Raw genomic sequence first — 55890 nt, 5'->3', positions numbered from 1 at the left:
CGCCGTTCGCCATGGCCTCGCTGTCCTATGCGAATGAACGCGTCCATCACGCAGATGTCTTTGCCGCTCTGGATGACAGCGGCATGTCGCCCGCCGATATCCTGCGGTCGTGGAAAAAGAACGGCCGCCAAGCGGCACCGTCCAGCCCAGATTATGTCGCCGCCGGCACGTTCGACGATGCTACCGAAGCCAAACGCGTGGCCGCGGCACTAAAGCCCTTCGGCAGAATTGAAATCCAGCGCTCCGATCTCGACGGCAATGACTGGTATGCGGTCAACCTCTATCCGGACGGCCATGGCGGCCTGGACGAGTTGCTGAAGGCGGCATGGTCCCACGGTGCGCCCGATGCGCTGGTCGTGCGCGACTGATCCAACAGCCGGCTTTCCGCCCGGCTGTTGATCCCTCAGCGAAAAAGCCTGATAGTTTCGGCACGCCGGAGGGGCCGGCCAACGGGTCGAATTTCATGCAGTTTCGCTTGCTACAGCCTTTTGCCGGGTTCTTTCTCCTCGGCCTCCTGCTCACGCTTTCGCCGGCCCAAGCGCAGCTTTTCGAGACCAAGGCCGCACAAGCCTTCATGATCGATGCCGACACCGGCACGGTGCTGTTTTCGAAAGATGCCGACAAACCCATTCCGCCGGCCTCGATGGCCAAGCTGATGACGATGGAGGTGGTTTTCAACGCCCTCAAGTCCGGGCGCCTCAAACTCGACGATACGTTCGTGGTCAGCGAGAACGCCTGGCGCAAAGGCGGCGCGCCGTCGGGAACCTCTACGATGTTCGCCAAGCTCAAATCGGCGATCCGGATCGAGGACCTGATCCAGGGAGTGACCGTGCAGGCCGCGAATGACGGCTGCATCGTCATCGCCGAAGGCATGGCCGGATCCGAGGACAATTTTGCCGCAGAGATGACCGAACGCGCGCGCCAGATCGGCCTCAAGACATCGACGTTCGTCAATTCGACCGGCCTGCCGGCCGATGGCCAGGAGACAAGCGTGCGCGAGCTGGCGCAGCTCGCCCTGCATCTGTGGCGCGAATACCCGGATTTCTATCGCTACTATGGCCTGAAGGATTTCACCTGGAACAAGATCTCGCAGAGGAACCGCAACCCGTTGCTGGCGATGGACATCGGCGCTGACGGCCTGGCTGTCGGTGCAAGCGAGACATCCGGCTTCGGCATCGTCGCTTCGGTCAGCCACGGTGGCACGCGGGTGATCGCGGCAATGAGCGGGCTGGCCAATGACAAGGAGCGTGCCGAAGAAGCGCGCAAACTGCTCGATTGGGGCGTTCGTTCGTTCGCGAGGACCGAGATCTTCGCCAAGGACGAGGTGGTCGGGGAGGCCCAGGTCTTTGGCGGTGCGAAATCCGGCGTGACGCTGAAGGCAAAAGGTCCGATCGACATTTTCCTGCCGATCACCAACCGCGACAAGCTGACGGCCAGGATCATCTACTTCGGCCCGGTCGCCGCACCGGTGGAGGAGGGGCAACCGGTGGGCGCACTGCGGGTCTGGATCGGCGACACGCTGAGCCAGGAGACACCGTTGTTCGCCGCCGAGTCGATCGGCGTCGGCACGTTGCCGCAACGCGCGCTCGACGCCGTCAAGGAACTGGCGGTCGGCTGGCTTCGATAGTACCGACGGCATGGACGTTTTCCCTGTCGCGGACTATCTAGAGCGCAACAACCCACTCGAACACGAACAAGGGCCTTTCGGTTGGCGCGCGGATTTTTCATCACCTTCGAAGGCGGCGAAGGCGCAGGCAAGTCGACACAGATCGAGCGGCTGGCCACAAAGATGCGCGCAAAGAAGTATGATGTCCTGCGCACGCGTGAACCGGGCGGCTCGCCGGGCGCCGAAGCGGTCCGGCATGTGCTGCTTTCGGGTGCCGCCGAACCGTTCGGGCCGAAGATGGAAGCGCTGCTCTTCGCTGCCGCGCGTTCCGACCATGTCGAGCAGGTCATCCGGCCGGCGGTCGAGCGCGGCTCCATCGTGCTTTGTGACCGCTTCCTGGATTCCTCGCGTGTCTATCAGGGCGTTACAGGCGGGATCGATCCGGCATTCATGGCCATGCTGGAACAGGTCGCCATCAACGGCATGATGCCCGACATGACGCTGATCTTCGATATCGACCCGGCCGAGGGCTTGAAGCGGGCGACATTGCGGCGTGGCAGCGATGCCGTCGCCGACCGCTTCGAAAAGGAGACGCTGACTATCCACCAGGCCCGCCGCGAAGCGTTCCTGGCGATCGCGGCGGCAGAGCCGGAACGCTGCATCGTCGTCGATGCCTCCGCCGATCCGGACACGGTGGAGGATGTCGTCACGGCGACCGTGTTCGCGGCACTGGAGGCAAGGGCGCCCGAGCGCAACAGGCAGGTCGCACCGGTATGATCTTCGAACGCATCGCGCCGGAACAGCATGACACGCTGGACGGTGTGCCGGAACCTTCCGAAACGCCACGTCTGGTCGGGCACGGGCAGGCCGCCACCATGCTTGCCGCCGCCTATCGCGCGGGAAAGCTGCCGCACGCGCTGATCTTCGCTGGACCGGTCGGCATCGGCAAGGCGACGCTCGCCTTCCATCTTGCCCACCACCTTTTGAAGCATCCGGCCTTCGAGCAGGCGCCCGGCAACCTTGCGGTCCCCGATCCGGCCTCGCCGCTGTTTCGCCAAATCGCCACCGGTGCGCATCCGGGGGTGCTGCATCTTACCCGCCCCTTGAACGACAAGACCAAGAGCTTCAGAACCGTCGTCACCGTCGACGAAATCCGCAAGGTCAGCCGCTTTCTGTCGCTGACTTCGCATGACGGCAGCTACCGGGTTGTGATCGTCGACCCGGCCGACGACATGAATGCCAATGCGGCCAATGCCCTGCTGAAGAATCTCGAGGAGCCACCGGCACGGACCCTGTTCATTCTCATCGTCCATGCGCCGGGCAGTCTGCTGCCGACGATCCGTTCGCGCTGCCAGGTGGTGCGGCTGACACCGCTCGACGCCAACGAACTGATGGCGGTGCTGAAGACAGCGGAGCCGCCACCACCGGACGATCCGGTCGCGAGGGCCGCACTGGTCGAGCGGGCAGGGGGGAGCGCCCGCAGCGCAATCCTGTTGACGCAGTATGGCGGGCTGGAGATCGCGCAGACGCTCGATGGCCTGGTGGCGAAGAGCGATATTGCCGGTGCCTACCGCCTGGCCGAGGCCCTCGCGGGCAAAGACCAGGCGATCCAATTCGACATCTTCAACCGCCAGGCGTTGGACCTTCTGTCGGACGCGGCAAGCCAGGCGGCGCGGGCTGGCGATCTCAAGCGGGCCAAAACGCTCTCCGATACTTGGCACGAGGCCTTGGACGCTATATCTGAAACGGACACCTACAATCTCGACAAGAAGCAGCACGTCCTGACCATGATCGACCGCCTGAATTCTGCAATGCGAATGTGACGGCTTTTTTGGTGCATGCCGTTGGCCCCCCAAACAGGAGCCACTTTTGGGCGGCATGCATTGGTCTCGGGATGGCAATCGCCATTCCGATGCGATATCCACCGCCGCAGCTTCCATTCAGACATTCATGACGGTTCATTCATGTCACGCGACACATTCTACATCACCACCGCCATTTCCTATCCGAACGGCAAGCCACATATCGGCCATGCCTATGAGCTGATCGCCACCGACGCGCTTGCCCGTTTTCAGCGGCTCGACGGCAAGCAGGTCTTCTTCCTCACCGGCACCGACGAGCACGGCATCAAGATGCTGCAGACGGCAAAGAAGGAAGGCATTTCAGCGCGCGACCTGGCCGACCGCAACTCGGCCGAATTCAAGCGCATGGCGACCGCGCTCAACGCCTCGAGCGACGATTTCATCCGCACCACCGAGGAGCGGCATTACGCGGCTTCGCAGGCGATCTGGAAGGCGATGGCTGCTAATGGCGACGTCTACAAGGGCGGCTATGCCGGCTGGTATTCGGTGCGCGACGAAGCCTATTATGGCGAGGAAGAGACCGAGGTCCGTCCCGACAATATTCGCTACGGGCCACAGGGAACACCGGTCGAATGGGTCGAGGAAGAGAGCTATTTCTTTCGGTTGTCGGCCTATCAGGACAAGCTCGTCGCGCTTTATGAAAACCAACCCGACTTCATCGGTCCGGCCGAGCGCCGCAACGAGGTGATGAGCTTCGTCAAGTCGGGACTGAAGGACCTGTCGATCTCACGCACCACATTCGACTGGGGCGTGCCGGTACCTGGCGATGAAAAGCACGTCATGTATGTCTGGGTCGACGCGCTGACCAACTACATTACCGGCGTCGGATATCCCGATGAAAAGGCTGACCATTGGCGGTTTTGGCCGGCTGATGCACACATCATCGGCAAGGACATTGTACGCTTCCACGCGGTTTATTGGCCCGCTTTCCTGATGTCGGCCGGCATCCCGCTGCCGAAGCGCGTCTTCGGCCACGGCTTCCTGTTCAACCGCGGCGAGAAGATGTCGAAATCGGTCGGCAACGTCATCGACCCGTTCACCATGATCGAGCATTACGGCCTCGACCAGGTGCGGTACTTCTTCCTGCGCGAGGTGCCGTTCGGGCAGGACGGCAGCTACAGCCATGAAGCAATCGTCAACCGTACCAATGCGGATCTGGCCAATGGTCTCGGCAATCTGGCACAGCGCTCGCTGTCAATGATCGCCAAGAATTGCGGCGGCGTGGTGCCGAAGCGCGGCGATCTGGCGGAATCCGACAAGGTGATCCTGGATCAGGCGGTCGACGCTCTCGCCACCGCGCGCAAGGCAATGGCCGAACAGGGCATCCATCTGGCACTGGCGGCGATCTTCGGCGTGGTTGCGGAAGCCGACCGGTATTTCGCCGGACAGGAACCCTGGGCGCTCAAGAAAACCAATCCCGAGCGCATGGAAACGGTGCTGTGGACGACGGCCGAAGTGGTGCGGCGCGTGGCGGTCATGTGCCAGCCCTTCGTTCCGGGCTCGGCCGCCAAGCTGCTCGACCTCCTGGCTGTGCCGGCGGACAATCGCGATTTCGTGCATGTCCACGCCGACCATGCACTTGTGTCCGGCACGGCGCTGCCAGCGCCAGAGGGCGTGTTTCCGCGTTATGTCGAACAGACGGACGCGAACGCCTGATGCTCGTCGACAGCCATTGTCATCTGGACTTTCCGGACTTCGCCGAGGAGCGGGCGGCCATTGTCGCCCGCGCCAAGGCGGCCGGTATCAGCCGAATGGTGACGATCTCCACGCGCGTGAAGCGGTTTCAGCAAGTCGTTGAGATAGCAGAGACTTTCGACGAAGTCTATTGCTCGGTCGGCACCCATCCGCACAATGCTGCCGAGGAGCTCGACGTCACCACCGCCGACCTTGTCCGCCTCTCCACTCATCCGATGGTGGTGGCGATCGGTGAAGCGGGGCTGGATTTCTTCTACGACAAGGCACCACGCGATGCGCAGGCGCAGGGCTTTCGCGCCCATATCGCCGCCGCCCGCGAGACCGGGCTGCCTCTCGTCATCCATTCGCGCGATGCCGACGACGACATGGCCGCCATTCTCGAGGACGAGACAGGGAAGGGCGCCTTCCCGTTCATCCTGCATTGTTTTTCGTCGGGACGGCGCCTCGCCGAGGTCGGCGTATCATTAGGCGGCTATGTGTCGTTCTCGGGCATCCTGACTTTCAAGAACTCGGTCGAATTGCGCGCCATCGCCGCTGATGTGCCGCACGACCGGCTGCTGGTCGAAACCGACGCGCCATATCTGGCCCCGGTGCCGTTTCGCGGCAAGCGCAACGAGCCGGCCTATGTCGCGCAAACCGCCAAGGTGCTGGCCGAGACGATCGGGGTCAGCGAGGCTGAAATCGCAGCGTTGACCACCGACAATTTCTTTCGGCTGTTTGGAAAAATGCCACACCCGGACCAGCGGGCGCCCGAAGTATGAGCGACCGGCTGCGCCTCACCATTCTCGGCTGCGGGTCGTCACCAGGCACGCCGCGCATCACCGGCGACTGGGGCAATTGCGACCCCGCCAATCCCAGGAACCGGCGCATGCGCACGGCCGCGCTTGTCGAGCGCATCGCCGCCAATGGCGGCCGCACCACGGTCGTCATCGACACCGGTCCGGATTTCCGCGAGCAGATGCTGATGGCTTCAGTCAGGCGCATCCATGGTGTGCTCTACACGCACCCGCATGCCGACCACATCCACGGCATCGACGATTTGCGCGGCTATGTGCAGGAGCAAGGGCATCGCATCGACATCCATGCCGACGAGCCGACCATGCTACGGCTGCGCCAGGCGTTCGGCTATTGCTTCGAGACGCCGCCGCGCAGTTCCTATCCGCCGATCGTCAACGCCCACCTCATCAACCATGCCAAGCCGGTTGTGATCGAAGGAGAGGGGGGTGCCCTCACCTTCGAGCCGCTGCCCCAGATCCATGGCGACATCATTTCGCTGGGTTTCCGTATCGGCGGGCTCGCCTACTGTCCCGATATCAGCGACTTTCCCAAGACCACCATCGAGCGGCTGCGAGACCTCGACATGCTGGTCATCGATGCGCTGCAGTACAACACGCATCCAAGCCATCTTTCGCTTGGCCAGGCGCTGGACTGGATCAAGGCGCTTTCGCCTTGCAACGCCGTGCTGACGCACATGCACGTGCCGCTCGATTACACCGCCGTGATGACTGAGACGCCCGACAATGTCGAACCGGCCTACGATGGCATGGCGATCGAAATCCCTTACGAGTCAGAACGATAGAGACAGCAGCTCAGTCGGCTTTCAACCCGCCGTTCGAATGTTCGATCATGAGTTCGAGGTCGTAAAGTGCCGGCGTGGTGCTGTTCACGATGTTGCTCGTCAATGGCCGAAACCGCACCAATTCCCGGGCTGCGCCCCATGCACTAGTTCCATAATCTATCTTATGCGACTTTCGTCTGTAGCAGCAATTTAGTGTATTCGGCCTGGCAGCGGATTTCGAACGGCGCCCCCGATACAGACACGTCGATCGAGACAAACGCATCCGGTTTGGCGAACCGCCCGTACCCAACATATCATTGTAGATGACGCGGCGGTGCCGCGCGACGCTCACTGTGTGTTCCGATATCCGCGGCCGGATGGATCAGCGGAGCCTCCGCCGGTCGAGCAGGATGCGATTAATCTGGATGCGCTCCGGCAGCTCGATCAGGAACTCCGGATCGCGGTCGAGATGATGGACCTTGGTTGGCTCGCCCTTGGTGAAAGCCGTCATCGATTCGTGGTCGGGCCAGTACGAGATGGTGGTGAACCAGCTTTCCCCTTCGCGATCCTCGCGAAACAGCTGGACGCCCAGCGCGGTCTTCTCAAGCGGCGGAATGCCCTCGGCCCTCAAATAGACTTCGTAAGCGTCGCCCACATCAGGCCGGGTGCGGCCGCGCCAAATGCGCGCGACTGTCGGCGTTGTCGCCATCGATCTTTCTCCTTTGCACCTCTTCACAAACCTTGTGCTGAGCGATGGACGCGCGCGAGGAAGTCACGCACCAGCGGAAGCACGTCATCGAAATGGGTTTCCAGAAGCCAGTGGCCGGCGCCCTCCACGAGATGGAGTTCTGCTCCCGGCAGGTCGCGTTTGTAGGCTCGGGCCGATGCGGCCGGCATGTAGCCATCTTCCGGCCCCCAGACGATGAGCGTCGGCGGCTGTCTTTCGCGCAAATAGGCCTGGTATCGCGGGAACCAGTCGAGATTCGCCTCCAGCTTCTCCATCAAGCCCACCGCCAGCCGCCGACGCAGCGGCGTATCCATGAGCGGCCAGTGGAGTTTCCATAGATCCGGTGGCATTCGCTCGGCCACGGCGTCAGCCACCTCACCGATAAACTCGTGCCGGAAACCCTCCTCGCTCACCGCCTCTTCCAGCGGACGATGCTTCTCAGGTGTTTTCTCGGTCCAATAGGCCTTGATAGCCGCATATTTCGGGCCGAGCACGTCTTCGTAGACGTCGCCGTTCTGAATGATCAACGCGGTGATGCGTTGCGGATGTGCGATGGCGTGGCGCAATCCGATCTGCGACCCGTAGTCGTGCAACCAGAGCACATAGCGGGACAGACCGAGCGTATCCGCGAAAGCCGTCAGAAATCCTGCATAGGCATCGAAATCATAGCCGAATGCCGAGAAGTCGGGCGTCGCGCTGTAGCCAAAGCCCGGGAAATCCGGCGCAAAGGTACGCCAGCGATCGGCCAATGCCGGCATTAGCCTCCGAAATTGATAGGACGAGCAGGGATAGCCGTGCGGCAGCAGAAGCACTGGTGCGTCGGTCGGACCATCCTCGCGATAGAAAATGGCATTTCCGTCAACTTTCACTTGGCGGTGTCGCAACTTTGCCTCCTCGATAGAGCGTTCGAAGACGAGCGCATTGGGCTTCCAATACCTCTCGTCGTTTACGATGCTCGCGCTGGAAGGTTCCGTGGCAAACGGCGGTCAAGGAAAGATCGAAAGGGTCACCCGGCGCGGAACGCCGGGAATGAACCCAATGCAGGCCCAGCATGGGATCAAGATTTCGACGATGGAATCCGGCATACAAAGCAACTACCCTGCCCCAATCCGCTCATCATGCGTCGGCGGGACTGAAGGCGATCAGAAATGACCACTCGCTCTTCCTTTCTGGGCTTGCCCGATCGCCTCGCCGATGGCACGGCGCCCCGCGCAGTGATCTTCGGAGCTGGTCACGGCAGCACCTATCCCGACAAAGACAGTGGCAGCCATGCCTTGGCCGCCGATGCCATCCGTGTTGCAAGCCAGGGTGATGCCGCGCTCATTGAGCATTGGGATTTCGATCTCGGCGGCCCGCTGTTCGACGGCGGGCCGATCTGCTGCGTCGACGCCGGCGACATCCTGACCACCATGCATGACAATGCCGGCAACCGCGCCCGGATCGAGGCGAAGGCGCGCGAGGTCCTGTCAGTGCCGGCCGTCCCCATCCTGCTCGGCGGAGACGATTCCGTGGTCATTCCCTTCCTCGCCGGCTTCGTGGATCACGGGCCTGTCTGGATCCTGCAGATCGATGCCCATATCGACTGGCGCGACGAGGTGCATGGCGAACGCTACGGCTACTCCAGCCCGATGCGCCGGGCGAGCGAGATGGCGCATGTCGCCGGCATGGTGCAGGTCGGACTGCGCAGCGTCGGCAGCGCACGCCTCACGGAGATCGAAGCGGCGCGGCACTATGGCAGCCGTTTCGTCACCGCGCGCGAGGTCCACACCCTGGGTGTCGAAGCGGCGCTCAGGCACATCCCGGAGGGAGCGCGGGTGGTCGTCACCCTGGACCTTGACAGCCTCGATCCCAGCATCATGCCGGGCGTAGCAGCGCGTACTCCCGGCGGCCTCACCTACAGCCAGCTCATCGATCTCATTGCCGGCTTGGGCAAGTGGGCGAGGATCGCCGGATTCGATCTTGTGGAGTTCTATCCGCCAGCCGACATTGACGGCCTGTCGGCGCTGACCGCCGCGCGCCTCCTCGTCAATGTGATCGGCGCCGTGGTCCGGCAGGTTTGAAACTCGACCTGAGATCGAATACGGCCCCTGTCCGGCCTGCAGGTAACTTTACCGAGGCCCCTGCTCCAGCCTGATCCGGTAATTCAGCGAACGCTTCGCGCCCGGCGCGATCAGCATCAGGCCGGGTTTGTCGGTGAACTCTCCGTCGAAATCCAGCGGGCTGGCCATGCCGTGCCAAGGCTCGATGCACAGGAACGGTGCGCCGCCTGGTTTGGACCAGATGCCCAGTTCCTGAAATCCCTGCCATGAGACCTCGATCGCCGGACCAGTCTCGGCGCCGTAGCGAACGCTGTTGCTGGCCGGCCGGTCCAGGATCACTGCGTCTTCGTCGAACAGCCGTTCGGAGAGCTCGACGATATTGCCTCTGACAGGCGTCGGCTGCGGTGTTGCTGTGAGCAGGCCATCCTTCAGCCGGCGGATCGGTGTTGGCTCGTCATCGGAAAAGATCAGCCGATAATCCGTTTTGGCCAGATCCGGCAGCAGCGGCCAATTGAATGCCGGATGCGCCCCGATCGAGGTCGGCATCGGCTCGTCGCCGGAGTTGGTGACCTCCAATCCTATGTCGAGTTGCCCCTCGTCCAGTGTATAGGTCACGGCCAGGCGAAATGCGAACGGGTAATGGGTTCGGGTTTCCGCGTCATCGGTGAGCACCAGCGTACAGGATCGAGGCCCCCTCTCCGCCCACATAAACGGCTTGTCGCGGGCGAAGCCGTGCTGCGTCATCGGATAGGTCTGACCGCGATGGCGCAGTTGATCGCCCTTCAGCCGGCCGACGATCGGAAACAGCACTGGTGAATGGCGCCGCCAGGCCGGTCCGGCCTGCCACAGGAACTCAAATCCTTGCGTATCCCTTAGCGAAACCAGTTCGGCGCCTTGCCCGGCAATGGTCGCCGATATGCCGTCGCCATGAAGCGTCAGGCTGACCTGTTCCATATGTCCTCGCGGTCCGTCTGGTGTGGCCGGCAGGCTAGCAAATGGCCAGGAGTGAACTCAAGGCGGCGGACGCAGCATTTCACACAGTCGCGATGAACTTCGATGGCGCCACGGGCCGGGCGCGGTCTCAGATGAAAAAGTGGCCGGAGGTTTCCCTCCGGCCACGGCAAGATGCCAGCTGTTTCCTGCTACGGTTCGGATTATTCCCGCTCGCCGGTGAAATTCAGCAGCAACTGGAAGATGTTGATGAAGTTCAGATAGAGCGAGAACGCGCCGAAGACGGCGAGCTTCTGCCGCGACTCCGCATCGAAATTCTCCGCATACTGCTCCTTGATCGTCTGCGTGTCCCAGGCGGTCAGGCCGATGAACACGGCGATGCCGATCACCGAGATTGCGAACTGCAGCGCGGTCGAGCCGAGGAAGATGTTGACGATGCTGGCGATCACCACGCCGATCAGGCCCATGATCAGGAAGGACGAGAACTGGGTCAGGTCGCGCTTTGTCGTGTAGCCATAGAGGCTGGTGGCACCGAACATGGTCGCGGCGATGAAGAAGGTGCGCGCGATGCTGGTTCCGGTGAAGACCAGGAACACCGAGGCCAGCGACAGGCCCATGACGGCACAGAAGGCCCAGAACATTGCCTGCGCGCTTGCCGCCGACATGGTCTGCATCTTGAACGAGAACAGGAGCACGAAGGCGAGCGGCGCCAGCATCACCACCCATTTCAGCGGGCTGGAAAAGATCGGCACATAGAGAGCCGGCGTCGACGACACCAGCAAGGCGATAAGGCCCGTAACCACCAGGCCGAGGCCCATATAATTGTAGACGCGCAGCATGTGCTGGCGCAGGCCCTCGTCATAGACGGCTCCGGTCCGGACGCCCGTGCCCACGCGGTATCCAAGATTGGGCGTATTCATTTTGAGGTCTCCTTTGTGGATGGGTCAGTAAAGCGTTCTGGCGAGCGTTTCGGCGGCGCGGTCGAGATCATGAACCCCGCTCTTCGCGACAACCGCATAGGCGACATCGCCGACCTGGAAATAGGCCGAGGAGATATCGCCCGAGGGCGCGAAGGTCGGTTTGACCACATCGAAAGTGCCCGGCCGGATCGCGAACAGCGACACCAGGCCCATCTCCTTCGTTTCAACCGCGATCTCGACGCTCGGGCCGAAGCGCGACGGATAGATCTGCACGTCGCGGACCTTCCAGTCCTTCGGCAGCGACGGCATGACGATGGCGGTGGCGGCGCGGATCTCGCCGGCGTTGTAATTGGGCGCCTCGGCCTGCGAGGGCATGTTTTCGCGCAGCAACGTCGTCCTGTGTGCCTGGACAGCCTCGTCGACATAGGCGGGCAGCTGCGGCGAAGCGACGACCTTTGTCACCGACATCGGCCCGACGATACCGTTGGCGAGCCAGCCGGCGGCAACGAAGGCGGCGACGGCCGCGGCGCGTTGCAGCACGCCGAAGATGCGACCCCGGCCAAGTCCCCTCTCTAGCCGCCGCGCCGCATCGGCCGTCGCCGGCCGCGCCATGCCCTCGGAGCCGGCCAGCGCCACGCGCAGTTCGTCGCGGGTGCGCAGATCAGACATCACGCGCGCGGCCGCCTCCGGACGCGCGGACAGGAAAGCCTCGACCTCGATGCGGCGGGCGACATCAAGCTGGTCGTCGACATAGGCGTCGAGATCGGCGTCCGTAACCGGGTCGACAAGAGCGGTCATGAGTCACCTCCAACGATCCTGAGATGATTTTGGCCCCGCGCTGGCGCTTCTTCCATCTGGCGCAAGGCCGCGCGCGCCCGGCCGATACGCGACATCAGCGTACCCAGCGGCACGCCACTGGCGTTGGCGGCCTGCTGATAGGAGAGCCCCTCGATGGCGACCAGATGCAGCGCCGAGCGCTGCTCTTCCGGCAGGCTGAAAAAGGCTTCGCGCACCTGCGCCAGGCGCACGGAATGTTCCTGCGGCGCCGGCGTGCTGCCGTCGGCCAGATATCCGGCTTGTTCGAGACGTGCCGCTTCCGAGCGGCGCGAACGCATGCGGTCGATGAAGGTGTTGTGGACGATCGACAGCAGCCATGCCCGCAGGTTTCCGCCGGAGCGGAAGGTGCCGCGCCGCTCATAGGCGCGCACCAGCGCGTCATGCACGAGATCCTCGGCCTCGACGCCGTCGCGCGTCAGCGCGCGCGCGTAGCGCCGCAGCGACCCGAGCTGTCCTATGATGTCAAAGCGTGGCATCGACGGTTTCATGTCCTGTTTACGGAGCATGTGGGGGTTTTAATCCCGGGGCCACTTTTCTTTGCTGGAGGATATCGCCGCGGCTCGCGTCTCAGCTCCCAAGCGGTTTTGCCGGTTTGAGAGCTGTTACGCCGCAGGCGCGCAGCATCCACCTGCGGCCATCGCTGCGAAAATCGGTGATGCTCAGCGGCTCGACGTCGATCTTCCAACTGGCGGCAAGCGGCGCGCTGAGAACATGCAGGATCGCGGTGCGGATGACGCTGGCGTGCGTCACAGCGATCGTGTGACCACGTTCGGCGATCAATCGATCCATCAATCCAGCGGCCCGTTGGGCAACGTCGGCCAGCGATTCACCACCATAGGGGGCCGCATTCGGATCCGTGCGCCAGGCGGCGATCTCGTCCGGCTGTTGCGCCTGCACCTCGTCGAAGCTCTTGCCTGCCCATCGACCGTAGTTCTGGTCTGCCAGCATCGGATCGACAGACGCATCCAGCGATAGCGCCTCCGCGGTCTGACAGGCGCGAAGCGCCGGCGCTGTCCACACACGGTCGGCCCGACGCAGCGTCCCGCGCACCGCCTTTGCCAATGTCAGCGATCGTGGCTCCAGCGGTTCATCCGAAGGAAACGATCCTTTCCGGGTCGCCGCCGTGGCGCCGGCGCAGATCATGGTCAGACGGACGAGCATGGAGCATGCTTCCTCTGAAGTTTGTGGAAGCTGCAACAGGTGCCGCCTTTCGCGTCGGCGCACCGAAACCTCTGGTGAAACCTGGCCAATTTGCGTATCACTCCGCCGCGCCAATGGAACCATAATGATGTTCGAAGACCTGCAGCCAGCTCCCGCCGACAAAATTCTTGCGCTGATCGGCCTCTATCGCGCCGATCCACGCCCTGGCAAGGTCGACCTCGGCGTCGGCGTCTACAAGGATCGCGACGGCAAGACGCCGGTCATGCGCGCCGTGCGCGAAGCCGAGAAGCGGCTGCTGGAGGGACAGGATAGCAAGACCTATCTCGGCCTTGCCGGCGATACCGCTTTCAACACTGTGATGGCCAAGCTCGCCTTCGGTCCGGGTGCGGACCTGTCGCGCATCCGTGCGGCACAGGCGCCCGGCGGTTCCGGCGCGCTGCGGCTGGTAGCGGAATTGCTCAAGCGCACACGGTCGGACGCGACAGTCTGGGTCTCCGACCCGACCTGGCCGAACCATATGCCGGTGATGCGTGCCGCCGGCTTGCGGATTCGCGAATACCCTTATTTCGATGCGGCCTCGGGTGCGGTTCGTTTCGACGACATGCTGGCGGCATTGCGGACGGCCGACAGCGGCGACGTGGTGCTGCTGCATGGCTGTTGCCACAACCCGACCGGCGCCAATCTGGATGCGGCTCAGTGGGAGGCCGTCACGGATCTGATGGTCGAGCGTGGCTTGCTGCCGTTTGTCGACATCGCCTATCAGGGCTTTGGTGACGGCCTCGAGGCCGACGCCCTCGGCTTGCGGCTACTGGCCGCGAAAGTCCCGGAAATGGTCATTGCGTCGAGCTGCTCGAAGAATTTCGCCGTCTACCGCGACCGCGTCGGCGCGGCGATGGTCCTGGCCAGGGACGGCGCGCAGGCAGACGTCGCGATGAGCCAGATGCTGTCGGCGGCGCGCGCTATGTATTCGATGCCGCCGGACCATGGTGCGGCCGCGGTGCGCATCGTGCTGGAGGACGCCACGCTGCGTGCCGACTGGGAAGCAGAGCTCGAAGAGATGCGCCTGCGTATGCTGAGGCTTAGGGTCGCGTTCGCCGAGGCGCTGCGCCGGCAATCCAATTCCGACCGCTTCGACTTCGTTGCCAGTCATCGCGGCATGTTCTCCCGGCTTGGCCTCACGGAAGCGCAGGTCGAACGGCTGCGCGCCGAGCACGCTGTCTACATGGTCGGCGACAGCCGCATCAACGTGGCCGGCCTGCCCGAGGACGGCATGGATGACCTCGCCAAGGCGATCGTTTCCGTGCTCGACTGACGAAGCGGATGCAGTGCAATTGTGGACAAGGTCCCCTCGCCGGCTGACAGCGTTGGCAGTGCGGCGGTTCGCGCTGTAGCATCCGCTACATGACGTCATCGAAAGACATTTCACGCCTGATCGAGATCATGGCGGCGTTGCGCGCGCCGAAGACCGGCTGCCCGTGGGACATCGAGCAGAATTTCTCCACCATCGCCCCCTATACGATCGAAGAGGCCTATGAAGTGGCGGACGCCATCGCGCGCGGCGATCTCGACGACCTGCGCGACGAGCTTGGCGACCTCCTGCTGCAGGTCGTCTACCATGCCCAGATGGCGCAGGAGGCCGGTGAATTCGCGTTCCCTGACGTGGTCCAGGCCATCACCACCAAGATGATCCGCCGCCATCCGCACGTCTTTGGCGACGAGAAGGCTCGCAGCGCCGGCATGGCCAAGGGCATGTGGGAGAAGATCAAGGCGCAGGAGAAGGCCGAGAAGCGGCAAGCCCGCCTCGCGCGCGGCCTCGACCCGGAGGACAATGGCAAGGGATTCCTGGACAGTGTTCCGGTCGCGCTGCCCGCCTTGACGCGAGCCTTGAAGCTTCAGGAAAAGGCCGCCCGTGTCGGCTTCGACTGGAGCGAGGCTGCTCCTATCCTGGATAAAATCGAAGAAGAGATCGGGGAGCTGCGCGAGGCTCTGGCCAAGGGCGAAACGGCTGAGATCAAGGACGAGTTCGGCGACATGTTGTTTGCCGTCGTCAATCTCGGTCGTCACCTCAAGATCGATTCGGAGGCGGCGCTGAGCGGAACGAACGAAAAATTCCGCTCGCGCTTTCACTATGTCGAGCAGGCCCTGGAAAAATCAGGCGGCTCGCTAGAGGAAGCTACCCTGGAGGAAATGGAAGCGCTCTGGCAGGATGCAAAAACCGCGAAGTAAGCCTATAGCTCGGCAATCCTAGACAAAAGCCGCGATACACTTTCCCTGGAATTGCCGCGCCTTAGCCGTTGTTTTTGCGGCGCAACCGGCTTTCGATCTCTTCACGGGCGCTTTGCGTGGCCTGGAGCGAGATGGTGGCGCTGCCGTCGTCATTGTCGGTTCGCGAAACGACATCACCATTGCGGTAGAGCCAGTCGAGAAGCCCGAACTGGGCCGGCTCGATCGTCACCGTCAGATCTTGCAGCTCGCCGGCCATCCGCGTTTCGATGATCGCTTTCAGCGCATCGATGCCCTCGCCTGATACCGCCGATATTGCGATTGGCGGCTCCTTGCTGCCGTCGGCGCCGTCGGCGAGCAGCCGCTGCCTGTTGCCTTCGTCCAGCAGGTCGATCTTGTTCCAGACTTCGATCACGCGCTTGGTGTCGCTGGCGTCGACGCCGAGGTCGGCGAGGATGCGCTCGACATCCTCGGCCTGCGCCGCCGTGTCGGGATCGGAAATGTCGCGCAGATGGAGGACGAGATCGGCCTCGACCACCTCTTCCAAGGTCGCCCGGAAAGCCGCGATCAGATGCGTCGGCAGGTCCGAGATGAAGCCCACCGTGTCGGAAAGGATAATCGGCGTTCCATGCGGCAGGCGCACGCGGCGCAGTGTCGGATCAAGCGTGGCAAACAGCATGTCCTGCGCCAGCACCCCTGCTCCGGTCAGCTTGTTGAACAACGTCGACTTCCCGGCGTTGGTGTAGCCGACGATCGCCACCACTGGAAACGGCACCTTCTTGCGCTTGGCGCGATGCAGGTCGCGAGTGCGGCGCACGGTTTCCAGCTCATGCTTCAGCTTTATGATCTTTTCCTGCAACTGACGCCGATCGGATTCGATCTGCGTTTCACCGGGGCCGCCGAGGAAGCCGGCACCACCACGCTGACGCTCCAGGTGGGTCCAACTGCGCACTAGGCGGCCCTTCTGGTAATTGAGATGGGCAAGCTCGACCTGCAGCGTGCCTTCCTTGGTGCGCGCCCGCTCGCCGAAGATCTCCAGGATCAACCCCGTGCGATCCAGCACCTTGGCGTTGAATTCCTTCTCGAGATTGCGCTGCTGCACCGGGGTCAGGGGATGGTCGACAATGACCACTTCCGCGTGACCCTCCTTCACGATTTGGCCGAAGTCCTCGACCTTGCCGCTGCCGAGCAACGTCGCCGGACGTGGATCGTTGACGGTTACGACCGCCGTATGGATCAGATCGAGGTTGATGGCTCGGGCAAGGCCGACTGCTTCGTCGTGGCGCGCCTCGGCCGAGCGCGTCAGCCGGGGACGGCTCGTGTCATCGTCATTACGCGGTTGGCGGGTAAGCACGGGCACAATGACAACGGCCCTGGTCGGACCTTTGGCTTCCGTCCCGGGATGATGCGCTGGTTTTCCGCGAACCGTGCCGTCCGCGTCCTTCTCACGTGCCAATCAGGCGCCCTGGCTTTCCTCGCCATCGAACATCTGAACCGGCTGGCTCGGCATGATCGTGGAAATGGCGTGCTTGTAGACGAGCTGGGAGTGGCCGTCGCGGCGCAACAGGACGCAGAAGTTGTCGAAGGAAGTGACCACGCCGGTCAGCTTCACGCCGTTGATAAGGAAGATGGTGAGCGGGTTCTTGCTCTTGCGAACTGAATTCAGGAACAGGTCCTGAAGGTTTTGCGATCGTTCCGCCATTGTTTTTGTCTTTCGCCGATCCCCTTCGGTTTGCAGCCAATGCGCCAAATTAACGGGCACATGTCAAGCGCGCAAACACCCTCTTGCCGTCAGTAACGACAAGCAGAACGAGATATATTGATGTTCATTCCACCTGTGCGGTTATCAGGCTGGACTTTTTTCCGCAATGTCAAAAAAGGCCTGCCGCAACGAAAGTGTTATTGAGCCGGGGTGCCCATTGGCTATGGGATCACCGTCAATGGTCACGATTGGCATGGCAATAGTCGTCGCCGAACTGATGAATGCTTCGCGAGCCGTCTTGGCCTCGGCAACGGAAAATCCACGCTCCTCGATCTTCAGGCCAAGTTTCGCCGCGACTTCGAACATGGTGGTGCGCGTGATTCCGCGCAGAATGCCATGTTCGGCCGGCCTGGTGACCAGAACCCCATCCCTGGTAACGATCCAGGCGTTCGACGAGCCACCTTCCTTGACGTTGCCATCCGTGTCCACGAACCAGGCTTCCTGAGCGCCGGCCTCCTTGGCCTTCTGCTTGGCCAATACATTGGGCAGCAGCCCGGTGCTCTTGATGTCGACACGGTCCCAGCGGTTCTCGGGTACGGTGATGACGGCGATACCAGTCTCAGCCCGTTTCGTGCCGGCGGCAGGATCCGCCTTCCTGGCGGTCACCACCAAGGCCGGCTTCGTGTCCGCCGCCGGAAAGACGAAATCGCGGCTGGCGACACCGCGCGTCACCTGAACATAGACCAGACCGTTGACGACACGATTACGGTTGACCACCTCGCGCAGGATCAGCGGCAACACATTGCGTGTCACCGGCCAGGTGATCGACAGTTCGGTCAGTGAGCGGTTCAGCCGGGCAAGGTGCCGCGGCATGTCGACGATGAAGCCGCGCGCCACCTCGCAGACCTCATAGACGCCATCGGCGAATTGATAGCCGCGATCCTCGATATGCACGGAAGCGTCGGCATGAGCGACGTAGCGCCCGTTGACATAGGCAATGCGCGGCATTGGCGACCCCTGGAAAATTCTCGGGCTTTCTTATGCGATTCCGCCGCCGCCGTAACCGGCAAATGCTTGGCCCAGGCGCATCTCACGGACGCCGCGCGTCAGACGCCCAGCGACTTCAGCTTGCGATGCAAGGCGGAGCGCTCCATGCCGATGAACTCGGCCGTCTTCGAGATGTTGCCGCCGAACCGGTTGATCTGGGCGATCAAGTAGTCCTTTTCGAACTGCTCTCGTGCCTCGCGCAGGGGAAGCGCCATAATGTGCTGGTCCGACTGGTTGGGCGTGCGCGGCATGACATCGCCGATTTCGGACGGCAGCAGATCCGCGGTGATCGGCGCGTCGACGTCCTCGCCGCGCGCCAGGATCATCAGCCGCTCGACATTGTTGCGCAGCTGACGCACGTTGCCCGGCCAGTTGTGCGCCTGCAGCACGGCCAGCGCATCGTCGCCGATACGCCGCGGCTTGATGCCGGCCTGGCGGGCGATCTGCTTCATGAAATTGTCGACGAGATAGGGAATGTCCTCGCGCCGCTCGGCCAGCCCCGGCACCATGACCGGAACCACGGCGAGACGGTGGTAAAGATCCTCGCGGAAGCGCCCGTCGGCGATCATCGCCTCCAAGTTCTGCGAGGTCGAGGAAATGATGCGGACATCGACCTTGACCCGCTTTGTGCCGCCCACCCGCTCGAACTGCTGTTCGACCAGAACGCGCAAAATCTTGTTCTGCGTCTCGCGCGGCATGTCGGCCACTTCGTCGATGTAAAGAATGCCGCGATGGGCTTCCTCCAGCGCTCCCACCTTGCGTTCGACCCCGTTCGATTCGGTGCCGAACAGTTCGATCTCCATGCGTTCGGGCGTGATGTTGGCGGCGCTCAGCGTCACGAAGGGCGCGCCCTTGCGGGTCGACAGCGTATGGATGGCGCGGGCCGCCAGTTCCTTGCCCGAGCCGGAGGGACCAATAATCATCACGCGGCTGTTGGTCGGCGCGACGCGCTCGATGGTCTGGCGCAACTGGCTCATCGCCGACGACATGCCGATCAGGTCGAAGGTCTCGCCGCTGCGCAGCTTGAGGTCGGAAACCTCGCGGCGCAATTTCGAGGTCTCGAGCGCACGTTCGGCAATGAGGATCAGCCTGTCGGCCTTGAATGGCTTCTCGATGAAGTCATACGCGCCGCGACGGATGGCGGAAACCGCAGTTTCGATGTTGCCGTGGCCTGAAATCATCACCACGGGTAGGTTCGGGTGCATAGTCTTGATCTCGTCCAGCAACGCCAATCCGTCCAGGCGCGAGCCTTGCAGCCAGATGTCCAGGAAGATCAGCCTCGGCGCTCGATCGGCGATGGCCGCCAGTGCGCTGTCGGCATCGAATGCCGTGCGGGTTTCGTGACCCTCGTCGCTCAGGATGCCTGCGACGAGTTCCCGGATGTCTTCCTCGTCATCGACGATGAGAATATCAGACGCCATTATCGACCTTTTCAGTTTCTCTTTCGTGGTCCGCCCTGCTTTCGCCGCGCGGCAGCGCGGCGGCTGCGGGCGGCAGGATGACGCTGATCATCGCGCCGCGCCCGCCGTGGAAATCCGCAGGTGCATCATGGAGCTCCAGCCTGCCGCCATGGTCCTCCACGATCTTCTTGACGATAGCGAGACCAAGCCCGGTGCCCTTTTCACGTGTGGTCATATAAGGCTCCAGCAACCGTTGGCGATTCTCGCGCGGCAGGCCCTTGCCGTTGTCGATGACGTCGATGCGAATCGCGCCATTCTGACGCCCGGCTTGAATCCGGATTATGCCGTGCGAACCGTCCTTCTGTTCCAGTCCGTCGATCGCTTCGGCCGCATTCTTGATCACATTGCCGAAGGCCTGGGCCATCAACCGGCTGTCGAAAGTGCCCTTGAGCGGCTCATTGCCGAATATCCGCTCGAACGTGATATCGGCGCGGCTGACTTCGACCAGGAAGGAAGCTTCGCGCAGTGATTCGCGCAGGTCGATGGCCTTCATCTCGGGCTTTGGCATGCGCGCGAAAGCCGAGAACTCGTCGACCATGCGGCCGATGTCCTCCACCTGCCGGATGATAGTGTCGGTACACTGGTCGAAAACTTCGCGGTCTTCGGTGATGACCTTGCCATAGCGGCGCTTGATACGCTCGGCGGAAAGCTGGATCGGGGTCAGTGGATTCTTGATCTCGTGGGCAATGCGTCGCGCCACGTCGGCCCAGGCGGATGAACGCTGGGCCTGAACCAGATCAGTGATGTCATCCACCGTCACGACATAGGATTTTTCTTCAGAGCCGTCGTCGCCGGCCTCGATGGTGACTTGCACATTGAAGGTCCGCTCGGCGCCGGCGCGATAGAAAGTCACCTGCTCGCGGTAGACCGGCTTGCCGGACTTGCGTCCAATCTCGAAGACACGGCCGACATGCGGCAGGATCGCGGAAAGGTTTTGCCCAAGTGCCGCGCTGGCGGAAATGGCCAGCATCGATTCGGCAGACCGATTGACGATGGTGATGATGCCGTAAGGGTCGACGCCGATGACGCCGGCGGTGACACCGGCAAGCACGGCTTCCGAAAAACGCCGCCTCTCGTCGATCAGGTCCTTCGCCGACAGGATCTCGTTGCGCTGTGATTTGAGCTCCAGCAGCATCTTGTTGAAGGTATCGCCGAGCGAGGCGACATCGCCATCGGACGGCCGCACCGGCACCGCGACATCGAGATTGCCGGTCGCGACTTCATCGGCGGCGCCGATCAGCTGACGGATTGGCCGCACCAGCCGGTCGGCGACGGCTATGCCGGTCCAGATCGCCGACAGGATAATGATCAGGGTCAACGACAGGTAGGGCAGCGCAAATGCCACTTGCGAGGTGCGCCTGTTGTCCTCGAGATTGCGATACTCGTCGGTGTTGGACCTGACGATCTGCCGCGCCTTGATCACCTCTGGGTCGACCAGACGGATGGTGTAGAGATAGAGGCCCTCGATCTCACGCAACTTGACGATGGCGCCCATGATGTTGCGCGTGCGCGGCTCGATCAGGACCGGCTTGCCGTCGGTGGCAGTGGCAACCGCGCCTTCCGGCGGTTCCGGCATGGCGAAATCGGCATCGGTCTTGGCGCTCATGACGAAGGAGCCGTCGGGCTTGATCAGCGCGGCGTGCGCCAGCGAGCGGCCTACGGCTTCCTTGTTCATGAGATCGAGAAAGCCGGTGCGATCGAGGCCATAAAGCGAGCGGGAGGCATCGAGATCGTAGGCCATCGACAATGTCGTGCCCTGCAGGTTGCGCGCGTTCTCCTGCACATAGGCGTCGGCGATCGAGAGTGAAGAATTGACGATTGTCTTGGTGCGAATCTCAAACCAGCGATCAAGGCCGATATCGAGTGTGATCGAGGCGATGATCGCCACCATGATGGCGGGAATGGCGGCAACCAGCGCGAACATGGCAACGATGCGCACATGCAGGCGCGAAGCCGCCTTGCCATGGCGGCGGGCCATGACGATGCGATGCACCTCGCGCCCGACCAGCGCAATCAGGAAGACCACGAAGGCGGCGTTGAGTGCGATCAGCGCCCATGTTGCCTTGGCGTCCGGCGCAATCGGCGTCGCTCCGACCAGTATGGCGAACGAAATAGCCGCCATGGCCAGGGCGCCGACGACCGCGATCACGCCGGGCAGCGCCAGCAGCCGGCGTCCGTCGCGCGCGCCGGGTTCGCTGAAAAGCGGTTGGTTGAGTACAGGTGTCTGCGGAGCCATGTCGCCGTGTAGAGCCAGTGATTGCATCCGATCTATGCAACGCATTGTGGCGATTATGCAACAAGTGTGACGGCGACGGGACTCTTTCCCCGTTCGGTCCCCTGAAAAGATCGTGTGCCCGGCGCCGGCTCAGGTCTGGCGGGATGACTTGTAGACGTTGACGCCCAATTCGCGAATCTTCTTGCGCAAGGTGTTGCGGTTGAGGCCCAAGAGCTCCGCGGCCTTGATCTGGTTGCCGCGGGTTGCCGTCATCGAAGCCAGCACCAACGGATATTCGACTTCGGACAGAATGCGCTCGTAGAGACCGGCGGGCGGCAATTCGCCCGCGAAGGAGGCGAAATAGCGCTGCAGGAAGTGCTCCACTGCCTGGCCAATGGAAAGATCGTCGGGAATGAGGTTGCCGGCGCCTGGTACCACCGGGCGCTCACCTGTCTTGAGCTCCGCCTCGATGATCTCGGCGGAAATCTCGTCCTGCGAATAAAGCGCGGCAAGCCTGCGAACGAGATTTTCCAGTTCGCGCACATTGCCTGGCCATGGATAGCGCTTCATCAGTTCGATGCCGCCGGAAGAGATACGCTTGGTCTGCAGCCCCTCCATTTCGCCAAGCTTGAAGAAATGGCGCACCAGATCGGGCACATCCTCGGAGCGCTCGCGCAGCGCCGGCAACCTGAGCGGCACGACGTTGAGGCGATAGAAAAGGTCTTCGCGGAAGAGGCCCTGGTTGATCAGCGTGCGCAGGTCCTTGTTGGTGGCAGCGACGATGCGCACATCGGTCTTGATCGGCGTGCGGCCGCCGACCGTCGTGTACTCGCCCTGCTGCAGGACGCGCAGCAGGCGCGTCTGGGCCTCCATCGGCATGTCGCCTATCTCGTCGAGGAACAGCGTGCCGCCCTCTGCCTGCTCGAAGCGGCCGGTCGAGCGGTTCTGCGCTCCGGTGAACGCGCCCTTCTCGTGGCCGAACAATTCCGATTCGATCAGGTCGCGCGGGATCGCCGCCATGTTGATGGCAACGAATGGACCGCCACGGCGGCGTCCATACTCATGCAGCGCGCGCGCCACCAGTTCCTTGCCGGTGCCCGATTCGCCCGAGATCATGACCGTCAGGTCGGTCTGCATCATGCGCGCCAGCATGCGGTAGATGTCCTGCATGGCGGCCGAACGGCCGACCAGCGGCATCGTCTCGGGCTGCTCTTCTTGCCGGGCATCGATCTTCGGCCGCCGGGGCTCGGATAGCGCGCGATTGACGATGTTGAGGAGTTCGGTCAGGTCGAAGGGCTTCGGCAGATATTCGTAGGCGCCCGTCTCGGAAGCGCGGATCGCCGTCATGAACGTGTTCTGGGCGCTCATGACGATGACGGGCAGTTCCGGCCGCGCCTTCTTGATGCGCGGCAGCATGTCGAAAGCGTTCTCGTCCGGCATCACGACGTCGGTGATGACGAGGTCACCCTCGCCTGCCGCCACCCAACGCCACAGGGTCGAGGCGTTGGAGGTGACGCGCACCTCGTGACCGACACGCGACAGGGCCTGATTGAGTACGGTGCGGATCGCCGCATCGTCGTCGGCGACGAGAATATTGCCGCGAACCGTCATTTGCGGTCTCCTTCGCCGTCTTGATCGGCGCCCAGCGCCGTTTCTTTCCAGGCTGGCATCAGGACCCGGAACGTTGTCGCGCGCGGCGTCGAATCGCATTCGATGATGCCGCCATGTTCGCCGACGATCTTGGCCACCAGCGCCAGCCCAAGCCCCGAGCCGTTCGGCTTGGTGGTGATGAAGGGATCGAACAGGATCGGCAGGATATCTTCCGAGACGCCGGAACCATTGTCGCGCACGCAGAACTCCAGCGGCAGCGATACGCGGTCCTGCGTGCCCGGGACCGAAACCCGAATACCGGGCCGGAAGGCGGTGGACAGCACGATTTCGCCCTGCGGATCGCTGCCGATTGCCTCGGCGGCGTTCTTGATCAGGTTGAGGAACACCTGGATCAGCTGGTCGCGGTTGGCGAATACCGGAGGCAACGAAGGATCATAATCCTCCAATATCTTGATTTTCTTCGCGAAACCATTCTTTGCGATCGCTTTCACGTGATCGAGCACGACGTGGATGTTAACGGGATAGCGATCGATCGGCCGCTCGTCGGAAAACACCTCCATACGGTCGACCAGCGAGACGATGCGGTCCGTCTCGTCGGTGATCAGTCGCGTCAGCGCACGATCCTCATCGGATGCGGACAGTTCGAGCAGCTGGGCAGCACCCCTGATACCGGAGAGCGGGTTCTTGATCTCATGCGCCAGCATCGCCGCCAGGCCGGTCACCGAGCGCGCGGCGCCGCGATGCGTCATCTGCCGGTCGATCTTATCGGCCATCGACCGCTCCTGGAACATGACGACGACGGAGCCCGGAAATTCCGGCACCGGCGCGACATAGAGATCGACGACCTTTTCGATGCCGAGGCGCGGTGACGAGACGTCGACCCGATACTCGTTGACGGGCGCGCGGCGCTCGCGCACCTGGTCGACCAGCGTCAGCAACGGGCTGCCGAAGGGTATCAGCTTGGACAGGGTGTTGCGCGCCAGCATGGTCGCGCTGGAGCGAAAGAAATCCTCGGCATCGGCGTTAGCGAAGGTGATAAAGCCTTCCTCGCTGAGCATGATCACCGGGCGGCGGATCGTGTTCAGCACGATCTGGGCGGCATCGGCCATTTCGGTGCCCTGGCCAGCGGTGGCGGTCATGCGGCGCTCCGCAGGTTCAAGGTTTGCGGATCGCGCGAAAACACATCGCGCAGCAAGGTAATGACGCGAGCCGGCTCGAGTGCGGTCATTATCGCTTTTCTACTCTCGCCAGCGACACCGCCGGCATGTCGATCGAGATACCAGCCCAGATGCTTGCGCGCCTGCCGCAGGCCGCTCTCGATGCCGTAAAGCGCCAGTATGTCCTCGTAATGGGCGACGACATAGTCGGCGAGCCCTTGCGGGGTCTCGGGAATGCCGGATGAAAATGTCCCGCCGGCAGCCGCAGCGATGCTGCCGGCGACCCACGGCGCGCCATAATGGGCGCGGCCGACCATCACTGCGTCGGCGCCGGACTGTTCGAGAATGACCGAGGCTTCAGCCTGGGAGCAGACATCGCCATTGGCGACGACCGGGATGGAAACGGCCTCCTTGACGCGAGCGATGGCGCGCCAATCCGCCTTGCCCTGGTAGAACTGGCAGCGTGTACGACCGTGAACCGTGACCATCCTGACGCCCGCCTGCTCGGCACGGCGGGCCAGGACGGGAGCGTTAAGTGCGGCGTCGTCCCAACCCAGTCGCATCTTGACCGTTACCGGCACCTTGACGGCGGCGACAACGGCCTCGATCAGCGAGAGCGCGTGGTCGAGGTCCAGCATCAATGCCGAGCCGGCATAGCCACCGGTGACCTTCTTGGCCGGACAGCCCATATTGATGTCGATGATGTCGGCGCCCTCGCCGGCGGCGATCCGTGCGCCTTCAGCCATATGCCTGGCTTCGCGGCCGGCAAGCTGCACCATATGGACGGGCAGGCCGGAATGACGTATGCGCAGGTCGCAGCCGACCCTGCCCTTGGCGAGTTCGCCGCTGGCCACCATTTCGGACACGACCAGACCGGCGCCATGCGCATGGGCGCGCTGTCTGAACGCCTCATCAGTAATCCCGGACATCGGCGCGAGGAAGACGCGGTTGCGGATTCTCACGCCGCCGACGTCGAGAGGCGCGGCCAATCTGATCAAGTTAACCATGCACAAAAACCAAGCATGTCCATTCGTTGCACATTCTCTAGCCAGATCGAGAGAAATGTGCAACGCGGAATGACGCCACATTAAGGCGCAATTGGGAAAATGCTGGCCTTCGGCCTTAGCCGCGACTAGGACCAGACTGAATGACTGGCGCAACTGAAAATCAGGCTCCGGATCCGGGTGGCAAAGTCGCGGTGGTTATCGTCGCGGCCGGTCGCGGCGCGCGTGCCGGACAGACTGATGGCCCGAAGCAATATCAACGAATTGGCGGACGTGCCGTCATCGCTCGTGTCATAGATATTTTTTTGGCGCACCCGCTTATCGGCCGGATCGTCGTGGCCATTCATGCCGAGGACCAGGAGCTTTTTCGGCAAGCAGTCGGCACCGATGCCGATCGGGTGACGGCAATCGCCGGAGGCGCAACCAGACAGGATTCGGTTCGGCTCGGGCTGCACGCGCTAAGAAGCTACGCGCCGGACAAGGTCCTCATCCACGACGCCGCGCGCCCCTTTGTCGACATGGATCTGATCGACCGCACCATCGCGGCCATCGGCGAGGGCGAAGGCGCGCTTCCCGCCTTGCCCGTTGCCGACACGCTGAAACGCGAATCGGCCACCGGCATGGTCGGCGAAACAGTCCCCAGGAGCGGGCTGCACGCGGCGCAAACGCCGCAAGGCTTTCCCTTCCTCGCGATCATGACGATGCATGAGGAAGCCTATAACAGAGGCAAAACCGACTTTACCGACGACGCGTCGATCGCTGAATGGATGCAAATGCCGGTGAAGCTCGTTCCCGGCTCGCCCGACAATGTCAAACTCACATGGGCACGGGACATCGCCATGGCGCATCAGCGACTTTCCAGCGAGCGGGCACACTTTCCCGACATCCGCACCGGCAATGGCTATGACGTCCATGCCTTCGAGCCCGGCAACCATGTCACGCTCTGCGGCGTGGCCATTCCGCACGACAGAAAATTGTCGGGCCATTCCGACGCCGATGTCGGCCTGCATGCCCTGACCGACGCGCTGCTGGCGACTTGCGGGGCCGGCGACATCGGCACGCACTTCCCGCCTTCCGATCCGCAGTGGAAAGGTGCTGCGTCGCGGATATTCGTCGAACATGCGGCAAGGCTGGTGCGCGAGCGCGGCGGGCGCATCGCCAATGCCGACATCACGCTGATCTGCGAGGCACCGCGTGTCGGCCCGCACCGCGAGGCGATGACGGCGGTCCTTTCCCAGATGCTAGGCATTTCCGCCGACCGCATCTCGATCAAGGCGACAACCAACGAGAAGCTCGGCTTCGTCGGCCGCGAGGAAGGCATCGCGGCGATCGCAACCGCCAGCGTGGTGTTTCCCGGCGAGGTTCCGGAATGACCAACAGCGACCTGGCAATCGCCCTGTTTGAGGCCTGCCGGGAGCGCGGCATCATGCTGGCGACCGCGGAAAGCTGCACCGGCGGCATGATCATTGCCGCGCTGACCGATATTGCCGGCTCTTCGTCCGTGGTCGATCGCGGCTTCATCACCTATTCCAATGAAGCCAAGATGGACATGCTCGGCGTGCGCGCCGCCACGCTTGACGCGCATGGCGCGGTTTCTCGCGAGACAGCGATCGAAATGGCAGCCGGCGCGCTCGCCCGTTCACGCGCCGGGCTGACCCTGGCCGTCACCGGCATTGCCGGTCCGGGTGGCGGTTCTAGGGAAAAGCCGGTCGGGCTGGTCTGGTTTGGCGTTGCGGTGAACGGCCAGCCGGTGACGGCTGAATACAAGCTGTTTGCCGACAATGGCCGAAACTTCATCCGCCGGGAAACGGTCAACCATGCACTCGAGCTCGGCTTGCAGGCGCTTGGCGCGAGTCAGGCCGCCGGTGTCTTGCCGTAGATGACGTCGGCGCGTTTTTCGAAAGCCTCGGCGAACATGCGGAAGGCACGGTCGAACATCGTGCCCATCAGCGCACCCAGGATGCGGCTCTTGAATTCATAGTCGATGAAGAAGCGCACGGTACAGCCGGCACCGTCTGGCTCGAAACGCCAGACATTGCTCAGATATTTGAACGGGCCATCAATGTATTTCACATCGATTGCGTTGTCTTCGGGCTTGAGCAGCACCTGCGTCGTGAAGGTCTCCCGGATCGCCTTGTAGCCGATGCTCATATCGGCCACGAGGATGGTGCGTCCGTCACGCTCCTTGCGCGAGCGGACCGTCAGCGCTTCGCAAAGCGGCAGGAATTGCGGGTACGTCTCGATGTCGGCGACCAGCGCGAACATCTGCTCAGGCGTGTGGGCGACGCGGCGGGTGGCTTCGAATTTCGGCATGAAACCGGCCCTAAAGCACGTCGCGTCGAAACGGAGTCATGCGACGCGCTTCAGAGTCTTTGTCGTTATGCACGTCGTTCTCCCAAAACCGAGGTCACTTTTGGGCGACATGCATTAGAGCGCTTTCATGAGCTGCGCTTCGCGCGCCGCGCGCAGCCGGGCGAAATCGTCGCCGGCGTGATGCGACGAGCGCGTCAGCGGGCTCGACGCCACCAGCAGGAAACCCTTGGTCTTGCCGATCGTCTCGAAGGATTTGAATTCCTCGGGCGTGACGAAACGGATCACCGGATAGTGCTTTTTCGACGGCTGCAGGTATTGGCCGATGGTCATGAAGTCGACATTGGCCGAGCGCAGATCGTCCATCAACTGCAGGATTTCATTCCGCTCCTCGCCCAGACCCACCATGATGCCGGACTTGGTGAAAATCGACGGATCGAGTTCCTTGACCCGCTGCAGCAGCCGGATCGAGTGGAAATAGCGGGCGCCCGGCCGGACCTTCAGATAATTCGACGGCACAGTTTCGAGATTATGGTTGAAGACGTCGGGCCTGGCCGCCACGACGATCTCCAGCGCCCCGTCCTTGCGCAGGAAATCCGGCGTCAGGATTTCGATCGTCGTCAGAGGCGTTGCCGCCCGAATCTCACGGATGACATCGGCGAAGTGCTGCGCACCGCCATCGGCGAGATCGTCGCGGTCAACCGAGGTGATGACGACATGGGTAAGGCCCATCTGCTTGACGGCATGCGCGACCCGGGCCGGTTCGTCGGGATCGAGCGCGGTCGGGATGCCGGTGGCGACATTGCAGAAGGCGCAGGCGCGCGTACAGATCTCGCCCATGATCATGAAGGTGGCGTGCTTCTTTTCCCAGCACTCACCGATATTCGGGCAACCGGCCTCTTCGCATACGGTCACCAGCTTGTGCGATTTCACGATCTCGCGTGTCTCGGCATAACCTTTCGAAACCGGCGCCTTGACGCGGATCCAGTCCGGCTTGCGCAACACCTCCTGGTCGGGCTTGTGCGCTTTCTCGGGATGCCGCAGCCGCGGCGCGTTGGCGATCGTGTCGAGGACAGTGACCATCTGAACCCTGGCTTTTCTCGCGACCGCTCGTCGGCGATCGTCACTTTCACGTCATCTAGGACTTTTCAACACAAAGAAAAAGGCTGCGGCGGCGCATGCCGCCACAGCCGTTTTGGCATAGCCGGAGCGATATCGATTAACGGCGCACCAGACGACCGACCCAGATCAACAGGCAGGCACCGATAAAGCCGGTGATCAGATAGGCGGTCCAGCCGACGCCGAACACGCCGATGTTGAGCGCCTGCAGGATGGCATTCAGCACCACAGCGCCAACGATGCCCATGATAATATTCATGAATATGCCGGTGTTGCTCTTCATAACCTTTTCGGCCAACCAGCCTGCCAGGCCGCCGATGATGATGGCTGCGATCCAGCCCACGCCGTTCAAGTGCATATGCCTTCTCCTTGCGCGAGTAAAAATGCATCCGGAAACGAACTGCCTCGCCGTCGCAATCTCGCGACTTTCGAAGCTGAGTCTCCTGCGGCGAATCTATCATGCGTTCAAGGCGCGGCCATAGGCGTCGAGCACGCTTTCCTTCATCATCTCCGACAGCGTCGGATGAGGGAAGATCGTGTGCATCAGCTCTTCCTCGGTCGTTTCGAGGTTCATCGCCACGACAAAGCCCTGGATCAATTCGGTGACTTCGGCGCCGACCATATGCGCTCCGAGCAGCTGACCGGTCTTCTTGTTGAAGATGGTCTTGATGAAGCCTTGGTCCTCGCCAAGCGCGATCGCCTTGCCGTTGGCGGCGAACTGGAAGCGGCCGACGCGGATGTCCTTGCCTTCGGCCTTGGCCTTGGCTTCCGTCAGGCCAACCGAGGCGACCTGCGGATTGCAGTAGGTGCAACCGGGGATCTTGAGCTTGTCTATGGCGTGAACACCGGGGAAATTCGCGATCTTCTCGACGCACACGACGCCCTCGTGCTCGGCCTTGTGGGCAAGCATCGGCGGGCCGGCGACATCGCCGATGGCGTAAATGCCAGGCACATTAGTCTTGCCGTAACCGTCGATGACGACGCAACCGCGATCGGTTTTCACGCCGAGTGCTTCAAGGCCGAGGCCCTCGATATTGCCCTGGACGCCGACGGCGGAGATCATGCGGTCGGCTGATATCTTCTCGACCTTGCCGTCCTTCATCTCGACATGCGCGGTGACCGAGTTAGCCCCCTTCTCGACCTTGGTCACCTTGGCTTCGAGGATAATCTTCATGCCTTGCTTCTCGAACTGCTTTTGCGCGAACTTCGAGACTTCGGCGTCCTCGACAGGCATCACGGCCGGCAGCAGCTCGACGACTGTCACATCCGCGCCCATGGTGCGGTAGAAGGAGGCGAATTCGATGCCGATGGCGCCCGAACCCATCACCAGCAGCGACTTCGGCATCTCCTTGGGCATCATGGCTTCGAAATAGGTCCAGATCAGCTTGCCATCCGGCTCGATGCCGGGCAGTGCGCGCGGCCGGGCGCCAGTCGCCAGGATGATGTGCTTGGCGGCGTAGGTGCCCTCGCCCTTGACGCCTTTCGGCACCGGCGGCTGCGGTTCCATCGGCTTCTTGGCCGTCTTGGAAACAACGATCTCACCCAATTTATCACCGGAAGGAGGCCTCGATAGCTTGGCCTCACCCCAGATAACGTCGACCTTGTTCTTCTTCATCAGGAAGGCAACGCCGCCATTGAGCCGCAGTGACACTTTCCGCGACCGATCGACCACTGCCGCCGTGTCGGCGCTGACCTTGCCGTCCAGCTTTAGGCCATAGTCCTTCAGGTGATCCGAATAGTGCATGATCTCGGCCGAACGCAGCAGCGCCTTGGTCGGGATGCAACCCCAGTTCAGGCAGATGCCGCCGAGATGCTCGCGCTCGACGATCGCCGTCCTGAAGCCGAGCTGGGCGGAACGCACCGCCGTGACATAGCCGCCGGGACCGGAGCCGATGATGATGACGTCGTAGTTCTCAGCCACGGTTTTTCTCCTTCAATCACAATTCCAGCATGACGCGCACGACCGAAGTCAGCGCCTCGCCGATGTTTCGCGTGTTTTCGGCGTCGAGGTGGACACCGTCGAGAGGTGTGGTTTGCGCCACGGTGGCTGCATCGAAGAAGCCGCAGCCGGCTTCGTCGGCAAGCGTCGAATACTGCCCTGCGAGCTGCGCCGAGGCGTCATCGCCGCCGGCAAACATCTCCTTGAAATCGGCATTCTCGGTGCGGCTTACAACAGGTGGCGAAACGATCAGTATCTGCGGCGCCGGCCAGTCGAACGGATAGTCGTGGCCACGCACGATGTCGATCAGCCGCTGGATGCCTTGCTTGGCCGCAACCGGGTTGCCATGGATCCATGGCTTCATGTCGTTGGCGCCGAGCATGATGACAATCAGGTCGATCGGCGCATGCGTCGTCAGCACCGTCGGCAGCAGCCGCGCACCGTTGCGGTCGGCTCCGGCCAGATGATCGTCGAAGGCGGTGGTGCGGCCGTTGAGGCCGTCGGCGATAACCTGAACGCCTTCGCCGAGGCCAGCTTGCAGCACGCTTGGCCAGCGATCCTCGAGCGCATGACGCCCGCCTTCGGCATTGTAACCCCATGTCAGCGAGTCGCCGTAACAAAGAACCGTCTTCATCCGTTCAACCCGTCTATGTCGGCCACACCGCGCTTCACGCGCCAGCGCACGAACAACCAATGGATGATGATCGTCACCAGGCCCGGCAGACCGAGACCGGCAACCACCGGCATGTCTTTCCTGACCACCGCGGCGCTGCTGTCGCTGTAGAGGATCAGCGCGACCAAGAGGAGGAGCAGCGCCACAAATACAATCAGCGTCCACTTTCCCGCCGTCGCCACGGCCGCGACCGGATCGTTCGTCAATTGCGCGACGAAGAAGACGAAGGTGACGACAAAAGTCACCAGCACCGAGAACATGAAGACGATGATGTATTCTTCCTCGGCACCGGTGGCGACGGCCAACCATTGCGCGATCAGCCCGCCGGCCAACCCGGAAATGAGAAAGGCAAAAAGGCTGGTGAAGAATATTCGCACAGCCTTTTCCTTCCTAGACCAGCATGCCCATCGGATTTTCGATCAGCTTCTTGAAGGCGACCAGCAGTTCGGCCCCCAGGGCTCCGTCGACGGCGCGATGATCGGTCGACAGCGTCACCGACATCACCGTGGCTATTTTGATCTCGCCGTTCTTGACCACCGCCCGCTCCTCGCCGGCGCCGACCGCCAGGATCGTCGCATGCGGCGGGTTGATCACCGCGGCAAAATCCTTGATGCCGAACATGCCGAGATTGGAGACCGCCGTCGTACCACCCTGATACTCCTCGGGCTTCAGCTTGCGGCTGCGGGCGCGGCTGGCCAGATCCTTCATCTCGTTGGAGATGACGGACAGCGTCTTTTCGTCCGCATGCCGGATGATCGGCGTGATCAGGCCACCGGGGATCGACACGGCAACGCCGACATCGGCATGCTTGTGCTTGACCATGGCGCTCTCGGTCCACGAGGCATTGGCATCCGGCACCGCCTTCAGCGCCATGGCCATCGCCTTGATCACCATGTCGTTGACCGACAGCTTGTAGGCAGGCGCCTCACCCTTGTCGGTCTTCTTCACCGGCGCGGCGGCATTGAGTTGCGTGCGCAGGGCCAGCAGCGCATCGAGTTCGCAGTCGAGCGTCAGGTAGAAATGCGGGATGGTGGTTTTGGCTTCGACCAGGCGCCGCGCGATGGTCTTGCGCATGTTGTCATGCGCAATGAGTTCGTAGGAGCCTTCCTCGAACAGCTTCAGCACCTGGTCGTCCGACATTGGCTTCACCGCCGGCGCGGCGGCTGGTGCGCCAGCCGGAGCCTTGGCGGCGGGCGCTGCCTCGGCACCACCGCCGGCGATCGCGGCATCCACGTCTGCTTTCACCACCCGGCCATGCGGGCCGGTGCCGGATATGGCTGAAAGGGTGAGGCCCGCCTCCTTGGCGATGCGGCGTGCGAGCGGCGATGCAAAGGTGCGGTCGCCAGCCGCCTGACCATCGGCAGTGGCTGGAGCTGCCGAGGCAGGCTCGAGCTTCGACGCCTCGGTCTTTGGTGTCTCGGCCTTTGATGCCTCGGGCTGCGGCGCTTCAGCCTTGGCGGCTTCCTTCGCCGGTGCGGCATCGCCACCGCTTTTGGCGGCAGCCCCCGCATCCTCGCCTTCGGCGGCAAGCACGGCGATCAGCGCGTTGACCTTGACGCCTTCGGTTCCGGCCGGCACGACGAGCTTGGCAACCGTACCCTCATCGACAGCCTCGACCTCCATCGTCGCCTTGTCGGTCTCGATCTCGGCGATGACATCGCCCGGCGAAACCTTGTCGCCTTCCTTGACCAGCCATTTTGACAGATTGCCTTCTTCCATCGTGGGCGACAGGGCCGGCATGGTGATGTTGATAGGCATCGCTCACTCCTGGATGAATTTGAAAAGGCCACGCATGACGGTCAGCGTGGCGACAATGAACACGGGTGGCAAGACACCGAAATGGTAGCTGCCCTTGCCCATCTCGAGGACCATCATGCTGCCGGTCTGGTCGACCTTTGCGGAAGCAGTTGCCACAATAGCAAGAACCAGCGACGCGGCACCGCTGAGCATCAACAAAACCGCATCGAACTTCCCGGTCATCGATCGCACGAAAAATGCGACCACGACAGTGGGAACAATGATGGCTGCCAACGTCCAGAAAGACAGCATCCGCATTGCTCCCTAGCGATATGTGACCGCCTTAACCGCCTCGATGACCTCGCCGACATTCGGCAATGCCAGCTTTTCGAGGTTGGCCGCATAGGGCATCGGCACGTCCTTGCCGGCAATGGTGATGACCGGCGCGTCGAGGAAATCGAAGGCGCGTTGCGAGACCTGGTTGGCGATATGGTCGCCGACCGAATTCTGCGGGTAGCCTTCTTCGACCACGACCAGCCGGTTGGTTTTCTTGACCGAGGCGATGACGGTGTCGAGATCGAGTGGACGGATGGTCCTGAGGTCGATGATCTCGGCATCGATGCCGATGCCGCGCAGCTCGGCTTCAGCCTTGACGGCATAGGTCATGCCGATGCCGAAGGAGACGATGGTGACGTCCTTGCCTGCCTTGTGGATGCGCGCCTTGCCGATCGGCAGCACGAAATCATCCAGCTTCGGCACGTCGAAGGATTGGCCGTAGAGGATCTCATTCTCGAGGAAGATAATCGGGTTCGGATCGCGGATCGCCGCCTTGAGCAAGCCCTTGGCGTCGGCCGCCGTATATGGCATCACGACCTTCAAGCCCGGAATGTGGCTGTACCAGGCGGCATAGCACTGCGAGTGCTGCGCGGCGACACGGGCCGCCGCGCCGTTCGGCCCCCGGAACACGATCGGCGCGCCCATCTGGCCGCCCGACATATAGAGCGTCTTGGCAGCCGAATTGATAATCTGGTCGATCGCCTGCATGGCGAAGTTGAAGGTCATGAACTCGACGATCGGCTTCAGCCCAGCCATCGCCGCACCGACGCCAACGCCGGCAAAACCATGTTCGGTAATCGGCGTGTCGACGACGCGACGCGGCCCGAATTCCTGCAGCAGGCCTTGCGTGATCTTGTAGGCGCCCTGGTATTCGGCGACTTCCTCGCCCATCACGAAGACATCACCGTCGCGGCGCATTTCCTCCGCCATGGCATCGCGCAACGCCTCGCGCACCGTGGTCGAGACCATCTCGGTGCCGGCAGGAATATCGGGATCGGCGGCGATTTCCGTTTTCGGTGCGGCCGCGACGGGTGCGGCGGCTGGCTTTGCCACCTCCGCCTTGTCCTCGGCCGGCGCTTCCGCCATTGCCGGTGCTTCCGCCTTGGCGGGAGCCGCGGACTTGCCGACATCGGCCGCGCTCTCGCCGTCCTGCAGCAGAACGGCGATCGGCGTGTTGACCTTGACGCCTTCGGTGCCGGCGGCGATCAGGATCTTGCCCAACGTGCCTTCATCGACGGCTTCGACTTCCATCGTCGCCTTGTCGGTTTCGATTTCGGCGAGCACGTCACCGGCGACGACCTTGTCGCCCTCATTCTTCAACCATTTGGAAAGATTGCCCTCTTCCATGGTCGGCGAGAGCGCGGGCATGAGAATTTCGATCGGCATGTCCTGGCCCTCCCTTACAATACGATATCGGTCCAGAGCTCGGACGGATCCGGCTCGGCGTCGTGCTGGGCAAATTCGGCGGCGTCGGCGACGATGTCGCGAACCTCCTTGTCGACGGTCTTGAGTTCGTCCTCGGTTGCCCACTTTTTCTCGATGAGCCGCGCCTTGACCTGCTCGATCGGATCATGATCGGAGCGCATCTTCTGGACTTCTTCCTTGGAGCGGTATTTCGCCGGGTCGGACATCGAGTGGCCGCGATAGCGGTAGGTCTGCATTTCGAGAATGATGGGTCCGTTGCCGGCACGGCACCACTCGGTAGCCAAATCGCCGGCCGCCTTCACCGCACGCACGTCCATGCCGTCGACCTGGATGCCCGGAATCTTGAACGAGGCGCCGCGATGCGAAAAATTGGTTTCCGCCGACGAGCGCGAAACCGATGTGCCCATGGCGTAGCGGTTGTTCTCGATGATGTAGATCACCGGCAGCTTCCACAGCGAGGCCATGTTGAAGCTCTCATAGACCTGGCCTTGGTTGGCGGCGCCGTCGCCGAAATAGGTCAGCGAGACATTGTTGTTGTCGCGATAGCGGTTGGCGAAGGCCAGGCCGGTGCCGAGCGACACCTGCGCGCCGACAATGCCGTGACCGCCATAGAAATGCTTTTCCTTGGAGAACATGTGCATGGAGCCACCCTTGCCCCTTGAAAGGCCGCCGCGGCGTCCGGTCAGCTCGGCCATCACGCCCCGCGGCGACAGCTCCATCGCCAGCATGTGGCCGTGGTCGCGATAGGCTGTGATCATCTGGTCGCCGTCGATCAGCGCCATCTTCATGCCGGTGACCACGGCTTCCTGGCCGATATAGAGATGGCAGAAGCCGCCAATGAAGCCCATGCCGTAGAGCTGGCCGGCCTTTTCCTCGAAGCGGCGAATGAGCAGCATGTGCCGGTAGGCGGCAAGCTCTTCGTCCTTGGTGAAGTCAGCAGGCTTGGGTGCCGACAGACCGGATTTGCCGTCGGATTTCGATTTGGCAGGCGCTTTTCTGGCTGCGTTGGCCATGCATCACTCCCTGTTGGCGTCTCTTTGCGGACACTGGAGCAAGGTCAACCTGCTCCGGGGAGATCGCCCTCCCCTTCGATTTATGGGAGGCTAACACGTAGAAAGGCGTTCCGCCATGTCGAAATTGCATAGCTGACATGCGCCTAAGCGGTTAAAATCATTGAAATATTGCCGATTAACCGAAAATTGGTTACTTCGCCGAAACCGGCAGCATGATGGTGATCTCATCAGGTTGGGATAAATTGAGCGCTTTGCGCGCCTGCTCGTCGAGCATGTCCTTCTCCAGCGTGCCATCATGCATGAGCTTGACGCGCCGTTCGAGCTCCGTCCTGCGCGCCTTGATCGCAACGAGCTGACCCTGCAGCGCGACCGTCTCGGCCTCCAGCTTGTATTTGGAATTGATGCCGAATTCGCCATGATAGGCATGAAAGCCGAAATAGGCCAGGAACGCCATGCAGAGCGAGGGAATGATCAGCCGGCCGGTGTTTCTCTGCTTGTGCTGACGCGTCCACATGACCGATTCCCCATGGCCGCGAACTCAGACGGCTCGAAGCCTTTTTCGCCTGATTGTGCTTAACGGACGGTTACGGGAGGCCGCCCAGTCGGGCCTGAAATGAAAAAGGGCGGGATGTCCCGCCCTCTCCATATCGACAATGTGCGGCCGGATCAGCTCTTGATCACCGACTTGCCGGCGTAACGCGCCTGCTTGCCGAGTTCTTCCTCGATGCGGATCAACTGGTTGTATTTGGCCATGCGGTCGGAGCGCGACAGCGAGCCGGTCTTGATCTGTCCGCAATTGGTGGCGACGGCAAGATCGGCGATGGTCGAATCCTCGGTCTCGCCCGAACGGTGCGACATGACGGCCGTGTAGGCTGCCTTGTGCGCGGTCTCGACCGCGTCGAGTGTCTCGGTCAGCGAGCCAATCTGGTTGACCTTGACCAGTATCGAATTGGCGACACCCATGCGGATGCCATCGCGCAGGCGCGCCGTGTTGGTGACGAAGAGATCGTCGCCGACAAGCTGCGTCTTCTTGCCGGTCAGGTCGGTCAGGTATTTCCAGCCTTCCCAGTCATCCTCGGCGAGGCCGTCCTCGATCGAGATGATCGGATAATCGGCGGCGAGCTTGGCGAGGTACTTGGCCTGCGCCTTGGGGTCGCGCGTCTTCTTCTCGCCCTCATAGACATAGTTGCCGTCCTTGAAGAACTCGGTCGCGGCGCAATCGAGGCCGAGCGCGATCTCTTCGCCCGGCTTGAATCCGGCCTTCTCGATCGATTCCATGATGAAGTCGAGCGCCACCGGCGCGCTCTTCAGGTTCGGCGCGAAGCCGCCCTCGTCACCGACATTGGTGTTGTGGCCGGCATCTTTCAGCTTCTTGCGCAGTGTGTGGAAGATTTCCGAACCCCAGCGCACGCCTTCGCGCAGCGTCGGCGCGCCGACCGGCAGGATCATGAATTCCTGGAAGTCGATCGGATTGTCGGCATGCGCGCCGCCATTGATGATGTTCATCATCGGCACCGGCAGGACATGCGCCTTGGTGCCGCCGACATAGCGATAGAGCGGCAGGCCGGCGGCATCGGCCGCGGCTTTCGCGACCGCCAGCGAAACGCCCAGAATGGCGTTGGCGCCGAGCCGGCTCTTGTTGGGCGTGCCGTCAAGCTCGATCATCGTCTGATCGATATGGATCTGGTTTTCGGCTTCCATGCCGCCGATCGCCTCGAACAGTTCGCCATTGACCGCCTCGACGGCCTTCAGCACACCCTTGCCGAGATAGCGGGCGCCGCCGTCGCGAAGTTCGACGGCTTCGTGGGCGCCGGTCGAGGCGCCCGACGGCACAGCGGCGCGGCCCATCGAACCGTCTTCGAGAACGACATCGACCTCGACGGTCGGGTTTCCACGGCTGTCCAGGATTTCACGCCCGACAATATCGATGATGGCGGTCATTACGATGTCCTCGATTGATCTGGAGAAAGGGGTCGCGCCCGTCTTAGCCAAAGCGACGCAAAAGGCAATCGGGCCCTGGCCGAATATTGCCGTTCGCTCGATTCACGAAGCGCAAGTTTCTGTCATCATAAGTCATGCCACCACACGCGCATTCCAGGTTATGAATGTTGTCGCGCGGGGCGAAACAGGAGGAGTTTCGCCATGTCTGAGTTGAGCGGTATCGTCAGTCTGTTCCTGATCGCCGCGGCGTTCCTGACGTCATGCGACAATCAGCAGTCACCGCCAAAAGCCTTTGCGCCTTTGGCGGCTTCGCACATCAGCGAGTAGCGTTGCCTTGAATCGAAAAGGGGGCCGTCGAAACGACCCCCTTTTTCGATTGTGCGTCAATGCCAATAGGGCCTGACTTTGTAATACTGATAGGACTCGTCGCGCGCGCTCTCGCCATCCGCGCCGGCCAGTTCGTTGATCGAATGGGCAGGCGCTGCCTTCAGCTGTTCCTTGGTGAAGGGTACGACATAGCCGCCTCTTGCCTCATCATAGTCGAGGCTTGCCCAAGGAATGGCGTGGTACTTCTCGCTAATGCCGAGAAAGCCACCGAAACCGATCACCGCGAACATGATGCCATTCGACGTCTTGTCGAGCATGACATCCTCGATGCTGCCGATGCTGTCGCCTTGGGTGTTGTAGACGGTAGTGCCGATGACTCGCGAAGCGGCAATGGCTTCGGTGTGGCCTGTCTGGGTAGTCATTATCGTACTCCTCGTTGTCGTTGATCTCTGCCTGACAATGAGGGGCGCGGGCGAAAGTTCCCGACTTTTTGGTGGCTGCCTGATCACTCAGCGAGGATGAAAGTCACCTTCATGTTGACGCGATAGGCCGTGATCTTGCCGTCCTCGACAACGATCTTCTGGTCCTGGATCCAGGCGCCCTCGACGTTCTTCAGGGTCTTCGAGGCGCGCGCAATTCCCTGCTCGATGGCGTCCTGAAAGCTCTTGCTGGACGACGAGGTGATTTCGGTGACGCGGGCGACAGACATTGGCTTCCTCCTGCCAAAACGCTCATTTCCAGGACAAAGCGTATAACCGGGGCTTGTTCGCTACAAGGCGGTGGCTTTTCAGCCCTTTGCGATCCTGTCGAAGGCCATCAGCCTTTCCAGCAGTGCCGGCATGTCTTTCAGCGGCACCATGTTGGGACCATCGGAAGAGGTCGAATTGTCGGGGTCCTGATGGGTCTCGATAAAGACGCCGGCAACGCCGACGGCAACGGCCGCGCGGGCCAGCGTCTCGACAAAGCGGCGCTCCCCGCCAGACGACCCGCCCTGCCCGCCCGGCTGCTGCACCGAATGGGTGGCGTCGAAGATCACCGGGGCGCCGATCTCGGCCATGACAGGCAGAGCGCGCATATCCGACACCAGTGTGTTGTAGCCGAAAGAAGCGCCACGCTCGGTGGTCAGCACATTGGCATTGCCGGAACCGGTGATCTTGGCGACCACGTTCTTCATGTCCCAAGGCGCGAGGAATTGCCCCTTCTTGACATTGATGACCTTGCCCGTCCTTGCGGCGGCGACCAGCATATCGGTCTGGCGCGACAGGAAAGCCGGTATCTGCAGCACATCGACATGCGGAGCAACAATCGCGCACTGCTCCTCGGTGTGGACATCGGTCAGCACGGGAAGCGAGAATTCCTTGCGCAATTCATCGAAGACGGGAAGCGCGGCGTCCATGCCGGCACCACGCGTTGCCGAAAGAGACGTGCGGTTGGCCTTGTCATAGCTCGTCTTGTAGACGAGGCCGATGCCGAGCCTGCCGGTCAGTTCCTTCAGCGCGCCGGCCATATCGAAGGCGTGCTGGCGCGATTCAAACTGGCACGGGCCGGCGATCAGCGCGAGGGGCCCCGCATTGTCGAAGACGACATTGCCGACGGTTACCGACGAATTGGGCGCCAGGGGGTTGCTCATTGGATCTCCCGAAAGATGAAAGCCGCGCCCTGCCCGGGTGCCGGCCGCACGATGATGTCATTGCCCGACATATCGTGTTCGATGGCATTGGCCGCAAGCAGGCTTGCGGCGGTGTCAATGTCGCGGATCGAAAAAACCACGGCGGCGAAGCGCAACTCTGATGGCGCCCCGGCCGGCATTCCAAAGCGCGCCGTGAAAGAGGCTGCGTCCAGGACGGTCAAGATCGCGTTCGGCAGATGAAAAGCGCCGCCTTGGGTATCGGCGGACGGGTCGTTGACCGCCACTGAAATCAGCCGGTGCTGCTCGGCTGGGGCGCCGCCGCTGATTGCAATCACCTCGACAATTCCGTCGACGCCGTTGGGGTGAGCCTGCAATGCTGCGCGGTCCACTTTCGGCGCATTGATGCGCTGGCAGGTAAAAAGAAATGCGTCCGTTTGGCCGTGAGCCGCAGCAAAGGCGAGCTTGAACGAGGCCGTATCGCTTTTGCCCGCCGCGTCGGTGAAGGTTCGCGAGAAGCTCAGCGTGTCTCCCGCCGACAGGCCAGCTTTGACATAGCGTTCATGGTCGCCATCGGCATTGTCCGTGCCAAGAACCACCGCGGAAAATCCCTCGTTGCCATGGCTTTCGCGATAAAGGCGGTCGCGCGCAACGAAGACATTGCCCTCGGCAGCCGCCTCTGTCGCAGCCTGTTCACTGCCAATCGCAAGCGGCTCCAGATAGGTGCCGTCAGCAAGGAAAACGCAGCAGTTTTCCGTGCCAAAGGGATGGATGCCGGTCGGAGCGACGACGAAGCCAAGCGCGTCGAGCCGGGCGCGCGCGGCGTCGAGGCTCTGTGTCGGCAAAACCAGATGATCGAGCGGATGAATGCCTGATGAGGTCATGGAAGCGCGATGTGCATCATTCGGAAGATCGGTTCAAGACCTTGGTCGCCGGCGGCGGCTCGTCGCGCTGGACGAATTGCGGGCCTGGCGGAAAGCCATCAACCTTCCCGGCGGCCTTCACATGCTGCCCGGTTATTTCACGGGGCGCCGCGAACGGCACCTTCTGGAGCAAGCGCTGGATCAGCTTCCGGCCACGACATCAGCGGAATAGCGCAGTTCGCGCATTGGTTTGACGTTGCTGGTGGTCTGCGCATAGAGCGGGTGCGCCTTGTAGGCGGCCAGCGCCGCGTCATCGGCGAATTCCGCGTAGACGACGACATCAACTTCATCCGACAGCGGGTCGACCTTGGTGTTCAACGTGACCTCGAAAAGGCTCGAATGAGGAATATCGCCGAGCGCCAGCAGCCCGGTGCGAACTGCTTCCACATCTTCCTTGCGCCGTGCGCTGAAGAAAACGATATGCCGGATCAATCCCGCCTCCTCGATCTGAATGTCGGGGTCTTTTGTGACGGCGGTCTCTTCGCGTCAACCGGTCATGGCGCCACACGTCCCTGCGACGCGCCTCGATCGGTGCTGGACCTCAGCTGCCAATTTGAAGGGGATGTCTAGGTCTTGCCGGTGACGTAGCGCACCGCATGGGAAACCTCCCTGACCGTGACGTCGAGATACCGGCCCTGATTGTAGAGGCCGTCCCAGATCAGGAAGAACGCGATGGCGGCAATGACAATTACATAACGCATGGCTAAAGCTATCGCACTAGCGCTGCTGCTGCCATAGACGTTTTTGATTGGGCTGCAGCGACCTTACGCAAGGCGTCAGATGCCGGGCGCCGCGTGGCACGCCAGCTTTCGGCATGCCTCTTGAAGTTCCCCCTCATGACGTGGAAGATTGTGGCAGGCATTCACTGGAAGCGCTGAAGCTCTGGCTAAGGGGCGCGCTTTCGTTCGAGCCCGCCTGTCGCCGGATCCGCAAGCTACCGGTCGAGGCAAGGGCGTTCGAACCCGGCGGATGATCCAAGGGAACCGTAGCTCGGCAATTGCGCCGACGCCACGGAGATCCAGGGGCATGGAATGGGACACGGGGAACATCACGGCATAGTGCCGAGCGAAGCGGTCAGGCTCGATGAATTCAATTTCGCCGAGATCGTCAAGGGCCTGCCGGCCAAGGCGCGCATGGTGCTGTCGGCGGCCATGAGCCTGCCGCGCGGATCGCTGAAGGTCAGGATGCCGGACGGCCGCGCCGTTCTCGTCGGCGGCAAGGCGCCGGGTCCCGACGCCGAACTCGTGCTCAAGAACTGGCGTCTGCCAGGCCGCGCCTTTTCCGGCGGCACGATCGGCGTTGCCGAATCCTATATGGACGGCGATTGGGAAAGCCCTGACGTCACCAGCTTCCTCGAACTGTTTGTGGTCAACTCGGCGATCGGCGAACGCGTCGCGGGCGGCGCCAGCTGGCTCATCAACACGGTCCAGCGCATCCGCCACTGGTTCAACGAGAACACCCGCATGGGGTCGAAGCGCAATATCTCGGCGCATTACGATCTCGGCAACGCCTTCTACAAGGAATGGCTCGACCCGAGCATGACCTATTCCTCGGCGCTTTATGCCAATGGCGCCAACGATCTCGAGAGCGCCCAAGCCGCCAAATACCGGGAGCTGGCCAGGGATACGGGCATAAGTGGCAAGGATCATGTGCTGGAGATCGGCTGCGGCTGGGGCGGCTTTGCCGAATTCGCGGCGCGCGAAATCGGCTGCCGGGTTACCGGATTGACCATCAGCCGCGAGCAGCACGATTTCGCCAAGGCACGCATCGTCAAGGCCGGGCTTGCCGACAAGGTCGACATCAAGCTGCAAGATTACCGCGATGAAACCGGCACTTACGATCGCATCGCCTCGATTGAGATGTTCGAGGCTGTCGGCGAGAAATACTGGCCGGTATTCTTCTCCAAGATGAAGGCTTGCCTGAAGCCCGACGGCACCGCGGGGCTGCAGATCATCACCATCAACGAAGCCGCCTACGACACCTACCGCGCCAGGCCGGATTTCATCCAGCGCTACGTCTTCCCGGGCGGCATGCTGCCGACGCCGTCCATCTTGAAGTCGCTTGGCGCAACGCACGGCCTTGCCCATCTACGCGAACGCGTTTTCCCCGAGGACTATGCCCGCACGCTTTCCGAATGGCGCCAGCGTTTCCGGGGATCGTGGGAAAAGATCGTGCCGCTCGGCTTCGACGATCGTTTCAAGAAGCTCTGGGAATTCTACCTGCATTATTGCGAGGCCGGTTTTCGCACCAGCTATATCGACGTGCGCCAGGTGGTCTACAAGGCGTAAGGCTGGCCAGGCTGACAGCGGCTTTTCCACGGATGCGCTGGATCTTGTCATGCCGGTGATCAAGGGCGATCCGCGCCGCCCACCCTCCAAAGAGCTGACTGGAGGCCTGGGGATGCGGCCAAGACTGACCGCATCCGGCTTTGACGGCCTTATCAGAGAAAAATGCGATATCTGGCAAAACCAGCTTCGCCCTCGCCGGCAGGCTCGATCCTCAGCGACTTCACATCGGCAATGAAGTCCTTTGCCTTGACGCCTGTCTCGAAGACGACGCTGGCTCCCGGCAACGGCGCGAACGACCAGTTGCCATCCGCCGTCGGGTTGATGGTGCCTTGGCTGATGACGTAGCGGACGATGACGTCGCGGTTGGTGTCAGGCGCCTCGTAGATGATCTTCGAGGCATTGATGTCGGGAAAGTTGCCACCGCCGCCGGCACGATAGTTGTTGGTCGCAACGATGAATTTCGCTGCTGGATCAATCGACTTGCCGTCGAATTTCAGGTCGACAATTCGATTGGAACCGGCATTGGCGACGCCGCCCTTCGAATCGTATTTCGGCGGCTGCGACAGGTCTATCCTGTAGCTGACGCCATCGATGACATCGAAATTATAGGAGGGGAATTCAGGGTCGATCAGCGGCTGGTCAGCCTTCCCTGCCTCGATCTTTTTGAAGATGCCGGCCGACATCTCCAGCCATTCCTTCACCTGCGCACCCGTGATCTCAACCGCGCGAACCGTGTTCGGATAGAGATAGAGGTCGGCGACGTTCTTGATTGCGATGTCGCCCACCGGCACGTCGGTGTAGTAGTCGGCGCCGCTGCGCCCGCCAGCCTTGAAGGGCGCCGCCGCCGACAACATCGGCACGTCCTTCCACTGGGTGCTCTTCAGGATATCCTTGAGATACCAGCTCTGCGCCTGGTTGACGATTTGCACCGACGGATCATCGGCCACCAGCGCGAAATAGGAATAGAGCGGCGCCGAGGTCTTGCCGACAGGGCGGCGCACATAGGCGAGCGTCGCCTCGTGGTCCTGCTCGACAGCGGCAATGATGCGCTTGTCGTCCGGGACGATCGGCTTGTTCTTGTTGTCGACACGCTCGAAGATCGGCCGCGCCTCCGATGTCGCCGAGACCACTTTCCACTTCGACCCGTCGCGTTCCAGCATCAGGTCGATCAGGCCCATATGCGAGCCCCAGAAACCGCCCATGACGGCGGGTTTGCCTTGCAGCGTCCCCTTCTGTGCGTCAACGCCCTCTAGCGCCTGGAAATCCTTCTTGCCGGGGAAGACCAGGTGCTGGTGGCCGGTGAAGACGGCGTCGATGCCTTCGACGCCGGCGACGAAGAACGAGGCGTTCTCCATCATGTCACCCTGTTTGACGTCGATGCCGGAATGCGAGAGCGCGATGACGATATCGGCACCCTCCTCCTTCATCTGCGGCACCCAGGCCTTCGCCGCCTCGACGATGTCGCGCGTCTTGACGTTGCCTTCGAGATTCTTGAGGTCCCAGATCATGATCTGGGGCGGTACGAAACCGATGATGCCGATCCTGATCGGCTGTTCCGCGCCTGACCCGTCCTTAATCTTCTTGTCCAGGATTATGTAGGGCTTGAGGTAGAGCTTGTCGTCGCGCGGGTTGGCGGCAAGCTCGGTGCCCCGGATGAGATTGGCGCAGACGAACGGGAAATTGGCGCCGGCCAGCACCTTGTCCAGAAAGGACAGGCCGTAGTTGAATTCGTGGTTGCCAAGTGTCGAACACTCATAGCCGAGCAGGTTCATGCCTTTCATGATCGGATGGAGATCGCCCTCCTTCAGGCCCTTCTCATAGGCGATGTAGTCGCCCATCGGATTGCCCTGCAAAAGGTCGCCATTGTCGATCAGCATCGAATTCGCGGCTTCCTTGCGCACGGCGTCGATCAGGGACGCCGTGCGCGACAGGCCCATCGTGTCATTGGCTTTGTCGGCGTAGTAATCATAGGGCAGCACGTTCACATGGATATCGGTGGTTTCCATGATTCTCAGATGCGCCTGGTTGGCCTGCGCACGGGCGGAGAAGGGATGAAGCATGATCAGCGCCCCTGTGGCAGCGGCCCCCGCAAGGAGACCACGGCGAGAGACGGGATGGAGCAGTTGCGACATGTTTTCTCCTTACTTCGACGACCTGACAAGCCCTGCCCCGAGGCGAACTTCGCGCTGAAACCGGCTCAAGTCCACTCAAGAAGTCGCGCGCATCGGCACGCCAATCCATCAGCTACAGATGACGGCCCGATGAAAAGCGCGGTGAAGAAAGTCAGCTCCTGTCGTCGTCGCCCTGGGTGATCAGCCGGGCGCTGCGCTGGCCTGTGACGTAGATCCATAGCCAGCTCAGCGAAACCGCAAGCCGGTTGCGGAAACCGATCAGGAAATAGATGTGGGCGATGCCCCAGAGCCACCAGGCGAGCCAGCCGGTCAGCTTGATCCAGCCGAAATCGATCGCGGCCGCGCGCTTGCCGATCGTCGCCAGATCACCGGCATGCTTGTAATGGAAAGGCCGCGGGCTCGTGTCGCCGGCAAGCCTGGCCTTGACGGTCGCGGCAACATGCCGTCCCTCCTGCTTGGCGGAAGGTGCCACGCCGGGCACCGGCCGTCCGTCGGGCCGCAGCACAAGCGCTGCGTCGCCGATGACAAAAATTTCCGGGCTGCCGGGCACACTGAGATCAGGCTCGACCAAGACCCTGCCGGCTCGGTCCGCCTTCGCTCCCAGCCATTCGGCGGCGGGCGAAGCGGCAACGCCGGCTGCCCACAGGATCGTGCGTGCCGGCAGAACCGTGTCGCCAAAAACCACGCCTTCGGCATCGCAGCGCGTGACGGCCCGGCCAAGCTCGACCACAACACCAAGCCGTTCCAGCGCCTTCCCGGCATAGTCGGAGAGCGTCGGCGCGAAATTGGCCAGAATGCGGTCGCCGGCCTCGATCAGCACCACGCGCGTCTGGCGCGTATCGATGTTGCGGAATTCGCCGCGCAGCGTGTCATGCGCCAGTTCGGCAATGGTTCCGGCAAGTTCGACGCCGGTCGGCCCGCCGCCGACGATGGCAATGGTCAGCAGCGCCTGGCGCCTGGCGGGGTCGGGTTCCCGCTCCGCCTGCTCGAAGGCCAGAAGAATGCGGCGCCGAATGGTGGTGGCGTCCTCCAATGTCTTCAGGCCCGGTGCGAAAGGCTCCCATTCGTCATGGCCGAAATAGGCGTGGCGCGCGCCGGTGGCGAGCACCAGCGTGTCGTAGGCGACGGTGCTGCCATCGTCGAGCAAAACACGTTTGCCGGCCCGGTCGACTCCCGTGACATTGGCCAGCAGCGTGATCACATCCTTGCGCTTGCGCAGGAGATGGCGGATCGGCCAGGCAACCTCCGAGGTCGCCAGCGCCGTGGTTGCCACCTGATAGAGCAGCGGCTGGAACAGATGATGGTTGCGCTTGTCGATCATGGTGATGCGCACTGGTACACCGGCCAGCGCGCGGGTGAATTCAAGGCCACCGAACCCGGCGCCGACGACGACGACATGGTGTCTGGCATCGCTCATTTCGTTCACCCTTGATGGGCAAGATTGCCTGCCTAGATGTAGGTATTTTTGTGCAATGCAACAATGGCAGGACAGTGCGCGAGACTCGTCGTGCCATGTCGTGAATGCGCATGTTGTATCGTATCGCGAGGTATAGCGTCATCGAAGGCGAGATGAGGTGAGGCATGGCTAAAGATCATGACGAACAGGGTCCGGCACAGTATGCCTCGCCACCCTGCTTCCTGCATGAGCTCGATCCCGCGTTCCAAGCACCGCTCAGCGACTGGACCGACGTCAGGCGCTGGCGCAAGGCCGAGCGTGAGCGTCTGATCGCGGCGCGCCTTGCCGTTTCCGCCGAAGCGCGAACGGCAATGTCGCAACGCATCGCGGAAGGCCTCGAGGCAGTGATCGGTGGCGTAGCAGGCCGGATGGTCAGCCTCTACTGGCCGTTTCGCGGCGAGCCGGATTTGCGGCCATGGATGGCGTCGATCAACGCGCAAGGCGGCCGCACCGCGTTGCCCATCGTTGTCGAAAAGGGTCAGCCGTTGATCTTTCGCGCCTACAAACCGGGCGACCGGCTGGAGAAAGGGGTGTGGAACATCCCGATCCCGGCCGAAGGCGATCCGGTGCTGCCGGACATCGTGATCTCGCCCATTGTCGGCATTGATCCGGCAAGCTATCGGCTGGGCTATGGCGGCGGCTTCTTCGACCGCACGCTGGCCGCCATGTCGTTCAAGCCACTGGTCATCGGCGTCGGCTACGAATTGCAGCGCATCGCCACCATCTATCCGCAGTGGCACGACATCCCCATGGACCGGATCGTGACGGAGGCTGCCACGGCGTAAGTTAGAGCCCGTTTCGAAGCTCGTTCATGTGAGTCATATGGAGGTGTTTCGAGAACCGGAGCGCAGCGGACATTTGGGTCCGTGAGCACCGGAGCGCAGAAAACGCCTTCAGATGGCCATAGGAACGAGGTTTCGGTCGGGCTCTAAGCCATTTCCGGCTTCAACCCCATGGCCGTTCGGTCGACGATTTCGCGCAAGGCGAAGGACGAATTGATCTTCGTTACGTGCGGCATCGCCGACAACCATTCCTTGTGGATGCGCTCGTAGTCGACGAGATCCTTCGCCGCGATCCTCAGGATATAATCGTACTCGCCCGACATCAGGTGGCACGACAGTACGTTCGGACAGCGTTTGATCGCCGCTTCGAAGTCCGACAGCGTCTTCTCGAACTGGCCGGAGAGCGATATGTGGACGATCGCCGTCATCTGGTGGCCAAGGGCTGCATTGGACAGCCGGGCGTGGTAGCCGCGAATAGTTCCGGATTTTTCCAGATTGTCGAGCCGGCGCGAACAGGCCGACTGCGACAGGCCGACCTTTTCGGCAAGGGCCGCGTTCGGCATCCGACCATCCTTCTGCAATGTCTCCAGAATGGCGATATCAATCCTGTCGAGCGGCATTCTTCGTGATTCCTGCGAATATCGGTACATTTTTCGCAACGATTATCGAAGGACGCGCGCTCCTGCAAGCGCATTCGCAAACACCTGCGCGCCGATTCATGGTTCACTGCGTCCATACAGGGAGTGAGCCCAAAAAGGGCCCGGATCAGGAGAAGAAAATGCGCGTCGGCTGCCCCAAGGAAATCAAGAACCACGAATACCGTGTCGGCCTCACGCCGGGCTCGGTCCGCGAATATGTCGCCCATGGCCATGAAGTTCTGGTCGAGGCCGGCGCGGGCGCCGGCATCGGCGCCGATGACAATGCCTATCGCGCCGCCGGCGCCACCATCGCCAAGACGGCCGCCGACGTGTTCGCCAAGTCGGACATGATCGTCAAGGTCAAGGAGCCGCAGCCCAATGAGTGGGTACAGCTGCGCGAAGGCCAGATCCTCTACACCTATCTCCACTTGGCCCCGGATCCGGAACAGACCAAGGGCCTGCTCGCTTCGGGCGTCACCGCGATTGCCTATGAAACCGTGACCGACGATCGTGGCGGGCTGCCGCTTCTGGCGCCAATGTCGGAAGTCGCTGGCCGCCTGTCGATCCAGGCCGGCGCCACGGCGCTGCAGAAGGCCAATGGCGGCCGCGGCGTGCTGCTCGGCGGCGTGCCCGGCGTGCTGCCCGGCAAGGTCACCGTGCTCGGCGGTGGCGTTGTTGGCCTCCACGCGGCCCGCATGGCCGCCGGCCTTGGCGCAGATGTCACCATCATCGACCGCTCGATCCCGCGTCTGCGCCAGCTCGACGATCTCTTCGCCGGCCGGGTCCACACCCGTTATTCGACCGTCGAGGCGCTCGAGGAAGAATGCTTCTCGGCCGACATCGTCGTCGGCGCCGTGCTCATCCCGGGCGCTGCCGCGCCGAAGCTTGTCACCCGCGAAATGCTGTCCGGCATGAAAAAGGGCTCGGTACTGGTCGATGTCGCCATCGACCAAGGCGGCTGCTTCGAGACCTCGCACGCGACCACCCATGCCGAACCCACCTACGAAGTCGACGGTGTCATCCACTACTGCGTCGCCAACATGCCTGGTGCAGTGCCGGTCACTTCGGCCCATGCGCTGAATAACGCAACGCTGCACTATGGCCTGCAGCTCGCCGACAAGGGCCTGAAGGCCCTGGTCGACGACCATCACCTGCGCAACGGCCTCAACGTCCACAAGGGCAAGATCACCAACCGCGCGGTCGCCGAAGCGCTCGGCTATGAACTGGTCGAGCCGAAGGCAGTGCTCGCGGCTTAATACACCCGAAAGCTTCCTTCAGTCCCCGCCGGCTCAAACCGGCGGGTTTTTTCTTGAGCGATCGGTGCAGGCAACAAAAAAGCGGAGCCAAAGCCCCGCTTCCTCGATATCGAGATTTGCCGCCGGTTCATCCGCGGTCGGCCAATCGATCGACAACGGCTTTCTAGCGCGTCCATGCGACAGCAGTGCGACAGAAGCTTTCTATCGGCAATCGTTGCATCTCATGCGCGCTCGATACGGCACTGGTAGCAATTGTTGCGCGCCGAGCGGACATGCACATAGGCAATGTCTTCACGCTCGAACAAGGTCTCGGCTCGTGCGGCAATTGCTTGGGTCGGGATGACGCCACCGCTACCGTAGACGATACGATCATCGCTGCCATAGCCGCGCACGATATAGTCCGGGCTATCGAGAATCTCCGGCGGCAGTCCTGCCCCGGCGGCACGCTCGCACTCCTGGGCATGCAGGAAGATCGGCCCTGTTTCAGCGTAGGGCTGAGGGTTCGGAAATGGCCGGTAGGCGAGGATTAGGTAGACATCCCCGGCGGCGATATTCCTAAGGCAATGCCGGCAAGGCATGCCATCACCGTCAGAGATTTTCCGCTCGGGCGTCTGGCCATAGGCATCGGGACCGCCGCGCTGCAGGGCCCTTACATCTTCGGTCGGCAGAGCTGTGAACTGGATGGTCATGGCAAGATCTCCGCTGCTGTCGACCGGAAATTACCCGCTCGCGACAGGGCTTCCCACCCGATTCCCGCCAAGCATCCGGGAACCGATCCGATGTGAGGATAGGTCCCCGTAGACCTTCGATGGGATCCCCGGCATCTCCAGACATAAGCCGGCTAATCAGTGCGACAAATCACTTGATGAAATCGTCGAAGCGGCGGTTCAGATTCCGGCTGGAGTTACGGCCGCATGACGCTGGCCGAGCGCTCGGCGAAAGGTAGGGGATGCACGACCTCTTTCTTCTGAGCGACCGGCTTGAAACCGAGCTTCTGGTAGAGCGGCAGCGCTGCGGGGTGGTCGAGCGTGCAGGTCTGCACCGTCACCCGTTTCGGCCCATACGACCACGCCGCCGCAATCGCCGAGCCAAGGAACCAGCGGCCGATGCCTTGCCCGGTGGCGTGTTCCATCATGCCGAAATAGGCGAGTTCGACTTCCTCGGGCAGATGCGGCTTGAGGTCGAAGAAGCCTGCCGGCGAACCGTCGAGATAGAGCACCCTGATGTCGCGATCCTCGCGGTGGATTCCGGCCGACAGCTCGTCGTCATTCAGCCTTAGAACATTCACCCAGTGCCATTTGCGCCCCACCCGGTCCATCAGGTAGCGGTAGAAATGCAAGGGAATATCCCTGGTCTTCAGCAGTGCGACCTGACGGTTGTAGGGCACCGGTGGCGAGGCGGCCTGTGGGGCATGCATCTCCAGAAAAGTCACCGTGACTTCAATATCCTGCAGCACGCCGTTTTCCATCAATTCATTCCTTGCCGGTCTTCGCTGGGCCGGTCACGACCGGCGTATCGGACAGCCCGCCCCACTCGGTCCATGAGCCGTCATAAAGCCTGTTGTCGGTGTGGCCAAGCGTCTCCAGCGCCAGCGTGACCACCGCAGCGGTGACGCCGGAGCCGCAGGATGTGACCACTGGTTTGGACAGGTCGATACCGGAGTTCTCTATCACCTTGCGCAAACGGTCCTTCGGCAGCAGCCTGCCGTTTTCGGAAAGCGCCGAATAAGGGATGTTGCGTGCGCCCGGCATATGGCCGGAGCGGATGCCAGCGCGGGGCTCGGGCTCGGCACCGGTAAAGCGGCCCGGTCCCCGGGCGTCGGCAATCTGGCTTGCTTTCGTATCGACGATCCGGCGCATGTCGGCCAAACCGACGACGCGACCGGCATCGAAATCAGCATGAAAGACGCTTGGCGCGATCTTGGTCGGCTCGGCTGTTACCGGCCGGTCGGACGCCTTCCAGTTGTCGAAACCGCCGTCCAGAATATAGGTCTGGAAGACGCCCATGATGCGGAACATCCACCATGCCCGGGGCGCCGAGAAGAAACCCGGGCCATCATAAACGACGATGGTGTCATCGGCCGAAACGCCCATTGAGCCGACATACTGGGCGAAATGCTGCGGCGATGCCAGCGTATGCGGCATGGCGGCGTCGGGATCCGAAACGGCATCCTGGTCCAGGAAACGGGCGCCTGGAATATGGGCAGCATCATACTCGGCGCGCGCGTCGCGTTTTTGCGCCGGCAGATACCAGGAGGCATCTATGATCGTTAGGCCCGGCTGGCCCAAGCGCTCCTGCAGCCAGTCGGCGTCGACGGTGAAAGGACTGTCTTCGGCCATTTTCTCTCCTACCGCCTTTTGACGGTGTCTGTCTGTTCAGTTCGCCGGCATGGGGCCGAAGCGGATGCGGAAGCGCCTGTTCTCCCGGCCTTTCTTCTCGATCTTGCCGATGTGGACCTCGCCGATTTCGCCGGTGCTCTTCACATGCGTGCCACCGCAGGGCTGGCTGTCCACCGAGGCGCTTTCGCCGATGCAGACGAGGCGGATATTGCCCGTGCCAACGGGCGGTCGGACATTCTTGGATTTCACCAGGCCGGGATTGGCGGCCAATTCCTCGTCGCTGATCAGCCTGGTGAAGATGGGATGATCAGCCCTCACCAGGTCCATCATGCCGGCAGTCACATCTTCCTTGGTGAAGCTGGCGTCCGGAATGTCGAAATCGACACGGCTGTCGTCCTCGGAAACCGCCGCACCGGTGATCGGGAACGGGCAGACGACTGTCAGCAGGTGGCAGGCAGCGTGCATGCGCATCAGCAGGTGCCGCCGCTCCCAGAAGATTGCCAGCTTCACCCGCTCGCCAACGGCCAGTGCCGTCTGCGCGGGCGCCGGCACGTGGATGATCTCGTCCTTGGTTTCGCCTGTAATCGTGGCGGCGATCTCGATGCGGCTGCCGTCGGCACACTCCAACGTGCCGCTATCACCCGGCTGGCCGCCAGAGGTGGCATAAAAGATCGTCCGGTCGAGGATGATGCCGCCGCGCTCATTGATGGCGACGACCGTGGCGTCAGCCGTCCTGAGATAGGCATCGTCGCGAAACAGCGCTTCTGTCTTGTGCGCCATCACGCGACCTTTTCGAACGGCACCGAGATCTTGCTCTGCAGTTCCATCCAGCCCGGCACAGGAAGCTTCTTGTCGCGCAGGAATTCCGGGTTGAACAGCTTCGACTGATAGCGCGTGCCGTAGTCGCAGAGGATCGTCACGATGGTGTGGCCCGGGCCCAATTCCCTGGCCAGCCGCATCGCGCCGGCAATGTTGATGCCAGTCGAGCCGCCGACGCACAGGCCTTCCTCCTGGATCAGGTCGAAGACGATCGGCAGCGCGTCCTCATCCTTGATCTGGTAGGAGAAGTCAGGCGTGAAGCCTTCGAGATTGGCGGTGATGCGCCCCTGCCCGATGCCTTCGGTGATCGAACTGCCTTCGGACTTTAATTCGCCGCTGGTATAGAAGCTGTAGAGGGCGGCGCCGAGAGGATCGGCGAGCGCAATCTTGACGTTCTTGCTCCTGGCCCTCAAACCGAGCCCGACACCGGCCAGCGTTCCGCCCGAACCCACCGCCGAGACGAAACCGTCGACCTTGCCGCCGGTCTGGGCCCAGATTTCCTCGGCCGTGGTACGGATATGACCATCGCGGTTGGCGACATTGTCGAACTGATTGGCCCAGATGGCGCCGTTCGGCTCAGTTCTCGCCATCTGCTCGGCCAGCCGCCCCGACAGCTTCACATAATTGTTGGGGTTCTTGTAAGGCACGGCGGGCACTTCGATCAGTTCGGCGCCGAGCAACCTGATCGTGTCCTTCTTTTCCTGGCTCTGCGTATCCGGGATGACGATGACCGTGCGATAGCCGAGTGCCTTGGCGACGAGCGTCAACCCGATGCCGGTGTTGCCGGCCGTCCCCTCGACGATGACACCGCCCGGCTTCAACAGGCCACGTTGTTCGGCATCGCGGATGATGAACAGCCCGGCGCGATCCTTGACCGACTGGCCCGGATTCATGAACTCGGCCTTGCCCAGGATCTCGCAGCCGGTCTCTTCGGAAGCTTTATTGAGGCGGATCAGAGGCGTGTTGCCGATCGCGTCGATCACAGAACGGGGCATTCAGGATTCCTTGTGTACGTGCGCCGAAACCCTAGAAACCCAACGCTTCGGTTTCAAGGCAAGAATTCGTCTGGTCCAGTCGCATTTCCGGCGCTGCGGTGCATGGATGTCGCTGGGGACCATTTGCACCTGGCGTCGAGAAGCACCCTTTTCATTCGATTTCTCCATCGCTAGAGCAAGACACTAATAACTCCGCGGGGCGCAAGCATGACACTCTATCGGGCCGATCCGAAACACGGCGTCGCATGGGTCACGGGCGGCAGCAGCGGCATCGGCCGCTCGCTGGCCAGGGATCTGGCGTCACAAGGGTATGCGGTGGCGGTGACAGCGCTGGACGACGATCCGATCGACACGCTCATCGTCGAGACCGCACAGATGCCGGGCAAGATCGTGTCCTTTCCCTGCGACGTCACCGACGAGCCGCGCATGGCAAAGACGGTGGCGGCGATCGAGAAGGACCTCGGGCCGATCGTGCTCGCCATCTTCAATGCCGGACACTACATCGCGACACCTGGAGAGTCGCTCGTCGTCAAGGACTTCCGCCGCTCCTTCGAGGTCAACTATTTCGGCATCATCAATGGGCTGGTGCCTGTGGTCGAGTATATGCGGGTGCGCGCGCGTGGCCATGTCGTTCTGGTCGGCTCGGTGACCGCCTATTTCGGCTGGCCGACCACGGCGGCCTATGGTGGCACCAAGGCGGCGATCAACATCCTGGCCGAGTCGCTGAAATATGATTTCGACAAGATGAACATCCGCGTCCAGGTGGTAAACCCCGGCTTCGTCGACACGCCACTGACCGAAAAGAACATGCTGCCGATGCCGGGCCTGATGCCGGTTGGCCGTGCGACGCGCCGCATGGTGAAGGGAATCAAGTCCGGCGGCTTCGAAGTCACCTTCCCGTATAGAACGAGCTGGCCGCTGAAAATTCTTGGCATGCTGCCAAGGCCTTTATGCAGATGGGTGATCAACCTGACGACCAGCTGGAAGGCACGGCCGCTGTATTATGAGCGCAAACCGCCCAACAAGTAGATGCCCACAGGATTGGTGGCTTGGCTGCCTGAACGGCCGTTGCCTGTGCATGGCCACCACCATAGCTTGAATGTTGTTGCGTGGAGTCTGCGATGGGGCGACGGATCGTGTTTGCTGTGCTGGGCCTGATCGCCATCCTCGCACTGGCCTCCGTATTGGGTCCACGCGTACCCGTCGACACCACGATCCGTTTCGATCCTTCCGTCATCGGTGACGACCCACAAGCCTATGTGGCAAAGGTTGAAGCCGCCATGCCCGGTATTCGCGACGGGCTGGAGAAGGAGATCGTCTGGGCGAACCCGATGGTGCACGCCAAGACGCCGCTGTCGATCGTCTACGTCCATGGCTTTTCCGCATCGAAGGGCGAGGTCCGGCCCTTGCCCGACGACGTTGCCGACCAGCTCGACGCCAACCTGTTCTACACCCGCCTCACCGGTCACGGCCAGGACGGCGCGGCGATGACGCAAGGCAGTGTCAATGCCTGGATCAACGACTATGAGGAGGCGCTCGCCATCGGCCGGGCGATCGGCGACAAGGTGATCGTCATCTCAACGTCGACCGGCGGCTCGCTGGCGGCCTGGGCGGCGACGCAGGCCGGTGCATCCGAGGGCGTGGCGGCCATTGCATTCATCTCGCCTAATTTCGGCGTGAAGGCATCCGGCGCCGAGGTCCTGACCATGCCATGGGGAAAGCAGATCGCCGAACTCGTCGCCGGCAGGGAACGCAACTTCGCGCCGCGCAACGCGCTGCATGAGAAATTCTGGACCACCAGATATCCGATCGCAGCGACAATGCCGATGCAGGCCCTGACGGAGCTAGCCTATGGCGCGCCCGTGGAGAAGGCGACCATCCCGGCTTTGTTCATCTTCTCGGATTTGGACAGAGTGGTGCGGGCCGACCGTACCCGCGAAATCGCCGCGCGCTGGGGTGGCCCGCATGAGCTGGTCCCCATCGAAAGCAGTGGCGATCCCGACAATCATGTCATCGCCGGCGACGCGCTGTCGCCATCCA

The 55890-nt window shown here is 62.2% G+C and carries 59 protein-coding genes (2 of these 59 only partly in view); 18 read left to right on the top strand and 41 right to left on the bottom strand.

Going from position 1 to position 55890, the window contains the following annotated elements:
- From FJ941_RS10670 to FJ941_RS10640, 7 genes are all read left to right on the top strand, one after another.
- Window positions 1–368 carry the 3' end of a septal ring lytic transglycosylase RlpA family protein gene (locus tag FJ941_RS10670; protein ID WP_140505306.1) on the top strand. It extends 856 nt beyond the left edge of the window, so 368 of the gene's 1224 nt are visible here — the last part of the coding sequence; its start codon lies beyond the left edge, outside the window; it ends in the stop codon at window positions 366–368.
- A gap of 95 nt (window positions 369–463) precedes the next feature.
- Window positions 464–1627, top strand: a complete 1164-nt coding sequence (locus tag FJ941_RS10665; protein WP_140505304.1) for a D-alanyl-D-alanine carboxypeptidase family protein — start codon at window positions 464–466, stop codon at window positions 1625–1627.
- Window positions 1628–1708: 81 nt separating this feature from the next.
- Window positions 1709–2383 carry a dTMP kinase gene (gene tmk, locus FJ941_RS10660; RefSeq protein ID WP_140505302.1) on the top strand — a complete coding sequence of 225 codons (675 nt, stop codon included), beginning with the start codon at window positions 1709–1711 and terminating at the stop codon, window positions 2381–2383.
- A complete protein-coding gene (locus tag FJ941_RS10655; protein ID WP_140505300.1) occupies window positions 2380–3429 on the top strand; it encodes a DNA polymerase III subunit delta' in 1050 nt (349 codons plus the stop codon). Before tmk ends, FJ941_RS10655 begins: the two co-directional genes overlap by 4 nt.
- Window positions 3430–3570: 141 nt before the next feature.
- Window positions 3571–5124: a methionine--tRNA ligase gene (metG, locus tag FJ941_RS10650; protein WP_140505298.1), complete on the top strand. Its 1554-nt coding sequence runs from the start codon at window positions 3571–3573 to the stop codon at window positions 5122–5124.
- Window positions 5124–5924 carry a TatD family hydrolase gene (locus FJ941_RS10645; RefSeq protein WP_140505296.1) on the top strand — a complete coding sequence of 267 codons (801 nt, stop codon included), beginning with the start codon at window positions 5124–5126 and terminating at the stop codon, window positions 5922–5924. The genes metG and FJ941_RS10645 overlap by 1 nt, the downstream gene beginning before the upstream one ends.
- Window positions 5921–6742 carry an MBL fold metallo-hydrolase gene (locus FJ941_RS10640; protein ID WP_140505294.1) on the top strand — a complete coding sequence of 274 codons (822 nt, stop codon included), beginning with the start codon at window positions 5921–5923 and terminating at the stop codon, window positions 6740–6742. The genes FJ941_RS10645 and FJ941_RS10640 overlap by 4 nt, the downstream gene beginning before the upstream one ends.
- A 361-nt stretch (window positions 6743–7103) precedes the next feature.
- Here the strand turns inward: FJ941_RS10640 and FJ941_RS10635 are convergent, their stop codons facing one another.
- Window positions 7104–7430 carry a hypothetical protein gene (locus FJ941_RS10635; protein ID WP_140505292.1) on the bottom strand — a complete coding sequence of 109 codons (327 nt, stop codon included), beginning with the start codon at window positions 7428–7430 and terminating at the stop codon, window positions 7104–7106.
- Window positions 7431–7453: 23 nt separating this feature from the next.
- Window positions 7454–8332: an alpha/beta hydrolase gene (locus tag FJ941_RS10630; RefSeq protein ID WP_140505290.1), complete on the bottom strand. Its 879-nt coding sequence runs from the start codon at window positions 8330–8332 to the stop codon at window positions 7454–7456.
- 264 nt (window positions 8333–8596) lie between these two features.
- Between FJ941_RS10630 and FJ941_RS10625 the strand changes: the two genes are divergently transcribed.
- Window positions 8597–9508: an agmatinase gene (locus tag FJ941_RS10625; RefSeq protein WP_140505288.1), complete on the top strand. Its 912-nt coding sequence runs from the start codon at window positions 8597–8599 to the stop codon at window positions 9506–9508.
- Window positions 9509–9556: 48 nt separating this feature from the next.
- Here the strand turns inward: FJ941_RS10625 and FJ941_RS10620 are convergent, their stop codons facing one another.
- From FJ941_RS10620 to FJ941_RS10600, 5 genes are all read right to left on the bottom strand, one after another.
- Complete coding sequence (locus FJ941_RS10620) at window positions 9557–10441, bottom strand: aldose 1-epimerase family protein (protein WP_140505287.1); 885 nt, start codon at window positions 10439–10441, stop codon at window positions 9557–9559.
- Window positions 10442–10641: 200 nt separating this feature from the next.
- Window positions 10642–11358: a Bax inhibitor-1/YccA family protein gene (locus FJ941_RS10615; RefSeq protein WP_140505285.1), complete on the bottom strand. Its 717-nt coding sequence runs from the start codon at window positions 11356–11358 to the stop codon at window positions 10642–10644.
- A 24-nt stretch (window positions 11359–11382) separates the two neighbouring features.
- Window positions 11383–12156, bottom strand: a complete 774-nt coding sequence (locus tag FJ941_RS10610; RefSeq protein WP_140505283.1) for an anti-sigma factor — start codon at window positions 12154–12156, stop codon at window positions 11383–11385.
- Entirely contained in the window at window positions 12153–12671 is a 519-nt protein-coding gene (locus FJ941_RS10605) for a sigma-70 family RNA polymerase sigma factor (RefSeq protein ID WP_246673766.1), read from the bottom strand. Before FJ941_RS10605 ends, FJ941_RS10610 begins: the two co-directional genes overlap by 4 nt.
- A gap of 91 nt (window positions 12672–12762) precedes the next feature.
- Window positions 12763–13356, bottom strand: coding sequence for a histidine phosphatase family protein (locus tag FJ941_RS10600; protein WP_140505280.1), 594 nt, complete (start codon window positions 13354–13356; stop codon window positions 12763–12765).
- Window positions 13357–13483: 127 nt separating this feature from the next.
- Between FJ941_RS10600 and FJ941_RS10595 the strand changes: the two genes are divergently transcribed.
- Both FJ941_RS10595 and mazG read left to right on the top strand, forming a co-directional pair.
- Window positions 13484–14668 (top strand): amino acid aminotransferase, encoded by a 1185-nt coding sequence (locus tag FJ941_RS10595; protein ID WP_140505527.1) that lies wholly within the window; start codon window positions 13484–13486, stop codon window positions 14666–14668.
- A gap of 89 nt (window positions 14669–14757) precedes the next feature.
- Window positions 14758–15582: a nucleoside triphosphate pyrophosphohydrolase gene (mazG, locus tag FJ941_RS10590; RefSeq protein WP_140505279.1), complete on the top strand. Its 825-nt coding sequence runs from the start codon at window positions 14758–14760 to the stop codon at window positions 15580–15582.
- A 61-nt stretch (window positions 15583–15643) separates the two neighbouring features.
- On the opposite strand, the gene hflX is transcribed toward mazG, so the two are convergent.
- The 8 genes from hflX to dusB form a co-directional block, all read right to left on the bottom strand.
- Window positions 15644–17035, bottom strand: coding sequence for a GTPase HflX (gene hflX, locus FJ941_RS10585; protein WP_140505277.1), 1392 nt, complete (start codon window positions 17033–17035; stop codon window positions 15644–15646).
- Entirely contained in the window at window positions 17036–17281 is a 246-nt protein-coding gene (hfq, locus tag FJ941_RS10580; RefSeq protein ID WP_006202172.1) for an RNA chaperone Hfq, read from the bottom strand.
- Window positions 17282–17425: 144 nt separating this feature from the next.
- Window positions 17426–18289 carry a D-amino-acid transaminase gene (locus FJ941_RS10575; RefSeq protein ID WP_140505276.1) on the bottom strand — a complete coding sequence of 288 codons (864 nt, stop codon included), beginning with the start codon at window positions 18287–18289 and terminating at the stop codon, window positions 17426–17428.
- Between the two features lie 98 nt (window positions 18290–18387).
- Complete coding sequence (locus tag FJ941_RS10570) at window positions 18388–19749, bottom strand: sigma-54 dependent transcriptional regulator (RefSeq protein ID WP_027142744.1); 1362 nt, start codon at window positions 19747–19749, stop codon at window positions 18388–18390.
- Window positions 19739–22024: a PAS domain-containing sensor histidine kinase gene (locus tag FJ941_RS10565; RefSeq protein ID WP_181166015.1), complete on the bottom strand. Its 2286-nt coding sequence runs from the start codon at window positions 22022–22024 to the stop codon at window positions 19739–19741. Before FJ941_RS10565 ends, FJ941_RS10570 begins: the two co-directional genes overlap by 11 nt.
- A gap of 129 nt (window positions 22025–22153) precedes the next feature.
- Window positions 22154–23614 (bottom strand): nitrogen regulation protein NR(I), encoded by a 1461-nt coding sequence (ntrC, locus tag FJ941_RS10560; protein ID WP_027142746.1) that lies wholly within the window; start codon window positions 23612–23614, stop codon window positions 22154–22156.
- Window positions 23611–24753, bottom strand: coding sequence for a nitrogen regulation protein NR(II) (locus FJ941_RS10555; RefSeq protein ID WP_027142747.1), 1143 nt, complete (start codon window positions 24751–24753; stop codon window positions 23611–23613). The genes ntrC and FJ941_RS10555 overlap by 4 nt, the downstream gene beginning before the upstream one ends.
- Window positions 24750–25778, bottom strand: coding sequence for a tRNA dihydrouridine synthase DusB (gene dusB / locus FJ941_RS10550; protein ID WP_140505274.1), 1029 nt, complete (start codon window positions 25776–25778; stop codon window positions 24750–24752). Before dusB ends, FJ941_RS10555 begins: the two co-directional genes overlap by 4 nt.
- Before the next feature lie 140 nt (window positions 25779–25918).
- On the opposite strand from dusB, the gene FJ941_RS10545 reads away from it, so the two are divergent.
- Window positions 25919–27148, top strand: a complete 1230-nt coding sequence (locus tag FJ941_RS10545) for a bifunctional 2-C-methyl-D-erythritol 4-phosphate cytidylyltransferase/2-C-methyl-D-erythritol 2,4-cyclodiphosphate synthase (RefSeq protein ID WP_140505272.1) — start codon at window positions 25919–25921, stop codon at window positions 27146–27148.
- Window positions 27145–27654 carry a CinA family protein gene (locus tag FJ941_RS10540; RefSeq protein ID WP_140505270.1) on the top strand — a complete coding sequence of 170 codons (510 nt, stop codon included), beginning with the start codon at window positions 27145–27147 and terminating at the stop codon, window positions 27652–27654. Before FJ941_RS10545 ends, FJ941_RS10540 begins: the two co-directional genes overlap by 4 nt.
- Here FJ941_RS10540 and FJ941_RS10535 read toward each other — a convergent pair.
- The 12 genes from FJ941_RS10535 to eno all read right to left on the bottom strand — a co-directional run bounded on the left by FJ941_RS10535 (window position 27630) and on the right by eno (window position 38268).
- Window positions 27630–28088, bottom strand: a complete 459-nt coding sequence (locus FJ941_RS10535) for a type II toxin-antitoxin system RatA family toxin (RefSeq protein WP_140505269.1) — start codon at window positions 28086–28088, stop codon at window positions 27630–27632. The two genes, FJ941_RS10540 and FJ941_RS10535, sit on opposite strands and share 25 nt — an antisense overlap.
- Window positions 28089–28202: 114 nt before the next feature.
- Window positions 28203–29168 (bottom strand): lipoyl synthase, encoded by a 966-nt coding sequence (gene lipA, locus FJ941_RS10530; protein WP_140505267.1) that lies wholly within the window; start codon window positions 29166–29168, stop codon window positions 28203–28205.
- Between the two features lie 136 nt (window positions 29169–29304).
- Complete coding sequence (locus tag FJ941_RS10525) at window positions 29305–29562, bottom strand: GlsB/YeaQ/YmgE family stress response membrane protein (RefSeq protein ID WP_140505266.1); 258 nt, start codon at window positions 29560–29562, stop codon at window positions 29305–29307.
- A 99-nt stretch (window positions 29563–29661) separates the two neighbouring features.
- Entirely contained in the window at window positions 29662–31125 is a 1464-nt protein-coding gene (lpdA, locus tag FJ941_RS10520) for a dihydrolipoyl dehydrogenase (protein WP_140505264.1), read from the bottom strand.
- Window positions 31126–31141: 16 nt separating this feature from the next.
- Window positions 31142–31777 carry an SGNH/GDSL hydrolase family protein gene (locus tag FJ941_RS10515; RefSeq protein ID WP_140505263.1) on the bottom strand — a complete coding sequence of 212 codons (636 nt, stop codon included), beginning with the start codon at window positions 31775–31777 and terminating at the stop codon, window positions 31142–31144.
- On the bottom strand, window positions 31774–32193 hold the full coding sequence (locus FJ941_RS10510) for a hypothetical protein (RefSeq protein ID WP_140505261.1): 420 nt from the start codon (window positions 32191–32193) through the stop codon (window positions 31774–31776). The genes FJ941_RS10515 and FJ941_RS10510 overlap by 4 nt, the downstream gene beginning before the upstream one ends.
- A 13-nt stretch (window positions 32194–32206) precedes the next feature.
- Window positions 32207–33574: a pyruvate dehydrogenase complex dihydrolipoamide acetyltransferase gene (locus FJ941_RS10505; protein ID WP_140505260.1), complete on the bottom strand. Its 1368-nt coding sequence runs from the start codon at window positions 33572–33574 to the stop codon at window positions 32207–32209.
- 3 nt (window positions 33575–33577) lie between these two features.
- Complete coding sequence (locus tag FJ941_RS10500; protein WP_140505258.1) at window positions 33578–33865, bottom strand: hypothetical protein; 288 nt, start codon at window positions 33863–33865, stop codon at window positions 33578–33580.
- A gap of 12 nt (window positions 33866–33877) precedes the next feature.
- Window positions 33878–35275, bottom strand: a complete 1398-nt coding sequence (locus FJ941_RS10495) for a pyruvate dehydrogenase complex E1 component subunit beta (RefSeq protein WP_140505256.1) — start codon at window positions 35273–35275, stop codon at window positions 33878–33880.
- Between the two features lie 14 nt (window positions 35276–35289).
- On the bottom strand, window positions 35290–36327 hold the full coding sequence (gene pdhA / locus FJ941_RS10490; RefSeq protein WP_027146759.1) for a pyruvate dehydrogenase (acetyl-transferring) E1 component subunit alpha: 1038 nt from the start codon (window positions 36325–36327) through the stop codon (window positions 35290–35292).
- A gap of 190 nt (window positions 36328–36517) precedes the next feature.
- Window positions 36518–36841, bottom strand: coding sequence for a septum formation initiator family protein (locus FJ941_RS10485; RefSeq protein WP_140505254.1), 324 nt, complete (start codon window positions 36839–36841; stop codon window positions 36518–36520).
- Between the two features lie 152 nt (window positions 36842–36993).
- On the bottom strand, window positions 36994–38268 hold the full coding sequence (eno, locus tag FJ941_RS10480; protein WP_140505252.1) for a phosphopyruvate hydratase: 1275 nt from the start codon (window positions 38266–38268) through the stop codon (window positions 36994–36996).
- A 201-nt stretch (window positions 38269–38469) separates the two neighbouring features.
- Here eno and FJ941_RS29665 point away from each other — a divergent pair, with 201 nt between their 5' ends.
- Window positions 38470–38595 (top strand): hypothetical protein, encoded by a 126-nt coding sequence (locus FJ941_RS29665; RefSeq protein ID WP_084636826.1) that lies wholly within the window; start codon window positions 38470–38472, stop codon window positions 38593–38595.
- A gap of 56 nt (window positions 38596–38651) precedes the next feature.
- Here the strand turns inward: FJ941_RS29665 and FJ941_RS10470 are convergent, their stop codons facing one another.
- The 6 genes from FJ941_RS10470 to FJ941_RS29660 form a co-directional block, all read right to left on the bottom strand.
- Window positions 38652–39017: a PRC-barrel domain-containing protein gene (locus FJ941_RS10470; RefSeq protein WP_027145612.1), complete on the bottom strand. Its 366-nt coding sequence runs from the start codon at window positions 39015–39017 to the stop codon at window positions 38652–38654.
- 83 nt (window positions 39018–39100) lie between these two features.
- The gene (locus tag FJ941_RS10465; RefSeq protein WP_027145611.1) at window positions 39101–39304 is read right to left on the bottom strand and encodes a dodecin family protein; all 204 of its coding nucleotides are present in this window, start codon (window positions 39302–39304) and stop codon (window positions 39101–39103) included.
- A gap of 78 nt (window positions 39305–39382) precedes the next feature.
- Window positions 39383–40225, bottom strand: coding sequence for a 3-deoxy-8-phosphooctulonate synthase (kdsA, locus tag FJ941_RS10460; RefSeq protein WP_027145610.1), 843 nt, complete (start codon window positions 40223–40225; stop codon window positions 39383–39385).
- Complete coding sequence (locus tag FJ941_RS10455) at window positions 40222–41106, bottom strand: VOC family protein (RefSeq protein WP_140505251.1); 885 nt, start codon at window positions 41104–41106, stop codon at window positions 40222–40224. The genes kdsA and FJ941_RS10455 overlap by 4 nt, the downstream gene beginning before the upstream one ends.
- A 180-nt stretch (window positions 41107–41286) precedes the next feature.
- On the bottom strand, window positions 41287–41577 hold the full coding sequence (locus tag FJ941_RS10450) for a Dabb family protein (RefSeq protein WP_027145608.1): 291 nt from the start codon (window positions 41575–41577) through the stop codon (window positions 41287–41289).
- Window positions 41578–41711: 134 nt separating this feature from the next.
- Window positions 41712–41846: a hypothetical protein gene (locus FJ941_RS29660; RefSeq protein WP_263489212.1), complete on the bottom strand. Its 135-nt coding sequence runs from the start codon at window positions 41844–41846 to the stop codon at window positions 41712–41714.
- Between the two features lie 330 nt (window positions 41847–42176).
- Between FJ941_RS29660 and FJ941_RS10445 the strand changes: the two genes are divergently transcribed.
- On the top strand, window positions 42177–43433 hold the full coding sequence (locus FJ941_RS10445) for a cyclopropane-fatty-acyl-phospholipid synthase family protein (RefSeq protein WP_140505249.1): 1257 nt from the start codon (window positions 42177–42179) through the stop codon (window positions 43431–43433).
- Between the two features lie 152 nt (window positions 43434–43585).
- On the opposite strand, the gene FJ941_RS10440 is transcribed toward FJ941_RS10445, so the two are convergent.
- Both FJ941_RS10440 and FJ941_RS10435 read right to left on the bottom strand, forming a co-directional pair.
- Window positions 43586–45565 carry a bifunctional 2',3'-cyclic-nucleotide 2'-phosphodiesterase/3'-nucleotidase gene (locus tag FJ941_RS10440; protein ID WP_140505247.1) on the bottom strand — a complete coding sequence of 660 codons (1980 nt, stop codon included), beginning with the start codon at window positions 45563–45565 and terminating at the stop codon, window positions 43586–43588.
- A gap of 151 nt (window positions 45566–45716) precedes the next feature.
- On the bottom strand, window positions 45717–46982 hold the full coding sequence (locus FJ941_RS10435; protein WP_140505246.1) for an NAD(P)/FAD-dependent oxidoreductase: 1266 nt from the start codon (window positions 46980–46982) through the stop codon (window positions 45717–45719).
- A gap of 164 nt (window positions 46983–47146) precedes the next feature.
- Here FJ941_RS10435 and FJ941_RS10430 point away from each other — a divergent pair, with 164 nt between their 5' ends.
- Window positions 47147–47806: a 5-formyltetrahydrofolate cyclo-ligase gene (locus tag FJ941_RS10430; protein WP_140505244.1), complete on the top strand. Its 660-nt coding sequence runs from the start codon at window positions 47147–47149 to the stop codon at window positions 47804–47806.
- Between the two features lie 143 nt (window positions 47807–47949).
- Here FJ941_RS10430 and FJ941_RS10425 read toward each other — a convergent pair whose 3' ends face one another.
- Window positions 47950–48423 (bottom strand): Lrp/AsnC family transcriptional regulator, encoded by a 474-nt coding sequence (locus tag FJ941_RS10425; protein ID WP_015317948.1) that lies wholly within the window; start codon window positions 48421–48423, stop codon window positions 47950–47952.
- 158 nt (window positions 48424–48581) lie between these two features.
- On the opposite strand from FJ941_RS10425, the gene ald reads away from it, so the two are divergent.
- The gene (ald, locus tag FJ941_RS10420) at window positions 48582–49697 is read left to right on the top strand and encodes an alanine dehydrogenase (protein WP_019858003.1); all 1116 of its coding nucleotides are present in this window, start codon (window positions 48582–48584) and stop codon (window positions 49695–49697) included.
- A gap of 221 nt (window positions 49698–49918) precedes the next feature.
- Here the strand turns inward: ald and FJ941_RS10415 are convergent, their stop codons facing one another.
- The 5 genes from FJ941_RS10415 to FJ941_RS10395 all read right to left on the bottom strand — a co-directional run bounded on the left by FJ941_RS10415 (window position 49919) and on the right by FJ941_RS10395 (window position 53850).
- Window positions 49919–50386: a DUF1203 domain-containing protein gene (locus FJ941_RS10415; protein WP_027145602.1), complete on the bottom strand. Its 468-nt coding sequence runs from the start codon at window positions 50384–50386 to the stop codon at window positions 49919–49921.
- 215 nt (window positions 50387–50601) lie between these two features.
- Window positions 50602–51165 (bottom strand): GNAT family N-acetyltransferase, encoded by a 564-nt coding sequence (locus tag FJ941_RS10410; RefSeq protein WP_027145601.1) that lies wholly within the window; start codon window positions 51163–51165, stop codon window positions 50602–50604.
- 4 nt (window positions 51166–51169) lie between these two features.
- Window positions 51170–52036, bottom strand: coding sequence for a 3-mercaptopyruvate sulfurtransferase (gene sseA / locus FJ941_RS10405; RefSeq protein ID WP_140505242.1), 867 nt, complete (start codon window positions 52034–52036; stop codon window positions 51170–51172).
- A gap of 36 nt (window positions 52037–52072) precedes the next feature.
- The gene (locus FJ941_RS10400) at window positions 52073–52816 is read right to left on the bottom strand and encodes an alanyl-tRNA editing protein (protein WP_140505240.1); all 744 of its coding nucleotides are present in this window, start codon (window positions 52814–52816) and stop codon (window positions 52073–52075) included.
- On the bottom strand, window positions 52816–53850 hold the full coding sequence (locus FJ941_RS10395; protein ID WP_140505239.1) for a cysteine synthase A: 1035 nt from the start codon (window positions 53848–53850) through the stop codon (window positions 52816–52818). Before FJ941_RS10395 ends, FJ941_RS10400 begins: the two co-directional genes overlap by 1 nt.
- 207 nt (window positions 53851–54057) lie before the next feature.
- On the opposite strand from FJ941_RS10395, the gene FJ941_RS10390 reads away from it, so the two are divergent.
- Window positions 54058–54879, top strand: coding sequence for an SDR family oxidoreductase (locus FJ941_RS10390; protein WP_140505237.1), 822 nt, complete (start codon window positions 54058–54060; stop codon window positions 54877–54879).
- 92 nt (window positions 54880–54971) lie between these two features.
- On the top strand, window positions 54972–55890 hold the 5' portion of the coding sequence (locus tag FJ941_RS10385) for an alpha/beta fold hydrolase (protein WP_140505236.1). It continues 56 nt past the right edge of the window; only the first 919 of its 975 coding nucleotides appear in the window; the start codon lies at window positions 54972–54974; the stop codon falls past the right edge of the window.

Origin of the sequence: Mesorhizobium sp. B2-3-13, assembly GCF_006442195.1 — a bacterium.
GTDB lineage: Bacteria > Pseudomonadota > Alphaproteobacteria > Rhizobiales > Rhizobiaceae > Mesorhizobium > Mesorhizobium salmacidum.
This window is presented reverse-complemented; position numbering and strand designations above follow the sequence as displayed.

Coding starts and splice junctions, on each gene's coding strand:
- FJ941_RS10425 (WP_015317948.1), bottom strand. CDS start 48,423: ATGCCGCTCGACAGGATTGATATCGCCATTCTGGAGACATTGCAGAAG.
- FJ941_RS10415 (WP_027145602.1), bottom strand. CDS start 50,386: ATGACCATCCAGTTCACAGCTCTGCCGACCGAAGATGTAAGGGCCCTG.
- sseA (WP_140505242.1), bottom strand. CDS start 52,036: ATGGCCGAAGACAGTCCTTTCACCGTCGACGCCGACTGGCTGCAGGAG.
- FJ941_RS10565 (WP_181166015.1), bottom strand. CDS start 22,024: ATGGCTCCGCAGACACCTGTACTCAACCAACCGCTTTTCAGCGAACCC.
- FJ941_RS10455 (WP_140505251.1), bottom strand. CDS start 41,106: ATGACCTCATCAGGCATTCATCCGCTCGATCATCTGGTTTTGCCGACA.
- FJ941_RS10605 (WP_246673766.1), bottom strand. CDS start 12,671: ATGCCACGCTTTGACATCATAGGACAGCTCGGGTCGCTGCGGCGCTAC.
- mazG (WP_140505279.1), top strand. CDS start 14,758: ATGACGTCATCGAAAGACATTTCACGCCTGATCGAGATCATGGCGGCG.
- FJ941_RS10485 (WP_140505254.1), bottom strand. CDS start 36,841: ATGTGGACGCGTCAGCACAAGCAGAGAAACACCGGCCGGCTGATCATT.
- FJ941_RS10545 (WP_140505272.1), top strand. CDS start 25,919: ATGACTGGCGCAACTGAAAATCAGGCTCCGGATCCGGGTGGCAAAGTC.
- FJ941_RS10620 (WP_140505287.1), bottom strand. CDS start 10,441: ATGGAACAGGTCAGCCTGACGCTTCATGGCGACGGCATATCGGCGACC.
- FJ941_RS10640 (WP_140505294.1), top strand. CDS start 5,921: ATGAGCGACCGGCTGCGCCTCACCATTCTCGGCTGCGGGTCGTCACCA.
- FJ941_RS10410 (WP_027145601.1), bottom strand. CDS start 51,165: ATGGAAAACGGCGTGCTGCAGGATATTGAAGTCACGGTGACTTTTCTG.
- dusB (WP_140505274.1), bottom strand. CDS start 25,778: ATGGTTAACTTGATCAGATTGGCCGCGCCTCTCGACGTCGGCGGCGTG.
- FJ941_RS10645 (WP_140505296.1), top strand. CDS start 5,124: ATGCTCGTCGACAGCCATTGTCATCTGGACTTTCCGGACTTCGCCGAG.
- FJ941_RS10575 (WP_140505276.1), bottom strand. CDS start 18,289: ATGCCGCGCATTGCCTATGTCAACGGGCGCTACGTCGCTCATGCCGAC.
- FJ941_RS10655 (WP_140505300.1), top strand. CDS start 2,380: ATGATCTTCGAACGCATCGCGCCGGAACAGCATGACACGCTGGACGGT.
- hfq (WP_006202172.1), bottom strand. CDS start 17,281: ATGGCGGAACGATCGCAAAACCTTCAGGACCTGTTCCTGAATTCAGTT.
- FJ941_RS10505 (WP_140505260.1), bottom strand. CDS start 33,574: ATGCCTATCAACATCACCATGCCGGCCCTGTCGCCCACGATGGAAGAA.
- FJ941_RS10500 (WP_140505258.1), bottom strand. CDS start 33,865: ATGCTGTCTTTCTGGACGTTGGCAGCCATCATTGTTCCCACTGTCGTG.
- FJ941_RS10525 (WP_140505266.1), bottom strand. CDS start 29,562: ATGCACTTGAACGGCGTGGGCTGGATCGCAGCCATCATCATCGGCGGC.
- FJ941_RS10390 (WP_140505237.1), top strand. CDS start 54,058: ATGACACTCTATCGGGCCGATCCGAAACACGGCGTCGCATGGGTCACG.
- FJ941_RS10540 (WP_140505270.1), top strand. CDS start 27,145: ATGACCAACAGCGACCTGGCAATCGCCCTGTTTGAGGCCTGCCGGGAG.
- FJ941_RS10555 (WP_027142747.1), bottom strand. CDS start 24,753: ATGACCGCCACCGCTGGCCAGGGCACCGAAATGGCCGATGCCGCCCAG.
- FJ941_RS10625 (WP_140505288.1), top strand. CDS start 8,597: ATGACCACTCGCTCTTCCTTTCTGGGCTTGCCCGATCGCCTCGCCGAT.
- FJ941_RS10435 (WP_140505246.1), bottom strand. CDS start 46,982: ATGAGCGATGCCAGACACCATGTCGTCGTCGTCGGCGCCGGGTTCGGT.
- FJ941_RS10635 (WP_140505292.1), bottom strand. CDS start 7,430: ATGGCGACAACGCCGACAGTCGCGCGCATTTGGCGCGGCCGCACCCGG.
- pdhA (WP_027146759.1), bottom strand. CDS start 36,327: ATGGCCAACGCAGCCAGAAAAGCGCCTGCCAAATCGAAATCCGACGGC.
- lipA (WP_140505267.1), bottom strand. CDS start 29,168: ATGGTCACTGTCCTCGACACGATCGCCAACGCGCCGCGGCTGCGGCAT.
- FJ941_RS10470 (WP_027145612.1), bottom strand. CDS start 39,017: ATGACTACCCAGACAGGCCACACCGAAGCCATTGCCGCTTCGCGAGTC.
- FJ941_RS10465 (WP_027145611.1), bottom strand. CDS start 39,304: ATGTCTGTCGCCCGCGTCACCGAAATCACCTCGTCGTCCAGCAAGAGC.
- FJ941_RS10440 (WP_140505247.1), bottom strand. CDS start 45,565: ATGTCGCAACTGCTCCATCCCGTCTCTCGCCGTGGTCTCCTTGCGGGG.
- ald (WP_019858003.1), top strand. CDS start 48,582: ATGCGCGTCGGCTGCCCCAAGGAAATCAAGAACCACGAATACCGTGTC.
- FJ941_RS10395 (WP_140505239.1), bottom strand. CDS start 53,850: ATGCCCCGTTCTGTGATCGACGCGATCGGCAACACGCCTCTGATCCGC.
- eno (WP_140505252.1), bottom strand. CDS start 38,268: ATGACCGCCATCATCGATATTGTCGGGCGTGAAATCCTGGACAGCCGT.
- ntrC (WP_027142746.1), bottom strand. CDS start 23,614: ATGACGGTTCGCGGCAATATTCTCGTCGCCGACGACGATGCGGCGATC.
- FJ941_RS10535 (WP_140505269.1), bottom strand. CDS start 28,088: ATGCCGAAATTCGAAGCCACCCGCCGCGTCGCCCACACGCCTGAGCAG.
- FJ941_RS10615 (WP_140505285.1), bottom strand. CDS start 11,358: ATGAATACGCCCAATCTTGGATACCGCGTGGGCACGGGCGTCCGGACC.
- FJ941_RS10495 (WP_140505256.1), bottom strand. CDS start 35,275: ATGCCGATCGAAATTCTCATGCCCGCGCTCTCGCCGACCATGGAAGAG.
- FJ941_RS29660 (WP_263489212.1), bottom strand. CDS start 41,846: ATGCGTTATGTAATTGTCATTGCCGCCATCGCGTTCTTCCTGATCTGG.
- FJ941_RS10400 (WP_140505240.1), bottom strand. CDS start 52,816: ATGGCGCACAAGACAGAAGCGCTGTTTCGCGACGATGCCTATCTCAGG.
- FJ941_RS10445 (WP_140505249.1), top strand. CDS start 42,177: ATGGGACACGGGGAACATCACGGCATAGTGCCGAGCGAAGCGGTCAGG.
- metG (WP_140505298.1), top strand. CDS start 3,571: ATGTCACGCGACACATTCTACATCACCACCGCCATTTCCTATCCGAAC.
- FJ941_RS10595 (WP_140505527.1), top strand. CDS start 13,484: ATGTTCGAAGACCTGCAGCCAGCTCCCGCCGACAAAATTCTTGCGCTG.
- FJ941_RS10570 (WP_027142744.1), bottom strand. CDS start 19,749: ATGGCGTCTGATATTCTCATCGTCGATGACGAGGAAGACATCCGGGAA.
- FJ941_RS10430 (WP_140505244.1), top strand. CDS start 47,147: ATGGCTAAAGATCATGACGAACAGGGTCCGGCACAGTATGCCTCGCCA.
- FJ941_RS10610 (WP_140505283.1), bottom strand. CDS start 12,156: ATGACCGCTCTTGTCGACCCGGTTACGGACGCCGATCTCGACGCCTAT.
- FJ941_RS10600 (WP_140505280.1), bottom strand. CDS start 13,356: ATGCTCGTCCGTCTGACCATGATCTGCGCCGGCGCCACGGCGGCGACC.
- FJ941_RS29665 (WP_084636826.1), top strand. CDS start 38,470: ATGTCTGAGTTGAGCGGTATCGTCAGTCTGTTCCTGATCGCCGCGGCG.
- FJ941_RS10665 (WP_140505304.1), top strand. CDS start 464: ATGCAGTTTCGCTTGCTACAGCCTTTTGCCGGGTTCTTTCTCCTCGGC.
- FJ941_RS10515 (WP_140505263.1), bottom strand. CDS start 31,777: ATGAAGACGGTTCTTTGTTACGGCGACTCGCTGACATGGGGTTACAAT.
- kdsA (WP_027145610.1), bottom strand. CDS start 40,225: ATGAGCAACCCCCTGGCGCCCAATTCGTCGGTAACCGTCGGCAATGTC.